The organism is Kitasatospora sp. NPDC093806 (genome assembly GCF_040683335.1).
Taxonomy (GTDB): domain Bacteria; phylum Actinomycetota; class Actinomycetes; order Streptomycetales; family Streptomycetaceae; genus Kitasatospora.
The window spans coordinates 1-56480 of record NZ_JBFBDO010000019.1 but is presented as its reverse complement, the minus strand read 5'-3'; the positions used below and the strand labels follow the sequence as shown (position 1 = coordinate 56480).

Genomic DNA, 56480 nt, shown 5'->3' with positions numbered 1-56480 from the left:
TCGCGGTGCAACTGCCGTCGTAGCCGTCCGAGAAGGTGAAGAAGAGTCGGCCGACGCTCCGCTCCACCGCGCCGCCGTGGGTCCAAGTGCCCCCGGTGTCCGGGGTGTTGCCGGGCAGCGGTCGCGGATCGTCGGGCGTGTCGTCGTCCGCGGGCAGCGGGGTGATCTCCGGGATCAGCGCGCCCGCCAGCTTCATCCGGTCGGCGGTCCAGTAGGCGTCGATCCGGCCGCGCTCCGCCTCGGTGGTCGCACCGGCGTGCGTCGTGAGGGAGGCCGGCCCGGCGGCGAAGGCCGCGGTCGGCAGCAGTGCGGCCGCCGCGGCCGCACTCAGCAGGACGGCCCCCGCGGCGGCGAGGCTACGGCGGTGGGGCGCGCGATGTGTGGGTGTGGATGCCATGCGTCGGACGGTAGGTCCGGGACGTCGACGTCTCGTCTGGACGGCGTCTCATCCGCCCATCGGTCACATCAGGTTCCGGTGACGACCGTTTCGTTCCCGTCTCGACGGCGCCGGGTGGCACCCCTGCGGTCAGGGGCGCCACCTGGCGGGTGCGGCGAGGGGCTCAGCCCTGCTGCGGGGCCTGCGGCTGCTGAGCCGGCTGAGCCTGCTGGGGGTGCTGAGCCTGCTGCGGCGCGTTCGGGTCGTACGGGGCGTACGGCGCGGCGCCCGGGACGGGGACGGCGGCCGGGGCGGCCGGGGCGTTGGAGCGGTCGACCAGGGCCTTGACCGCGTTGGCTATCAGCACCACCGGCAGGATGAACGCCTTGAAGAAGACCGTGTACGTGCCGCCGTCGAAGACGAACGCCAGGTAGTAGGCGTAGCCGGTGAAGCCGAGGCCGACCAGCACGTTGAGGATGCGCCAGCCGATCTTCAGACCGCCGAGGTTGACCGCGGCGATGATCAGCAGCGCGATACCGCTGATCGCCAGCAGTACGACATACCAGGAGAAAAGGGGATCGACGTCGAAGTCGAGGTTCACGAGTTGTTCCTGTGAGTGAGTGGGATAGAGCGGCTGTCAGGGACGAGTGCGCACAGTACTGGAAGCCGCCGACATCCGGCCCCACGATTTCGTCACGGTGTCATTGCAGAATCCACCCGGCAAACCCCCCGCTCGCCCCTTGAAAACCGCTCAGGAAGCGTCAGTGCGTTCGGATATGATGCCGCCGTCGCTGGTTGGGGGGCGAAGCAGCGACCCGGGTGAAAGTCCTGGTGCGGCCCCCCGCCTCGGCGAAACCGCCTGCTGCCGGGTTCGTCGGGTTCGCCCGCCTTCCTCCCGTGAGGTCCCCCTTGCGTACTCAGCACCGCAGATCCCTCGCCCTCGCCGCCGCGGCCACCCTGGTCTCGGGCGCGGCCCTGGCCGCCGCCCCCGGCGCGGCCGCGCTGCCGCGTTCCGGCGGGGCCGGCGCGGTCCGGAGCGCCCAGAGCGCCCAGAGCGCCCAGAGCCTGGGCACGCCGGGCCCGGGCGTCCAGGAGCAGCGCAGCCCGGTGACGATCACCACCGCCGGCTTCCCCCGCACCCTCACCGCCGGCGGTCCGGCCACCGAGTTCACCGCCACCCTGCGCAACTCCGCCGACCACGCGGTCGACGTCACCACCGGCTTCACCGTCGCCAACCTCGACTCCGGCGTCCGCGAGACCCAGCTCAGGCTGGAGTTCCAGGCCCCCGGCGGCGCCGGGTGGAAGCCCGCCACGCTCAACCCGGGCGCGCGCGTCGGCGCCACCTGGGACCTCGACGCCTTCGCGACCCGGCTGAGCCTGCCCGCCGGCGCCTCGGCGACGTACCGGCTGCGGCTCGCCGTCACCGCCGACGCGCCCGCCGGCCGGGCCACCGGCGGGTTCAACGCGATGGTCTCCGACCCGACGCTGCCGCCGGAGAACCGGATCACCGGCGCGAACGGGCCGGCCCAGGAGTTCACCACCGTCGCGGCCGGCTCCACCGGCACGCCGACGCCCGCCCCCGCGCCCGGGGTGCCGTACCTCGGCCTGGACGCGGTGCCCGCCTCCTTCACCGCCGGCGGTGAGGCGCGGCCGTTCCGGCTGACGCTCACCAACCGCAGCGGCAAGGACGTCGCCTTCCTGCCCGAACTGACCCTCCGGGGCAAGGCCCTGCCCGCCTTCGACGCGACCCGGCTGGAGTTCCAGACGCCCGACGGCGAGTGGCTGCCGGCCGCCGACTACGGCCAGTCCGTGCCGGGGCGGCTGACGCTGACGCTGCGCTCGGGGGACAAGGACGGCTCGCTGGTCCGGCTGCGCGACGGCGAGTCGCGGACGGTCAACGTGCGGCTGGCGTTCGCCCACGACGCCCCGGCGGGCGTGCTGTCGCTGCTGGTCACCGGGAGCAGCGTGCCGGTCGGCGGCAGCGGTGCGGGTGCGGGCGCCGCGGTGGCGGCGGCCAGTTCGGCGGTCGACGTGACGGTGGTCGCCGCCGCCCCGGTCACGCCGTCCGGCGCGCCCAGCACGCCCGCCGCCGGCGACAGCGGCACGCCGACCGCCCCGGCCGCGCCGTCGGCCGCCGCACCGTCCGCGCCCGCCGCCAACGCCCCGGCCGTCGGCCTCGCGGCGGTCACCCCGCCGCCGGCGCCGAGCGACACGCCGGCCGCCGTCCCGGCGGCGCAGACCACGGAGACGCCGCCGAGCGCGGCCGCCGCTCCGGCACCGGCCGTCACCGTGACCGTGGCGGCGGCGCCGGTGACGTCCACCGACCTGGCGACCACCGGCGGCTCGTCCACCAACACGCCGATGGCGATCACCGGGGCGACGGCGATCGCGATGGGCATCGGGACGCTGCTGGTGGCCCACCGGCGGCAGAAGGCCCGCCCGGGCGCCCGTCCGCCCCGCCCGGCCATGGCGACGCCGTCGGGGATGGGCCCGGGGGTGGGGCCCGCCGGCCCGGGGGCGCGTCCGGTCGCCGGCCCGGCGATGCGCCCGGCCGGCCCGGCTGGCCCGGCAGGCCCCGCCGGTCCGGCCGGCCCGGCCACGGGTCCTGCCGCGCGTTAGGCCGGCGGATCGGGTCGGACGGCGTCGCGTCGTCCGGGTGCGAGCGTCGCCGGGCGGAGGACGGGGGCACCTCCGGGGCCGTCGCCCACCGGCGACGACGCGGTGGCCTGCGTGCTCCGGTGCCGCTGATCCGGGCTGGTCCGCGGGGCACGCCCCGACCTCTCGGGGTGCGTCGCCGACTGGTGGTGACGCGGTGGCCTGCGTGCTCCGGCGCCGCTGATCCGGGCTGATCCGCCGGACATGCCCCGACCCCCGGGGCGTACTGTTCACCCTGCTCGGCGGGCTCCCGTCGAGCGGCGACGCGCTGGCGGGCGAGGGGGAGCGGGGATGACCGACCACGAGGTGCTGCACGTGTTCTGCGGCCCGGACGGCGGGCACGGGAACGCGCTCGGCGTCGTCCGGGACGGCGCCGCCGTGCCCACCCAGGCCGCCCGGCAGGCGCTCGCCCGTCGGCTCGGCTTCAGCGAGACGGTGTTCGTCGACGACCCGGAGCGCGGCGTCATCGACATCTACACCCCCACCCTCCGCCTCCCGTTCGCCGGACACCCGTGCGTCGGCACGGCCTGGCTGCTCGGGGTGGACCGACTGGTCACCGCGGCGGGCGTGGTCGGCGTCCGGCACGACGGCGCGTTCACCCGGATCGCGGCGCCCGCCGCCTGGGCGCCGCCGCGCACGCTCCGCCGGCACGCCTCGCCCGCCGAGGTGGACGGACTGGCGGTGCCGCCGCCGGGTGAGTGGATCTACGCCTGGGCCTGGGCGGACGAGGCCGCCGGCACCGTCCGCGCCCGCGCGTTCCCCGGCCGGGACGACGGCATCGACGAGGACGAGGCGACCGGCGCGGCCGCCATCCTGCTCACCGCCGAACTGGGGCGCGATCTGACGATCACCCAGGGGCGGGGCTCGCAGCTCGTCACGGGCGTCCGGGACGGCGGCCTCGTCGAGGTCGGCGGCCGGGTCCGCCGGGCGGGCTGACAGCGGGGAACGACGGGGAGCGAAGAGGGGGCAGCCGGCGGCTCAGCGCCCGTGGCTCGACACGGGCTCCGCGTAGACGGGCGACGCCGGGGCCGGTACGGGGGCCGTCGTCGTGGCGGACGGCCGACCGGACGGGGCGGCGGCCCTCGGGGCCCGGGGGGCGGCGGCGCGGCGCAGCAGGAGCGAGCGGCCGGCCGGGACCAGGGCGAGATGGGTGACCGCGACCCCGACGACGGCGAGCAGGATGTGGTCGACGTTGAGCACGTGCCCGGGGGTCCAGGAGGAGAGGAACTCCAGCGCCGTGGCCAGCAGGGCGGAGGCGCCGGTGGTGCGCAGGAAGGAGAGGAACCAGGAGGCCCGGAGGCGGCCGCCGGCGAGCGGCAGGAGGACCGCGAGCGGGGCCAGCAGGAAGATCTCGCCGAGGACTTGGCCCGCACTGGACGAGCGGAGCGAGCCGAGCGGCGTCAGGTTGGCGTCGTAGACCCAGGCCACCGGGAGCGGTCTCAGTACCAGCCAGCCGACCAGCGCCAGATGGAGGGTGAGGCCGAGCAGGCCCACCATCCGGAGCGGGCGTTGGGAATGCTGGACGGCCGTCGCCAGTCCGGTATCGGTCCGCACGGCGGAACGCTCCTCGCGTGTCCTGGTGCCATCTCGCTGCACGGGGGGAAGGACGTGCGCCGACAGCGCGCCGGTTCCATGCCCGGTGTGAACTTTGCGCCGCACGCCGGGGCGAGGGCCGGGGCGAGGGTCGGAGCGGGGGTCGGAGCGGGGGCCGAAAGCGCGGTGCGCGAACTCAGACGCGCGGCGCGGCCGTCGCCGCGAGCGCGCCGGGCAGCGCGGCGCAGGTCTCCCGGAGCCGGCGGGCGAGGTCGGCGCCGGTGTGGCCGGCGGGTTGCGCCACCCAGCCGTCGAGCGCCCGGTGGAACGCCGCGACCAGCATGTCGAGCGCCAGGTGCGCGCGCAGGTCGTCGGCGTCGGCGAGGGCGAACCGCTCGCCGACCACGCCCACTGCGGCGCGCGTGGTGCGGTCGCAGAACGCCAGCCCGTGCGCGTCCATCGAGGGCGTCCGTGCGGCGAGCCGACGGCTGGCCAGGGCGCGTTCGGCCCAGCCGTCGGCGGGCATCCGGTCGAGGGCCGCGACGAGCGCGTCCTCGTACACCCCGATGAGCGGGCGGCCGTCGGCGATCGGGCCGGTCGAGAGGACGTCGAGGAAGGCCGCCCAGAGGTCCTGGGTGGGGGCCATCGCGACGTCCTCCTTGCTGGTGAACGTGCGGAAGAAGGTCCGCTTGGAGACCTCGACGGCGTCGCAGAGCTCGTCCAGGGTCACCCGCTCGAAGCCGCGCTCGCCGAACAGTCGCAGGGCGGTGTCGACCAGCGCCTGCCGGGTGCGCAGCTTCTTCCGCTCGCGCAGCGGCAGTTGGGCGGCGGGCACGGCGGACGCGGTCGCGGCGGACGGGGTGACCGGGGCGGCTTCGGGCTTCATCGCGGACAGTGTAGCCGGGCAGCGATTGCCACCTGTAGGCTCATGCCACTCAGTGGCAGAATTCCCGAACCCATCCCCAGGAGGACCCGTGCGCGCGCTTCTCGTCGACCGCTCCGCCCCCGGCGGACTGCGCCTCGGCACCGCCCCCGACCCGGTCCCGGCCCCGCACCAGGCGCTGGTCCGGACGACCGCGACCTCGCTCAACCGCGGCGAGGTCGCCTTCGGCCTGGCCGCCGCCCCCGAGGGGGCCGTCCTCGGCTGGGACGCCGCCGGCGTCGTCGAACGCGCGGCCGCCGACGGCACCGGCCCGGCCGCGGGCACGCCGGTGGTGACCCTGATGCCCGACACCGCCTGGGCCGAACTGCGCGCGGTCGACACCGCGCTGATCGGCGTCGCCCCCGCCGGCGCGGACCCCGCCGCGCTGGCGACGGTCCCGGTCGCGGGCGCGAGCGCGCTCCGGGCGCTGCACCGGATCGGCCCGCTGCTCGGCCGCGACGTGCTGGTCACGGGCGCCACCGGCGGCGTCGGGCGGTACGCGGTCCAGCTCGCCCGGGCCGCGGGCGCCCGGGTGGTGGCGAGCACGAGCGATCCCGCCGCGCACGGCCGACTGCTGCGCCGGCTCGGCGCGCACGAGGTGGTGGGCGGGCCGGGGGAGGCCTCCCGGCCGGTGGACGGCGTGGTGGACCTGGTCGGCGGCCCGCTGCTGGTCGAGGCCTACCGGAGGCTGGGCCCGGGCGGGACCCTGGTCTCCGTCGGGCACGCCGCCGGTACGGGGGAGGAGTTCCCGTTCGGCGAGCTGTTCGGCGACCAGGGGCGGCATGACCGCTCGGTGGTGACCTTCTTCCTGCTCGCCTGCGCCGGCCTCGACCGCGACCTGGGCTGGCTGGCCGAGCGCGTCGCGGCGGGCGCGCTGGACCCGGGCATCACCTGGCGCGGCGGCTGGGCGGACGCGGCGGACGCGGTCGGGGCGCTGCTCGCCGGCGGCCTGCACGGCAAGGCGGTGCTGACCCTCGACTGATCGGCCGGCCGAACCCGCCGCCCGCCGAAGCGGACGGCTACCGGCAGGGCGCCGTGGTCGAGGCCGACGGTGAGGGCAGCGCGCCGAACGCGTTGTCGGCCGGCGGCGTCGGCGACACCACGACGGGCGACGGCACGGCCGACGGCGAGACGCCCGCCCGGGCCGGCGCGGACGGACCGGCCGAGCCCATGGTGGCCGAGTGGGCCGGGGCCTGGGTCACGACCGGGGCGCCGGCGGTCGGCGACGGCGTGCTCGGTGCCGTGGGTATCCGCGCGACCGTCGGACAGGCGGTCCGGCTGGCCGGCGCGCCCGCGTCCACCGGGACGGCGGTCGGACGGATGCCGCAGCCGGTGGCCAGCACGGCCACCCCCAGCAGCGCGGCGGCGGCGAACGGACGTCTCACGGGGCACTCTCCTCGGCGGCGTCGCCGGTGTCGGACGGCGGCGGGGGCGGCGGGGCCGACGGCAGGGTCAGCGTGAACACCGCGCCCACCTCGCCGTTCGCCGCCGTGATGGTCCCCCCGTGGATCTGCGCGTTGGCCATCGCGATGGACAGGCCGAGGCCGCTGCCCTCCGAGCGCGCCCGCCCCTTGTCGGCCTTGTAGAACCGGTCGAAGACGTGCGGCAGCACGTCCTCGGGGATGCCCGGCCCGCTGTCGGAGACCTCGACGACCACCGAGTCCCCGCTCTCCCGCACCTTCACCCGCACCGGCGAGCCGCCGTGCTTGAGGGCGTTGCCGATCAGGTTGGCGAAGACGACGTCCAGCCGGCGCGGGTCGACCACGGCCCGGATGCCGCGCGGGGCGTCCACCTCGACCGCGTCGTACCAGGCCCGGCCGTCGATGCAGGACATGATCAGGTCGGCGATGTCGACCTCGTCGGCGACCAGCTTGGCGGTGCCCGCGTCGAAGCGGGTCACCTCCATGAGGTTCTCGACCAGGTCGGAGAGCCGGCGGGTCTCGCTGACCACCAGCCGGACGGCCGGCTCGATCATCGGGTCCAGCGACTCCGCCTCGTCCTCCAGGATGTCCGTCACGGCGGTCATCGCGGTCAGCGGCGTGCGCAGCTCGTGCGACATGTCGGCGACGAACCGCCGGCTCTGCGCCTCGCGCGCGCTCAGCTCCTCGACCTGCTCGTGCAGCGACTCCGCGGTCCGGTTGAAGGTCCGCGCCAGGTCGGCGAGCTCGTCCGAACCCTCGACCTCCAGCCGGGTGTCCAGGTGGCCCTCACCGAGCCGCCGGGCCGCGTCGCCGAGCCGCTTGACCGGCCGCAGCACCGTCGCGGACGCTGCCTGCGCGAGCAGCGCCGAACCGATCAGCGCCAGCAGCGTGGCGATCGCCAGCGACCAGCCGAGCGTGTTGAGGTCGGCCCGCTCGTTCTCCAGCGACTTGAACATGTACGCGGTCGGACCGGTCGTCACCACCTTGGTGCCGCCGATCACGAACGGCCGGCCGTCCAGGTTCTGCCGCTGCCAGTACAGGTGGTAGGTGTACGGGTTGGACTCGGTGATCTCGCGCGGCTTGCCGACAGCGGTCTGCAGCGCGGTCGGGACGACGGCGAGCGAGTACTGCGTCGGGCTGGAGGAGGCGAGGCAGTCCGGCAGCGCCGGGTCCGACACGACGACGTCGTAACTGAGTCCGGAGCTCGCGACGCTGTTCGCCAGCGCGGTCAGGTCCTCGCAGGTCGCGTTCAGCGGCAGGCTCGACACGTTGCGGCTGAGCGAGAGCCGGAAGTCGTTGAGCGCGGTGTCCTGGGCGCGCTTGAGCACCGCGTCGCGGTTCAGCCAGTACGCGATGCCGGAGGCCGAGACCGCGGTGAGCAGCGCGACCGCGGCGAACACCGCGATCAGCCGCACCCGCAGCGAGCGCAGCCGCCGCCACCGGCCGGAGGAGAACCACGGGGCCGTCGTCGTCTGATGGTCAGTCACAGGAGCCTGTCGTTACGGAAGTTCAGTGCGAGGAGCGGGGTATGGCGCGCCGTCCCGGAGGCGGGCCCGGAGGCGGGCCGGCCGTCACGCCGGCGGGTCCAGCCGGTAGCCGACGCCGCGCACCGTGCGGATCAGCGTCGGCGCGGACGGCACGTCCTCGACCTTGGCCCGCAGCCGCTGCACGCACGCGTCCACCAGCCGGGAGTCGCCCAGGTAGTCGTGCTCCCAGACCAGCCGCAGCAGCTGCTGCCGGGACAGCGCCTGCCCCGGCCTGCGGCTGAGCTCCAGCAGCAGCCGCAGCTCGGTCGGTGTGAGCTGGAGGTCCGCGCCGTCCTTGGTGACGGTCATCGCCGCCCGGTCGATCACCACGGTGCCGTACACGGACGAGTCCGAGCTCTCCCGCTCGCCGCGCCGCAGCACGGCCCGGATCCGGGCGTCCAGGACACGCGGCTGCACCGGCTTGACGACGTAGTCGTCCGCGCCCGACTCCAGGCCGACCACCACGTCGATGTCGTCGGACCGGGCGGTCAGCAGGATGATCGGCAACTGGTCGGTGCGGCGGATCCGGCGGCACACCTCGAAGCCGTCGATTCCGGGCAGCATCACGTCCAGCACGATGAGGTCCGGCCGCTGCTCCTTGAAGAGCCGCAGGCCGTCCTCGCCGGACGCGGCGGTGGCCACGCGGTGGCCCTGGCGGGTGAGGGCGAGTTCGAGGCCGGTCCGGATGGCGTCGTCGTCCTCGATCAGAAGGAGGAAAGGCACGGCCTCATTCTGGCCCACCCGGAGCGGCGAATCACCCCCCACTCGTCCCTCACCCGCCGCTCCCCGACCGCCCGGGAACCGGAACCCGCGCCACCGGCGTCCGTCAACGGCGGGAGGTGGAGCGGGTCGAAAGGCCCGGCCCTGTGACAGCCCTGTGACAGTCGACGGACAGCGCCATCACAACCGGCGGGCAGGATTTTCGATGTCGCCGCAGGACAGCGGGCCAACCGGCCGGCTGGAAGGCGGCGACGGAACCGCTCGAACCGATCCAAGGGGGCGCACGATGAACGCCATGCTTCAGACCCGGACCAACCCGGCTGTCCGCACCGCGCGTTCGTCAGCGACGACCCACAAGACCCGGTTCGAGGTCAGGACCGACGAGGCCTCCGGTGCCGTGACCGTACGGGGGTGCGCACACAGCACCGGTGGAAACACTGTCGCCCGCCGGGTGAGCGGGGGCGGCAGGACGGGGGAGCTGTACGGGATCGGCCGCCGGGGGAACGCGGCCGACTCCGCCGCCACCCTGACGCTGCGGGGGATCCTCCCCGTCCGCGTCGAGGGTGCGGACGCCCCGGGGGGGAACCGGGGCATCGGGGGGACCGGCCTGCGGAAGGCCGACTCGGGGGAGTCGGCCGGCCGCGAGGCCGCCGGTGCGACGCTGCTGCGGCTGAACCCCGCGGCGGCGCGCACCACCGAGGTGGCACAGGGCGGGGCGCGGGGGGAGCACCCGGCCGTCGCGGAGGACCACATCACCGAGTTCACCGCGTACGTGCGCGAGCGCCGCGCCTCCCTGTACGCCACCGCGTACCACCTCACCGGTGACCGCTACGAGGCCGAGGACCTGCTGCAGAGCGCGCTCTTCAGCACCTACCGGGCCTGGGGCCGGATCACCGACAAGGCCGCGGTGGGGGGCTACCTCCGCCGCACCATGACCAACCTGCACATCTCCGCCTGGCGGCGCCGCAAGGTCAACGAGTACCCGACCGAGGAGCTGCCGGAGACGGTCGGCGACACGGACGCGATGGGCGGCACCGAGCTGCGCGCCGTGCTCTGGCAGGCGCTGGCCAAGCTGCCGGAGAACCAGCGGACCATGCTGGTGCTCCGCTACTACGAGGGCAAGACCGACCCGGAGATCGCCGACGTGCTCGGCATCAGCGTCGGCACGGTCAAGAGCAGCATCTGGCGCGCGCTGCGCCGGCTGCGCGACGACGAGCAGCTGAACACCTCGGGCGACACCGTCCGGGCCTTCGGCGAGCTGGTCGCGTAACAGGGACTCCCGTCGGGGGACGGGTAGCAGGACGGACAGGCACGGTCGGCGCCGGCTCGGGGGAGCGGCGCCGCCCGGGGGAGCCCTGACCGTCCGGGGAAGGCGGCGGGCCCGGTGCGGGGGAGACGCACCGGGCCCGCTGTTCCGTGTCACGGGGTGGGAACCGCCGTTCCGCACGGCGGGGGTGAAGACGAAGGCGGTCGGTCAGACCGCGGAGAGCTCGCCGGCGGTGGCCGCCACGCGGATCCGCCGCTCGGCCTCCGGCCCGGCGCACGGGTGCGAGCCCAGCGCGACCTGCCGGCCGACGATGCTCCGTTCGGCCCGCATCAGCCGCCAGCCGCGGCGCAGCAGCACCGGCAGCGACTTGCGGCCCTCGCGGACGTCCCGGCGCAGCCGCCACCAGGCGGTCGTGAACGCGCCGTTGCGCAGGCACAGGGCGTCACCGAGCAGGCCCTCGGCGGCGCAGTCGGCGACGATCTCGGCGGCGAAGATGCCCTCGGCGACGAACGCGCCGGCACCGCCGAGGTCCAGCGCCCGGGTGGAGACCCGGCCGTTGTCCGGGATGGAGTACACCGGGACCGCGGTCCGCCCGGTCTCGTACAGCGCGCGGATGGCCGCCACGGCCTGGTCGCGGTGCCAGGCCAGCGGGGAGTCCCAGTCCACCGAGCCGTCGGGCAGCCGCGGCAGGGTGGGGTCGTCGCCGTCCTTGTAGAAGTCGTCGAGCTGGAGGACCGGCAGGCCGCTGCGTTCGGCGAGCGAGGACTTCCCGGATCCGGAGGGCCCGGAGAGCAGGACCACCCGGGCGCGGGCTATCGGCACAGGGTTCAGCGGGGAGTCACTCACGGGACACCAGTCTGACGCATCCCGGCCGGATGCCGAAACCCGGCTGCGTCACACTTCGTGCACGGCCCCGGGGCTTCCGGCCTTCGCGCCCTCGGCCCGGACGGCCGCGGGGTCGGTCAGGGCGGCGTGCAGCAGCGGCAGGTAGCGGCTGTCGACCTGGAGGAAGACGCGGTCCTCGGCGCCCGGCGCCAGGTACGCGGTGGCGGCCCAGTCCTGGCTGTGCCAGGTGTCCGGCTCCGGCTCGTGGAAGGTGCCGCCGGAGGGCAGCTCGACCGGGCCGTCGAGGTCACGCGCGGTGAACACGGCCGACGGGGCGCCCGGCGTGATCCGCAGCCGCCCGTTGAGGTAGCGGGGCTGCCAGCCGGGCCCGTCGGAGCGCGCCGAGCAGGGGATCCGGACCGGACGGCCGGCGGCCAGCCGACGCCGGGTGCGGGCCACGTGCCGGGCGCGCAGGAACCCGTCCGCGAACAGGGCCAGAAACTCGCCGACCAGCTCTCCCATGAGCGTCGTCCCCCTCGGTGCGTGGTGTGGCCCCAGTCTGCGCGGCCGCCCGGGGCCGCCGGGAGCGTCGAACGGCTCGATCCGGCACGACGAAAGTCGACGGGCCCCGCGAAGACGGCCCCGGGAAAGTCGACGGACCCGCGCCAGGGGGGGAGAGGCGCGGGTCCGTCCTGTGACCGTCCGGGCCCTGGGGGGGAGAGGGCACTGGGGACGGCCAGTCTGTGGAGTTGTGACAACCGGCGGCTACCCAGGGTAACCGCATGGGGTGACCCGGAGGTCAGATACCCATCGGGTGCCAGACCGTCTTGGTCTCCAGGAACGAGAGTAGCCGGTCCGTTCCGGGAGCATTGGTCCAGTCCTGGGCGAACGGGTCCGGCTCCGGGCGGATCACCCGCTTCAGGGTATCCGCGGCCAGCGCCTCCAGCTCGCGCGCCGCGCCGGGGCCGGCGTCCGCGATGGCCCCGGTGAGGTCCACCGCGTTGACGTCCTGGTGCGAGGCCAGGGTCGGCGCGATGTCCGCGGTCCGGCCGGACAGGATGTTGACCACGCCGCCCGGGACGTCCGAGGTGGCGAGCACCTCGCCCAGCGACAGGGCCGGCAGCGGGGCGTCGGCCGCGGCCGCCACCACCACGGTGTTGCCGGTGGCGATGGCCGGGGCGATCGCCGAGACCAGGCCGAGCAGCGAGTGCCCGTAGCCGGCCTGCGGGGCGACGATCCCGACCACGCCGGTCGGCTCCGGGGTGGAGAGGTTGAAGTACGGCCCGGCGACCGGGTTGGCGCCGCCCGCGATCTGGGCGACCTTGTCGGTCCAGCCCGCGTACCAGACCCAGCGGTCGATCGCGGCGTCCACCAGGGCGGCCGCCTTCTTCGGGCCGACGCCCTCGGAGAGCGCCACCTCGGCGGCGAACTGCTCGCGCCGGCCCTGCAGCATCTCGGCGACCCGGTACAGCACCTGGCCGCGGTTGTACGCGGTGGTGCCGGCCCAGCCCTTGACCGCCGCGCGGGCGGCCAGGACCGCGTCGCGGGTGTCCTTGCGGGTGCCGAGCGGGACGTTGGCGAGCCACTCGCCCTTTGAGTCGGTCACCTCGTACACCCGCCCGCTCTCGGAGCGCGGGAACTTCCCGCCGACGTACAGCTTGTAGGTCTTGAGGACATCAAGACGGCTCACGACATCAGACATCGAGGTAGGCCTCCAGACCGTGCCGGCCACCCTCGCGGCCGTAGCCCGACTCCTTGTAGCCGCCGAACGGCGAGGTCGGGTCGAACTTGTTGAAGGTGTTGGCCCAGACCACGCCGGCCTTCAGCCGGTTGGCGGTCCAGAGGATCCGCGAGCCCTTCTCCGTCCAGATGCCGGCGGAGAGGCCGTACGGGGTGTTGTTGGCCTTCTCGACCGCCTCGGCGGGGGTGCGGAAGGTCAGCACCGACAGCACCGGGCCGAAGATCTCCTCCTGGGCGATCCGGTGGGCCTGGCTGACGCCGGTGAAGATGGTCGGCCGGAACCAGAAGCCGGTGCCCGGCAGGTCGCAGGCGGGCGACCAGCGCTCGGCGCCCTCGGCCTCGCCGGCGTCGGTCAGCGCGGTGATCCGGGCCAGCTGCTCGGCCGAGTTGATGGCGCCGATGTCGGTGTTCTTGTCCAGCGGGTCGCCGACCCGCAGGGTGGCCATCCGGCGCTTCAGCGACTCCAGCAGCTCGTCCTGGATCGACTCCTGGACCAGCAGGCGGGAACCCGCGCAGCAGACGTGGCCCTGGTTGAAGAAGATGCCGTTGACGATGCCCTCGACCGCCTGGTCGATCGGCGCGTCGTCGAAGACGATGTTGGCCGCCTTGCCGCCGAGCTCCAGCGAGAGCTTCTTGCGGGTGCCGGCCAGCTGCTTGGCGATCGCCCGGCCGACCGGGGTCGAGCCGGTGAAGGCGATCTTGTTGACGTCCGGGTGCGCGGTGAGCGCCGCGCCGGTCCGGCCGTCGCCGGTGACGATGTTGACGACGCCCTTCGGCAGACCGGCCTGGCGGCAGATCTCGGCGAAGCGCAGCGCGGTCAGCGGGGTGGTCTCGGCCGGCTTGAGGACCACGGTGTTGCCGGTGGCCAGCGCGGGCGCGATCTTCCACGCCAGCATCATCAGCGGGAAGTTCCACGGGATGACCTGGCCGGCCACGCCGATCGGCTTCGGGTTCGGGCCGAAGCCGGCGTAGTCCAGCTTGTCCGCCCAGCCGGCGTAGTAGAAGAACCACGCGGCGACGTTCGGGATGTCGAAGTCGCGGGTCTCGCGGATCGGCTTGCCGTTGTCGATCGACTCCAGCACGGCCAGCTCGCGGGCGCGCTCCTGGACGATCCGGGCGATCCGGAACAGGTACTTGGCGCGCTCGCTGCCGGGCAGCGCCGACCAGTCGACGAAGGCCTTGCGGGCGGCGGCGACCGCGCGGTCGACGTCCTCCTCGGTGCCCTGGGCGAACTCGGCGAGCACCTGCTCGGTGGCCGGGTTGACCGTCTTCAGGGCCTCGCTGCCGGAGGAGTCGACGAACTCGCCGCCGATGAAGTGCCCGTAGGAGCTGGCGATGTCGCCGGCCGCGGCGGGCGACTCGGGGGCTGGGGCGTAGCCGAACAGGCCGGTCGGCTTGGCGGTGGTCCGCTCGGCCGTGGGCTCGTCGGTCTTCTTGCTGTTCTTGGCCATGATTCTCAGTCCACCGTCACGTAGTCGGGACCGGAGTACCGTCCGGTGGTCAGCTTCTGACGCTGCATCAGCAGGTCGTTGAGCAGGCTGGAGGCGCCGAAGCGGAACCAGTGCGGGCTCAGCCAGTCGTCGCCGAGGGTCTCGTTGACCATCACCAGGTACTTCATCGCGTCCTTGGTGGTCTTGATCCCGCCGGCGGGCTTCACGCCGATCTGGACGCCGGTGGCCGCGCGGAAGTCGCGGACCGCCTCCAGCATCAGCAGGGTGACCGGCGGGGTCGCGTTGACGGCGACCTTCCCGGTCGAGGTCTTGATGAAGTCGGCGCCGGCCAGCATCGCCAGCCAGGAGACCCGGCGCACGTTGTCGTACGTCTGGAGCTCGCCGGTCTCGAAGATCACCTTGAGGTGGGCGGAGCTGCCGTCGGGGCGGCGGCAGGCCTGCTTGACGGCGACGATCTCGTTGTAGACGTCCAGGTAGCGGCCGGAGAGGAAGGCCCCCCGGTCGATCACCATGTCGATCTCGTCGGCGCCGGCCGCGACCGCGTCGGCGGTGTCGGCGAGCTTGACCGGGAGCGCGGCGCGTCCGGCCGGGAAGGCGGTGGCGACGGAGGCGACCTGGATGTCGGTGCCCTGCAGCGCCGCCTTCGCGGTGGCGACCATGTCCGGGTAGACACAGATCGCGGCGACGCGGGGGGTGGACGGGTCGGTCGGATCGGGGTTCCTGCCCTTGGTGCACAGGGCGCGCACCTTGCCGACCGTGTCCGCGCCTTCCAGCGTGGTCAGGTCGATCATCGAGATGGCCAGGTCGATGGCGTACGCCTTGGCCGTGGTCTTGATCGAGCGGGTACCGAGAAGGGCGGCACGCGCCTCCAGGCCGACCTGGTCGACACCGGGCAGGCCGTGCAGGAAGCGACGGAGCGAGGCCTCGGACGCCGCGACGTCCTCGAGACCGCTGCCCGCAACGCCGGGGGCATTGGCTGCAAGAGTGGACATAGTCACCACACCAGCATATCTACGCGCGTAGTCAACCGCTAGAGCAGCCCGCTATCAATGCCGAATCGAGACCTCCGGACCCCGCGCGCCCCACCCGTATCCCCTGTTCTCCCCTGTAGATCGCGCAGGCCATGCGGCAGAATCGTCGGCATGACCGAATCCGACGGCAAGCCCCACCAGGGCTCGGCCGGCTCCGAAGGCGAGCCCGTGTACGCGGACCGCGTGTACCGCTCCGTTCCCGGCATGATCTCCGGGGTGCTGTTGTTGGCCGTCGCGGCGTGGCTGATCGGGGACGCGGCGCTGAACGGGACCGGGAAGACGCCCTGGGTCTCGCTCGCCGCGGTGCCGGTGTTCGCCTTCCCGGTGATCGCGTACACCCTGCGGCCGGCCGTGCGGGCCAACGAGCGGCGCCTGGTGGTGCGCAACCCGCTGCGGACCATCACCGCGCCCTGGGCCTCGGTGGACGCCCTGCGGGCCGGCTACTCGGTGGAGCTGCTCGCCGAGGGCGACAAGTACCAGGTGTGGGCGGTGCCGGTGTCGCTGCGCCAGCGCAAGCGCGCCGCCCGGGCCCGCGAGCGCGGCGGCCAGCAGCACGCCTCCCGGCTGGGCATGGTCTTCGGCTCGGGCGCCCCGTCCGGCCCCGGTGTGCAGGGCTCCGCGGACCCGACCAAGGCCTGGTCCGACCAGGTGGTCGGCGTCCTCCAGGACATGGCCGAGCGCAACGCCGGCCGCCCCGACGCCACCGGCCCGGTCGAGGTCCGCTGGTGCTGGTGGATCATCGCGCCGACGCTGGCCGGCCTGGTGGCGCTGATCACCGTCATCGCGGTCTGACCGCACCGCCGCCCGCGACACGCGGCCGTAGACGCCGAAGGGGCCCACCGGAATGTTCCGGTGGGCCCCTTCGGCGTCTACGCGGGCGCTCGCGGCTCAGGCGGTGATGCCCGCCGCGGCGGCCAGCGAGACCTTGATCGCGGCCAGCAGGTCGGCGGCGCGGGCCCGGGCCGGGGCGAGGTCGGCGGCGGTGGCGACCGGGAGGACAACCTCCAGGTAGCACTTGAGCTTCGGCTCGGTGCCGGAGGGGCGGACCACGATCCGGGCCGAGCGGACGGCGTCCCCGGCGAGGTAGTAGCGCAGGCCGTCGGTCGGCGGCAGGTCGGCGGAGCCGGCGGTGAGGTCGTCGGCCCGGGTGACGGTCAGGCCGGCCAGCTCGGTCGGCGGCTGCTCGCGCAGCGTGCGCATGGCGTCGGCGATCAGCGAGAGGTCCTCGACCCGGACGGAGAGCTGGTCGGTGGCGTGCAGGCCGTGCTCCAGCGCCAGGTCGTCCAGCAGGTCGGTCAGGGTGCGGCCGGACTGCTTGAGGGTGGCGGCGAGCTCGGCGACCAGCAGGGCGGCGGTGATGCCGTCCTTGTCGCGCACGCCCTGCGGGTCGACGCAGTAGCCGAGCGCCTCCTCGTAGCCGTAGCGCAGGCCCTCGGCCCGGGCGATCCACTTGAAGCCGGTGAGGGTCTCGGCGTAGTCGAGCCCGGCGGCCTCGGCGATCCGGCCCAGCAGGGTGGAGGAGACGATGGTGGTGGCGAGGGTACCGGTGGCCTTCTTGCCGACCAGGGCGGCGCCGAGCAGGGCGCCGACCTCGTCGCCGCGGAGCATCCGCCAGCCGCTCGCGCCGGTGCCGCCGCCGGCGGCGTCGCCGTCGGCGGGGACGGCCACCGCGCAGCGGTCGGCGTCCGGGTCGTTGGCGATGACGATGTCGGGGCCGACCGAGGCGGCGGTGCGGAAGGCGAGGTCCATCGCCCCCGGCTCCTCCGGGTTGGGGAAGGCGACGGTCGGGAAGTCCGGGTCGGGCTCGGCCTGCTCGGCGACCACGGTGGGGGCGGGGAAGCCGGCCCGGCGCAGCGCGGCGAGGAAGGTGTCGCGGCCGACGCCGTGCATCGGGGTGTAGACGATGTCGAGGTCGCGGGCCGTGTGCGGGTCGACGATGGACGCGGCCCGGTCGAGGTAGGCCTCGACCACGGACTCGTCGACGGTCTCCCAGCCGTCCGCGGCGAGCGGGACCTCGGTGAGCGAGCCGATGGCGTCGATCTCGGCGGCGATGCCCGCGTCGGCCGGCGGCACGATCTGCGAGCCGTCGCCCAGGTAGACCTTGTAGCCGTTGTCCTGCGGCGGGTTGTGGCTCGCGGTGACGGTCACGCCGGCCGCGGCGCCGAGGTGGCGGACGGCGTAGGCGAGCACCGGGGTGGGCAGCGGGCGGGGGAACAGGGCGGCGCGCAGGCCGGCGCCGACCACCACGGCGGCGGTGTCGCGGGCGAAGTCGTAGGACTTGTGGCGGGCGTCGTAGCCGATCACCACGAGGTCGCCGAGGCCCTGCTGCTTGACGTAGGAGACCAGGCCGGCGGCGGCCCGGATGACCACGGCGCGGTTCATCCGCATCGGCCCGGCGCCGAGTTCGCCGCGCAGGCCGGCGGTGCCGAACTGGAGGCGGTCGGCGAAGCGCTCGGCCAGCTGGGCCCAGGCGAGCTTGGCCTTGGCCTCGGCCTCGGGGGCCTCGGCGTCGGCGAGCAGCGCGGCGAGCTCCGCACGGGTCTGCGGGTCCGGGTCCTCGGCCAGCCAGGTGCGGGCCCGGGCGAGGAGGTCGGTGGTGGTTGCCTGCGTCATGGCTGCAGCTCCAGAGGAAGTGCGTCGGTGATCGCCCGGTGGGACGGGCGCGGGGCGGGGCGAGACGAGACGTGTTGCGGGGGCGGGGCGGGACGGGACGGACCGCGAGGACGGGACGGGAGGTGCCGCGTCGCGGTCGCGCACGCGGACGGGGCCCGCGGGCGGGTGTGTCCGGCTGATCGTGCGATCAGCGGAGCACGGCCGCTCGCGGGCCCCGTCGCTCATGCAGTGTGCACCGCGTCGGCGTCAGATCCGCTCGAGGACCTTGGCCAGCAGCGCGCCCATGCGCTCGGCGGAGGCCTTGCCGGCCTCCAGCACCTCGGCGTGGTTGAGCGGCTCGCCGGTCATGCCGGCGGCCAGGTTGGTGACCAGCGAGATGCCGAGCACCTCGGCGCCGGCCTCACGGGCGGCGATGGCCTCCAGGGTGGTCGACATGCCGACCAGCTCGCCGCCGATCACCCGGGCCATGTTGACCTCGGCCGGGGTCTCGTAGTGCGGGCCGCGGAACTGGACGTAGACGGCCTCGTCGAGGGTCGAGTCGACCTCGCGGCACAGGTCGCGCAGCCGCTTCGAGTAGAGGTCGGTGAGGTCGACGAAGTTGGCGCCGACGATCGGGGAGTCGGCGGTCAGGTTGATGTGGTCGCTGATCAGCACCGGCTGGCCGGGGACCCAGCCGTGGCGCAGGCCGCCGCAGCCGTTGGTCAGCACGATGATGCCGCAGCCGGCCGCGGCGGCGGTGCGCACGCCGTGGACGACGGTGGCGACGCCGTGGCCCTCGTAGTAGTGGTTGCGGCCCAGGAAGATCAGGGCGCGCTTCTCGCCGATCTTCACCGAGCGGATCGTGCCGGCGTGGCCGGCGACGGCGGGGGCGGGGAAGCCCGGGAGATCGGTGACGGGGAACTCCGCCACGGTCTCGCCGAGGGCGTCGGCGGCCGGCACCCAGCCGGAGCCCATCACCAGGGCGACGTCGTGGCGCTCGGCACCGGTCAGCTCGCGGAGGCGCTCGGCGGCGGCCTGCGCGGCGGCGTAGGGGTCGGCGGAGACGACCGACTGAGGAGATGCGTTCACAGGTCCGAGGATAGACGGGAAATGGCTACGCGCGTAGAAAATCCTGGTACGACGTGCCGGATCGTTACCCGGATGGCGTGAACGTACAGCTCCGGGGCGCCCGCGCGGCGGTACGACCCGGAGCCGGCTGTGAACGGGGCGGTCAGCAGGGGCGGCGGCGCAGGTCCAGCACGTAGTCGTCGGGGGCGCCGGCGCTCTCCGCCGCGTCGGCGATCAGGCCCAGGTAGCGGGCGGCGGGCAGACCGCCCTCGTAGTCGTTGAGCACGTACGTCCAGACCGACACGTCGCCGTCCAGGGTCTGCGCGCGCAGCTTGGTCTTGCGGTAGATGCCGAGCTGGACGCCCTCCCAGCGGTCGAGCCCCTCCTCGTCCATCGGCGCCACGTCGTACAGCGAGACGAAGACCTGGTCCTTCTCGTCCTCCACCACGGTGGCCAGCGAGCCCTCCCAGCCGAGGTGTTCGCCGCCGAAGGTGAGCCGCCAGCCGGTCAGCCACCCGGTGCCGCGCAGTGGGGAGTGCGGGGCGCGGCGGGTCATCTGCCGGGCATCGAGGTTCGTGGCATACGCGGCGTAAAGGGGCATGGGGGGAACACTACGGCCCCTGGGCGATCGCACAGAAGCCCCGACCCCGGCGTGGCAGCGCTCCCGGCGTGCGGGACAATGGTGGACGTGACTCGGATCGTGATCATCGGTGGCGGACCCGGCGGCTACGAGGCGGCGCTGGTAGCCGCTCAGCTCGGCGCGGAGGTGACCGTCGTCGACCGCGACGGTCTGGGCGGATCGGCGGTGCTCACGGACTGCGTGCCGTCGAAGACCCTGATCGCGACCGCGGAGGTGATGACGACCTTCGACAGCTCGTACGAGGAGCTGGGCATCATCGTCGCCGACGACACCCCGCCGCTGGAGCAGCAGGCCCGGGTGGTCGGCGTGGACCTCGGCAAGGTCAACCGACGCGTGAAGCGGCTGGCGATCGCCCAGTCGCACGACATCACCCAGTCCGTCACCCGGGCCGGGGTCACCGTGCTGCGCGGCCGCGGCCGGCTCGGCGCCGGCGGCCAGGCCGTGGACGGCTCCCGCGAGGTGCTGGTGGACGCGCCCGACGGCAGCGTGCAGTCGCTGCGCGCCGACGCGGTGCTGATCGCCACCGGCGCCCACCCGCGTGAGCTGCCGGACGCCCAGCCGGACGGCGAGCGGATCCTCACCTGGACCCAGGTGTACGACCTGGACGAGCTGCCGCGCGAGCTGATCGTGGTCGGCTCCGGCGTCACCGGCGCCGAGTTCGCCGGCGCGTACCAGGCGATCGGCTCCAAGGTCACCCTGGTCTCCTCGCGCGACCGGGTGCTGCCCGGCGAGGACCCGGACGCCGCCGAGGTGCTGGAGGAGGTCTTCCGCCGCCGCGGCATGAACGTGATGAGCCGCTCGCGGGCCGAGAGCGCCAAGCGCATCGGCGACAAGGTCGAGGTCACCCTCTCCGACGGCACGGTGATCGAGGGCACGCACTGCCTGATGGCGGTCGGCTCGATCCCGAACACTGCGGAGATGGGCCTGGAGGAGGCCGGGGTCAAGCTCAACGACTGGGGCCAGATCCAGGTCGACCGGGTCTCCCGCACCTCCGCCCCCGGCGTGTACGCGGCCGGCGACTGCACCGGCGTCTTCATGCTCGCCTCGGTGGCGGCCATGCAGGGCCGGATCGCGATGTACCACGCGCTGGGCGACGCGGTGCAGCCGCTGAACCTGAAGACGGTGGCCTCCAACGTCTTCACCGACCCGGAGATCGCCACCGTCGGCTACACCGCCGCCGACGTGGAGTGCGGCAAGATGGACGCGGTCGAGGTCAAGCTGCCGCTGCGGGGCAACCCGCGGGCGAAGATGCAGGGCATCCGGGACGGCTTCGTGAAGCTGTTCTGCCGCCCGGGCACCGGCATCGTGGTCGGCGGCGTGGTGGTCGCCCCGCGCGCCAGCGAGCTGATCCACCCGATCTCGCTCGCCGTGGACGCCAATCTGACCGTCGAACAGGTGGCCAGCGCCTTCACCGTCTACCCGTCGGTCTCCGGCTCCACCGCCGAGGCCGCCCGCCAGCTCCACATCCGCAAGCGCGAGGGCGGCGAATCCTGAGCACCGGGCGCCCAGTTGAGGGGCGGTCGCCGTTCGGCGGCCGCCCCTCGCGCATGCCGGGGGTCACCCGGACGGCGGGCGCAGTCCCGGATCACCGACGGCGCGCATTGTACGGTCACGCGCCGCTCGGGCGTGAGCAATTCCCGCTACTAGCAGCAAACGCCTGAAAGCAGACGGTCACGCAGGTTACCGTCGGTTCTGTGTTTGCAGCAGAACGTCGCCAGTTGATCCTCGAAATGGTGCGCGCCAACGGAGCGGTCTCGCTCCGGGAGTTGGCCCGCGTCGTCCAGACCTCCGAAGTGACCGTGCGCCGCGACGTGCGGGCCCTGGAGGCAGAAGGGCTCCTCGACCGCCGGCACGGCGGCGCGGTGCTCCCCGGCGGCTTCAGCCGCGAACCCGGTTACCCGCAGAAGACCCACCTCTCCGCGGCGGAGAAGAGCGCCATCGCCGATCTCGCCGCCGGGCTGGTGGAGGAGGGCGACGCCGTGGTGGTCGGCGCCGGCACCACCACCCAGGAGCTGGCCCGCCGGCTGGCCCGGGTGCCCGGGCTGACGGTGGTCACCAACTCGCTGCTGGTCGCCCAGGCGCTGGCGCACGCCAACCGGGTCGAGGTGGTGATGACCGGCGGCACCCTGCGCGGCTCCAACTACGCCCTGGTCGGCAGCGGTGCCGAGCAGTCGCTGCACGGGCTGCGGGTCACCAAGGCGTTCGTCTCCGGCAGCGGGCTGACCGCCGAGCGCGGCCTCTCGACCACGAACATGCTCTCCGCGAGCGTGGACCGGGCGCTGGTGCAGTCGGCCACCGAGGTGATCATCCTCGCCGACCACACCAAGCTCGGCGCGGACACCATGTTCCAGACGGTCCCGACCGAGACCATCACCCGGCTGGTCACCGACGAGCACGCCACCGCCGACGACGCCACGGCCCGGGAGCTCGACGCGCTCGCCGACTGCGGGGTGCAGATCGACCTCGCGCCGCTCGGCGCCCACCCGGGCGGCGACACCCCGGTGCACGGCACCGGCAGCGGCCCCGTCCACCAGACCCAGCCGGGCCCGCTGGCCCGCCGGGCCGCCCCGCCGCCCGGTGGCGCCCCGCTGCCCGGTCAGCGGCGGCCGGGCGTGCACGGCGGCCCCGGGGGCCCGGGCGGACCGTCCGGTCCGGGTGGGCCGCTGCCGGCCAGACTCGCCGAGCTGGGGATGCCGCGCGGCCGCTGAGGCCCCGCACCCGCCCCGACGCACCACCGAGAGGTACCGCCGAAACGCGACCGGTCCGCACACCCGAAGGTGTACGGACCGGCGGCGGGACGTGCGACCCGGGGTCAGTCCTTGATCTCGCAGAGCGCGGCGCCGCTGGAGACGCTCGCGCCGACCTCGGCCTTGAGGCCGACGACGGTGCCCGCCTTGTGGGCGTTCAGCGGCTGCTCCATCTTCATCGCCTCCAGGACGACGATCAGCTCGCCCTCGGCGACGACCTGGCCCTCCTCGACGGCGACCTTGACGATGGTGCCCTGCATCGGCGAGGCCAGGGTGTCACCGCCGACCGCGGAGCCGGCCTTCTTGGCGCCGACCCGGCGCTTGGCCTTCGCGGCCCCGGCACCGGCCGCCGGGGCGGCGGAGACGCCCAGCGAGGACGGCAGCGAGACCTCGATCCGCTTGCCGCCGACCTCGACGACCACGGTCTCGCGGGTCTCCGCCTCCTCGCCCTCGCCGGCGGCACCGGCGAACGCGGGGATGGTGTTGTCGAACTCGGTCTCGATCCAGCGGGTGTAGACCGTGAACGGGCCCTCGCCGCCGTGCACCTCGGGCGCGAACGCCGGGTCGGTGACGACCGCCTGGTGGAACGGGATGGCGGTGGCCATGCCCTCGACCTTGAACTCGGCCAGGGCGCGCTTGGCGCGCTCCAGCGCCTGCTTGCGGTCGCGACCGGTGACGATCAGCTTGGCGAGCAGGGAGTCCCAGGCCGGGCCGATGACCGAGCCGGTCTCCACGCCGGAGTCCAGCCGGACGCCGGGGCCGGACGGCGGGGCGAACAGCGTCACCGTGCCGGGCGCGGGCAGGAAGTTGCGGCCCGGGTCCTCGCCGTTGATGCGGAACTCGAAGGAGTGGCCGCGGATCTCCGGGTCGCCGTAGCCGAGCTCCTCGCCGTCGGCGATCCGGAACATCTCGCGGACCAGGTCGATGCCGGCGACCTCCTCGGTGACCGGGTGCTCGACCTGCAGACGGGTGTTGACCTCCAGGAAGGAGATCGTGCCGTCCTTCGCGACCAGGAACTCGCAGGTGCCGGCGCCCTGGTAGCCGGCCTCCTTGAGGATGGCCTTCGACGCCCGGTACAGCTCGGCGTTCTGCTCGGGGGTGAGGAACGGCGCGGGCGCCTCCTCGACCAGCTTCTGGTGCCGGCGCTGCAGCGAGCAGTCACGGGTGGAGACGACCACCACGTTGCCGTGCTTGTCCGCCAGGCACTGGGTCTCGACGTGCCGCGGGTTGTCCAGGTAGCGCTCGACGAAGCACTCGCCGCGGCCGAAGGCGGCGACCGCCTCGCGCACCGCGGACTCGAACAGCTCCGGGATCTCCTCCAGGGTGCGGGCGACCTTGAGGCCGCGGCCGCCGCCGCCGAAGGCCGCCTTGATGGCGACCGGCAGGCCGTGCTCCTGGGCGAAGGCGACGACCTCGTCGGCGCCCGCGACCGGGTCCGGCGTGCCGGCGACCAGCGGGGCACCGGCGCGCTGCGCCACGTGCCGGGCGGTGACCTTGTCACCGAGGTCGCGGATGGCCTGGGGCGGCGGGCCGATCCAGGTGAGGCCCGCGTCGATGACGGCCTGGGCGAACTCGGCGTTCTCCGACAGGAAGCCGTAGCCGGGGTGGACGGCGTCGGCGCCGGAGTCGGCGGCGGCCTGGAGCACCTTGGCGATGTCCAGGTAGCTGGTGCCGGGGGTGTCGCCGCCCAGCGCGTAAGCCTCGTCGGCCGCGCGGACGTGCAGCGCATCCCGGTCCGGCTCGGCGTAGACGGCGACGCTGGCGATACCGGCGTCCGAGCAGGCACGGGCGACGCGGACGGCGATTTCCCCGCGGTTGGCGATGAGCACCTTGCGCACTGTGGCTCCCTTCTTGAACCTCGTTGAGTTTATGGATTCCTGGGCAGTACCGGCGAGTAGCCCCAGGTTGTGAACTATCCCACACGGAGGGTGATGCGTCCGGGCGGGTGGTGGACGGCCCGGCGGGCGTCTGTGCAGGTGGTGCCGGGAGCGGTGGTGGAGCGGGGGTGATCGCGGACGGTGACCCGACGGCGTGGCGGGGCGGTGGGCTTGGCCACACCCTCGTCGAACGGGGCCGGGGCGGGCCCGCTCAAGCGCTCGGCGCGGTCGTGCCGGCGGCCTGCGCGGGCGGCGCCGGACGCGGGTTCGGGGTCGGCTGCGCGGTCGGTTGCGCGGTCGGCGGGCGCTCCACCGCCTCGGCGGTGACGTCGGCGACCTGCTCGACCACGTCCGGCCCGTACGCGTTCGGGTTGACCACCCGCAGCAGGAGGGCGAAGGTGCCGTCCGTGCCGTACCGGCGGGTCAGCCGGCGGTGGTGGGTCACCAGGTGGCGGACGCCGGCGTGGTTGGCGATGCCGGTCTGTCCGGAGATCAGGAACACCGGGCGGCCGCCCTCGGGGGTGGCCAGCCGGGCCACCAGGACGTGCACCGCGACGTCCTGGTCGGCGGTGTACGTCCGGCCGCCGACGGTGATGGTGTTGTCCAGCGGGGCCTGGCTGCTGGAGATCGTCACCCCGGGCAGGCCCCAGGCCAGGTGGGCGGCCATCCGGTCGTTGGAGACCGGGCCGCCGAGGCAGAGCTCGGTCTTGCCGCCGAGGCCGCGCGGCGCGGCGTCGTGCGCGACCAGGTCGGCCTGGGCGCCGCACTCCTTCACCAGGGCGGCGAGTTCCATCAGCGCGTAGGCGTCGCGCCGGGTGACCGTGCGCGCGTGGGCGCCGGTGCCGATGCTGCGGTTGACCACGATCAGGCACTCGCTGCCGGCCGGCAGGCCGAGGAACGCCCTGGTCCGTTCCAGCCGGCGTCTTCGGCGCAGGCTCTGGCCGAGCCAGCCGAGCCCGGCGCTGAGCGCGCTGGCCACCAGGCCCAGCAGGACGTTGAGCAGACTGTCGGTCATCCGCTCGCCACCTCCCCCGTTCGAACGGTGCCGGTCAGCCTAGCGGCCGACCGGCCGGCCGGTCGACGGCCCCCGGCCGGACCGTCGACGGCTCCGGAGCATCCTCCTGGCGGGCGTCAAACGAGCTTCGCCGCGCGGAAGTTGGCGTAAACAGCTCCGGTCCGCCAGGCGTCGGGGCCGGCTACCGCCAGAGGTCGGTGATCCGGACGTCCAGGTCGGCGAGCAGGGTGCGCAGCAGCGGCAGCGACAGGCCGATGACGTTGCCGTGGTCGCCCTCGATGCCCTCGACGAACGGCGCCGAGCGGCCGTCCAGGGTGAACGCGCCGGCCACGTGCAGCGGTTCGCCGGTGGCGATGTAGGCGGCGATCTCGGCGTCGTCCGGGGTGCCGAAGCGGACGGTGGTGGAGGCGGTCGCGGAGGACTGCCGCCCGGTGGCGGTGTCGATCACGCAGTGCCCGGTCTGCAGGACGCCGGCCCGGCCGCGCATCGACTGCCAGCGGGCGAGCGCCTCGGCCGCGTCGGCGGGCTTGCCGAGCGCGAGGCCGTCCAGCTCCAGCACCGAGTCGCAGCCGATGACCAGTTCGCCATCGGAGAGGCCGGCGGCGACGGTCTTGGCCTTGGCCTCGGCGAGGACGAGCGCGAGTTCGGCGGGGGTGGCGGCGGTGAGGGCGTCCTCGTCGACGCCGCTGACCACCACGCGCGGGTCGAGGCCCGCCTGGCGGAGCAGCCCGAGGCGGGCGGGGGAGGCGGAGGCGAGGACGAGGGTGCGGCGGTCGGTCATGCCCACCAGGGTATGGGGTGCGGCGTCCGCCGGTCAGGCCGATCGGTCGGCCGCGGGGGCGGGGGAGGGATCAGGTGAAGAACCGGGTCACCATGATCAGGACCGAGCCCACCAGCACGATGGCGGCCAGCACCCGGCCGGCCCGCTGCATCCGCTGCTGCATCCGCTGGGCCTCGGGGGAGGGTTCGTCGCGGGGATCTGACCAGAGCACGCCTCCAGGGTGCGCCGCGCCCGGTGCCGTCCGCCTGAGTATCCGTACTCAGGTTTCGGACGGCACCGGGCGCGGTCCCGGCGGGTCGGCGGGGCCGCTCAGCCCGCCCAGCCGGAGGTGCGCCAGACGTTGACGCCCGGGCGCGGGGCGGCGCGCAGCCGGCGCGCGCGGTCGTTCCAGGCGGAGTCCGGGCCGGCGCCGGCGCGGCGGGCCGCCTCGGCGGCGGCCTGTGCGGCGGCGGCCCGGGCCTGGACCACCGCCAGGACGGTGGCCAGCTCCTCGGGGGTCGGCTGCCCGTGCAGCACGTGGATCGGGGCCATGCTCAATCCTCTCGCGATCCTGCTGGTCCGGGCTAGAGCGGGATGTTGCCGTGCTTCTTGGGCGGCAGCACCTCGCGCTTGCCGCGCAGCGCGCGCAGGCCGCGGACGATGTGCCGGCGGGTCTCGCTCGGCGCGATGACGGCGTCCACGTAGCCGCGCTCGGCGGCCAGGTACGGGTTGAGCAGGGTGTCCTCGTAGGAGGCGATCAGCTCGGCCCGCTTCTCGTCGGCGGTCCCGGCGGCCTCGGCCTCGGCGATCTCCCGCCGGTGCAGGATGTTGACCGCGCCCTGCGCGCCCATGACGGCGATCTGCGCGGTCGGCCAGGCCAGGTTGAGGTCGGCGCCCAGGTGCTTGGAGCCCATGACGTCGTACGCGCCGCCGAAGGCCTTGCGGGTGATCACGGTGATCAGCGGGACGGTCGCCTCGGCGTAGGCGTAGATCAGCTTGGCGCCGCGGCGGATGATGCCGTCCCACTCCTGCTCGGTGCCGGGCAGGAAGCCGGGCACGTCGACGAAGGTGATCACCGGGATGTTGAACGAGTCGCAGGTGCGGATGAACCGCGCGGCCTTCTCGCTGGCGGCGATGTCCAGGCAGCCCGCCAGGTCCATCGGCTGGCTGCCGACGATGCCGACCGGGTGGCCCTCGACCCGGCCGAAGCCGGTGAGGATGTTGCCCGCGTACAGCGGCTGGGTCTCCAGGAACTCGCCGTCGTCGACGACGTGCTCGATCACCTTGTGCATGTCGTACGGCTGGTTCGCCGAGTCCGGCACCAGGGTGTCGAGTTCGAGGTCCTCGTCGGTGACGGTGAGGTCCGCCTCCTCGGGGAAGGACGGCGGGTCGGAGAGGTTGTTGGAGGGCAGGTACGAGAGCAGGCTCTTGACGTACTCGATCGCCTCCTTCTCGTCCGTGGCCAGGTAGTGCGCGTTGCCGGACTTGGCGTTGTGGGTGCGCGCGCCGCCCAGCTCCTCCATGCCGACGTCCTCGCCGGTGACGGTCTTGATCACGTCGGGGCCGGTGATGAACATGTGCGAGGTCTGGTCGGCCATCACCACGAAGTCGGTGATCGCGGGGGAGTAGACCGCGCCGCCCGCGCACGGGCCCATGATCAGCGAGATCTGCGGGATCACGCCCGAGGCGTGCACGTTGCGGCGGAAGATCTCGCCGTACAGGCCGAGCGAGACCACGCCCTCCTGGATCCGGGCGCCGCCGGAGTCGTTGATGCCGATGACCGGGCAGCCGGTCTTCAGCGCGAAGTCCATGACCTTGACGATCTTCTCGCCGAAGACCTCGCCGAGCGAGCCGCCGAAGACCGTGAAGTCCTGGGCGAAGACGGCGACCTGACGGCCGTCGACGGTGCCGTAGCCGGTGACCACGCCGTCGCCGTACGGCCGGTTCTTCTCCTGGCCGAAGTTGGTCGAACGGTGCCGGGCGAACTCGTCGAACTCGACGAAGGAGTCCTCGTCCAGCAGCTCGGCGACCCGCTCGCGGGCCGTCAGCTTGCCCTTGGCGTGCTGCTTCTCCACCGCCTTGGCGGAACCGGAGTGCACCGCCTCGTCGAGCCTGCGCCGGAGGTCGGCGAGCTTGCCGGCGGTGGTGTGCGGGTCGTACGGCGCCTCGGTCATTCCGGTGGCTCTCCCTGATCCTGGGCCGCGACCTGTTGTCGGGGCGCGCCGGCCGGGTGGGGCGGGCGCGGGCGAGGGACGCAGGGCGGCACAACGAACTACCGTTGAGTAGCGTAGCCAGCGCGGAGCGTTCGCCGTTATGGCCAGCGACACAGTGTGGTTGACGCACGTTATGCGGCACGATGGGGCGGACTGCGTTCTCCGGGCCGATCCGCGGGGCACGCCCTAGGCTCTGCCGCATGACCTCCGACACCCCGCGCGACACCCCGCGCCGCAGCGGACTGCGCGGCCTCGGCCACGCCGGGCCGTCGCCGTGGACCGACCTGGACCGCCCGCCGCTGGACGCCGCCGCGCTCCGCCGGGACCTGGTGCTCCCCGGTGGGCTCTGGACCTCGCTGGACGTCGTCGACGAGACCGGCTCCACCAACACCGACCTCGCCGCCCGGGCCCGCGAGGGCGCCCCGCAGGGCGCGGTGCTGGTCGCCGAGGTGCAGCGCTCCGGCCGCGGCCGGCTCGAACGGCAGTGGAGCGCGCCCGCCCGCTCCGGCCTCTTCCTCTCCGTCCTGCTTCGCCCGGACGAGGTACCCGTCGAGCGGTACGGCTGGTTGCCGATCCTGGTCGGCGTCGCCGCGGCGAGCACGCTCAGCCGGGTCGCCGAGGTCGAGGTCGGCCTGAAGTGGCCCAACGACCTCCAGGTCGAGGTGGACGGCGCGGAGCGCAAGCTCGGCGGCATCCTCACCGAGCTGAGCGGCGGCGCCGTGGTGGCCGGCCTCGGCCTCAACGTCTCGCTGCGCGAGCCCGAGCTGCCCGTCCCCACCGCCGCCTCGCTCGCCCTGGCCGGCGCCGCCGTCACCGACCGGTCCACCCTGCTGCGCGCCCTGCTGCGCGAGTTCGCCGGGCTCTACCGGGAGTGGACGGCCGCCGCCGGCGACCCGCACGCCAGCGGGCTGCTGTCCGCCTACGCGGACCGCTGCACCACGCTGGGGCGGCCGGTGAAGGTGCTGCTGCCCGGGGACCGCGAACTGCTCGGCGAGGCGGTGGCGGTGGACGGGGACGGCCGGCTGGTGGTCCGCACCCCGGACGGCACCCGGCGGGCGGTCGGCGCGGGCGACGTCGTGCACGTCCGTCCGGAGCCGCGCTAGGCGGGGCTTTCCCACCTCGTGTCCCCCCGTCTCCTTACCTCCCCTTGACCCGGGCGGATGCTCCGGATCGCGCGATTCCGTGCGAACATTCCACCTGGCAGCAGTGTGAGGCGCGCCACTGCCCCGCCGGGTGGCGGGCGCGCCCGGACAGGCAGGACACGAGGCGAGTGCGGCGACCGCACGGGGACGGACCGGTGGCAGAGGACGGCAGCAACGGCGACGGCGGCGACGGCGGCCCGGAGGGCCCCGACGACCAGACGGTCGCCCTCGACCTGGAACGCCTGATCCTGGACGCGCCGCGCCGCTACACCCCGTACCAGGCCGCGCGGGCCGCCGACGTCCCGATGGAGCTGGCCACCCGGTTCTGGCGGGCGATGGGCTTCCCGGACATCGGCCAGTCCCGGGCGCTGACCGACGGCGACGTGATCGCGCTGCGCCGGCTGGCCGGTCTGGTCGAGTCCGGCCTGCTGAGCGAGTCGATGGCGATCCAGGTGGCGCGTTCCACCGGGCAGACCACGGCCCGGCTGGCCGGCTGGCAGATGGACACCTTCCTGGAGAACCTCACCCAGTCCGTCGAGCCCGGGCTGACCCGCGCCGACGTCGCGTACCCGCTGGTCGAGCTGCTGCTGCCGGAGCTGGAGCAGTTCCTGGTGTACGTCTGGCGGCGGCAGCTGGCCGCCGTCACCGGCCGGGTGGTGCAGGCCGCCGAGGACCACGAGATCACCAGCGGCCGGCTCGCGGTGGGCTTCGCCGACCTGGTCGGCTTCACCCGGCTGTCCCGGCGGCTGGAGGAGGAGGAGCTCGGCGAGCTGGTCGAGACCTTCGAGAACACCTGCTCCGACCTGATCGCCGGCCAGGGCGGCCGGGTGATCAAGACGCTCGGCGACGAGATCCTGTTCGTCTCCGAGGACCCGGCGACCGCCGCCGAGATCGCGCTCAGCCTGATCGAGGCGCTGGCCGAGGACGACACCATCCCGGCGCTGCGGGTCGGCATGGCCTTCGGCACCGTCACCTCCCGGATGGGCGACGTCTTCGGCACGACGGTGAACCTGGCCAGCCGGCTCACCTCGATCGCGCCCAAGGACGCGGTGCTGATAGACGGGGAGTTCGCGGCGGCGCTGGAGCAGAACGGCAGCGTCGGGCCGGCCGACGCGGACGGGCCCGGGCTGGCCGAGGCGCTCTCGGTGGCCGCCGGGCTGCCGCCGGCCGGGCTGCCGGTGCCGGGGCCGGACGCCGCGCACCGGTTCAACCTGCAGCCGATGTGGCGCCGGCCGGTGCGCGGGCTCGGGCTGGTCGAGCCGTGGCTGCTCTCCCGGCGGCTGCGCGGGGAGTAGCGGGCCTGCGGGTTCGGTGGGGCTCGCGGGTTCGGTGGGGCTCGCGGGGCCGGTGCGGCCGCCGGGGTCGGCGCGGCCGCTGGGGTCGGCATGGCTTCCGGGGTCGGCGCGGCCGCGGGATCGCGGGTTAGCGGGCCGGTCGTGGTGGGGAGTGTTCTGGCAAGCCGAATGGTTGAAAGCCGTACGGTTGTCGCCGATCCGATCCCGCAAACAGGGCATAACCGAACGAAACCGCCATAGTCTTGGTGCAAGCGTCCGGGCCCGGGGCCGGGCCGGCGGCGCGTGGGGGGACCGCCAGCAGGACCGAGCACAGGGAGCGAGGCGAGCCGGTGAGCAGCGAGGCGACCATGACGGACCGCCCTGAGGCAGGCGTCGTTCCCGGACCCGGGAGCGCTTCCGCCGCCGCCCGCCCGGGCGGGCCCGACGGGCCGGCCACCGACGCGCGGCTGGCGGCCGTCGTCGAACTCGCCCAGGACATGGCCGGGGCGCTCACCCCGCTGGAGGCCGTCCGGGCCGCCGCCGCCCGCGCCACCGGGGCGCTCGGCGCCACCATGGCCGCCGTCTCGGTCTGGGACCGGGAGTCCGGCCGGCTGCGGGTCCTGGTCAACCACGGCGAGCTCTCTCCCGGCGAGGAGGAGCTGCCCGAGGACGAGTCCTACCCGGTCGCCGACTTCCCCGAGATCGTCACGTACCTGGAGGAGCGCTGGACCACCGGCCGGCTGCCGCGCGCCTGGGTGCAGACCGCCGACAACAGCCAGCCGCACGCCGGGCACTCGCACCCGACCGCCGGCGCGTACTGCCAGGAACGCGCCGCGGCGCTGCGCCGGCGCGGCCGGGCCTGCTGCGTGGTCGCGCCGATCGTGCTGCACGGGCAGGCCTGGGGCGAGCTCTACGTCGCCCGGACCGCCGGGATGCCCGGGTTCACCGACGCCGACGCCGACTACGCGACCCTGCTCGCCGCCCAGATCTCGGCCGGCCTCGCCCAGACCGAGCGCCTCGCCGACCTGCGCAAGCTCGCCTTCTCCGACCCGCTCACCGGCCTCGCCAACCGGCGCGCGGTGGACGCCCGGCTGGAGAGCGCGCTGGCCGCGCACAACCGGGACAACACCGTCGTCTCCCTGGTGGTCTGCGACGTCAACGGCCTCAAGCGGGTCAACGACCAGCTGGGCCACGAGATGGGCGACCGGCTGCTCGAACGCTTCGCCCACCAGCTCTCGCTGGCCGCCGCCAAGCTGCCCGGCAGCCTGGCCGCCCGGCTCGGCGGCGACGAGTTCTGCCTGCTCGCCGAGGGGCAGAAGGCGGACGAGGTGGTCGCCGTCGCCGAGGAGCTGTGCGCCCGCGCGCTGGCCCTGGCCGAGGGCGAGGGGGTGGCCTGCGGGGTCGCCTCCACCGGCGACTCGATCGGCCCCGTCACCACCGCCGACCGGCTCTTCCGGCTCGCTGACGCCGCCCAGTACCGGGCCAAGGCCGCCCGCGCCGCCCACCCGGTGGTCGCCGGCCGCAGTCACGGCCCCGGGTTCGCCCCCGACCCGACGGTGCTGCTCGCCGACGCCGCCGACCCGCAGCACCGGACCGACGGCCGCGGCCGCCCCGGCGGGCGGGCCGGCACCGGCGACCGGCGGCGGTTCCGCGGCGCCGCGCACAGCGCCGACCCGGGCCAGCTGCTCACCGCGGTGCTCGCCGCGCTCGACCGGCACAGCGCCGCCCGTGCAGTCCACCCGGCCGACACCATGGGCAAGCTCGCCGTCGTCGCCGAGACCGCGGCCCGGCTGCTGGACGCGGTCGGCTGGTGGATCTCCTACGTGCCGCCCGGCTCGCAGCTGATGCGCACCGCGCGGCACGCCGTCTACCGGATGACCAGCGGCCCGAGCAGCACCCGGGCGGAGACCCAGCGGGCCCAGATCGAGGCCCCGGACGCCGTCTTCGACCTGCGGCACTACCCGATGACCCGGCGCGCGGTGCGCGGCGGCGCCTTCGCGCTGCGGGCGGGCGCGGCGGGCAACGACCCGGCGGAGGAGGCCATGCTGGTGGTCTCCGGCTACCGCGGCATGGTCGCCGCCGGGGGCCAGAACGCGGCCGGCGGCTGGCTGCTCGAACTCTTCGCCGACGACGCGACCCTGCCGCTCGGCCAGGCCGCCTCCGCGCTGCGCGCGCTGGTCGCGGTGGCCCTCGCCGGGCCCGCCTCACCACCGGAGTCCTGACCCGCTGACCAGGGCGTTCGGGGCGCAGGTGTGGGGGTTCGGTGACCGCTTGGTTCCGAGCGGGTCGCGGTCCGGTCCTGGGGCTGGGCGCGGCGGGGCGGGCGTGGGATGGTGTCGGCGGTCGGCGGGCCGTCGGGGTCGCGCCGGATCTCATGACGGGGGAAAACGGTTATGCGCGCTCGGTTGACGGGCCTGGTCCTCTCGGCGGTGCTCGCGTTCGGCGGCACCGCGCTGGCGGCCGCTCCGGCGGCCTCCGCGGCCCCGGCCGCGGCGGTGGTCACGGCGGCTGCGGGTACGGCGGCGGGTACGGCTGCGGGTACGGCGGAGGTGGGCACGGCGTCGGTGGGCGCGGTGGTGGACCGGCACGGCACCACCACCCACCTGGCGGGTAAGGACAAGTCCAAGAAAAAGAAGAAGGGCGGCTTCCTCGGCACGATCATCGGGATCGTGGTCGGCATCGTCGTGGTGCTGGTGGTGGCCGCGCTGGTGGTCGCGGTGATCGTGATGCTCCGGCGCCGCAGCAAGAGCTGAACCGGCGGACCGCGGGTCAGCTGATCCGGTCGGGGCGGGTGTAGACGTTGGCGCCCTCGCCGCGCAGGAAGCCGACCAGGGTCAGGCCCAGCTCCTCGGCGAGGTCCACCGCGAGCGAGGACGGCGCCGAGACGGCGGCCAGCAGCGGCGCGCCGGCCAGCGCCGCCTTCTGGGTCAGTTCGAACGAGGCCCGGCCGCTGACCAGGAGCACGTGCCCGGTCAGCGGCAGCCGCCCCTCACGCAGGGCCCAGCCGACCACCTTGTCCACCGCGTTGTGCCGGCCGACGTCCTCGCGGGCGCAGAGCAGTTCGCCGGTGGCGCCGTCGAACAGCCCGGCCGCGTGCAGGCCGCCGGTGGACTCGAAGGTCCGCTGGACGGCCCGCAGCCGGTCCGGCAGCCCGTACAGCAGCGCGGGCGGGACGGTCAGCGGGTCGTCGCCGACCGGGTGGCGGACGTGGGTGCGGACGGCGTCCACGGTGTCCCGGCCGCAGAGGCCGCAGGCGCTGGTGGTGAGCAGGTTGCGGTGCGCGGAGAGCGGCAGCTCCCGGGCGGTGCCGCGCAGGGTCGCGTCCACGACGTTGTAGGTGTTGGCGCCGTCCTCGTCGGTGCCCGCGCAGTAGCGCAGCGCCGCGAGGTCCTCGGCCGTGTGGACCAGCCCCTCGCCGACCAGGAAGCCGGCCACCAGGTCGAAGTCCTGGCCGGGGGTGCGCATGGTGACGGTGAGCGGTTCGCCGCCGACCCGGATCTCCAGCGGCTCCTCGGCCGCCAGCGCGTCCGGCCGGGTGGTCCGCCCGTCCCCGCGCAGTCGGAGCACCCGCCGCCGTGCCGTCGCCCGCGTCATCGTCCTGTCCGCCCTCTCCGTCCACCGCGCCCCGGCGCCGTCCGCGGCCGCCCGGCGCTTCGCCGTCCGTCTCCCCACAGCGTGCGGCACGGGGAGGGGTATCCGAAAATCCAGGTGACCGAACCGATCCGGTGCCGGAGTTTCCAGTGGCTCGGAGTGGTTGTCATATTCCCATTCACCTGGTGAGATGGTGTATATGGATATGCACAGTGCTGCGGCCCCCCACGCGCCGCTCGTCCAGGTCGGCAAGGCCGACGTCAGTGCCGAGGACGTGCTGGCCGTCGCCCGGGGGAACGCCCGGGTCGAGATCGGCCCTGACGCGCTCGCCGAGATGGCGGCCGCGCGCGCCCGGATCGACGCCCTGGCCGCCGAACCGCGTCCCGTCTACGGCGTCTCCACCGGTTTCGGTGCGCTCGCCGTCCGCCACATCAGCCCCGAGCTGCGCGCCCAGCTGCAGCGCTCGCTGGTGCGCTCGCACGCCGCCGGGATGGGCCCGGCGGTCGAGCGCGAGGTCGTCCGCGCGCTGGTCTTCCTGCGGATGAAGACCCTCGCCAGCGGCCGCACCGGCGTCCGCCCGCTGGTCGCCCAGACCATGGCCGCCATCCTCAACGCCGACATCACCCCGGTGGTCCGCGAGTTCGGCTCGCTGGGCTGTTCCGGCGACCTCGCCCCGCTCTCGCACTGCGCGCTCGTCCTGATGGGGGAGGGCGTCGCCACCGGCCCCGACGGCGTCGAGAAGCCGGCCGGCGAACTGCTCGCCGCCGCGGGCATCGAGCCCGTCGAGCTGCTGGAGAAGGAGGGCCTCGCCCTCATCAACGGCACCGACGGCATGCTCGGCATGCTGGTCATGGCCATCTCCGACCTCCAGCGCCTGTTCACCACCGCCGACATCACCGCCGCGATGACCCTGGAGGCGCTGCTCGGCACCGACAAGGTGCTCGCCCCCGAGCTGCACGCCCCGATCCGCCCGCACCCCGGCCAGGCGCTCTCCGCCGCCAACATGCTGGCCGTGCTCGCCGGCTCCGGCCTCACCGGCCACCACCAGGACGACGCCCCGCGGGTCCAGGACGCCTACTCGATCCGCTGCGCCCCGCAGGTCGCCGGCGCCGGCCGCGACACCGTCGCGCACGCCGCGCTGGTCGCCTCCCGCGAACTGGCCGCCTCGGTCGACAACCCGGTGGTGCTGCCGGACGGCCGGGTCGAGTCCAACGGCAACTTCCACGGCGCCCCGGTCGCGTACGTGCTGGACTTCCTCGCCATCGCCGCCGCCGACCTCGGTTCGATCTCCGAGCGCCGCACCGACCGGCTGCTCGACAAGGCCCGCTCGCATGGCCTGCCGGCCTTCCTGGCCGACGACCCCGGCGTGGACTCCGGTCTGATGATCGCCCAGTACACCCAGGCGGCCCTGGTCAGCGAGAACAAGCGGCTCGCCGTGCCGGCCTCGGTCGACTCGATCCCCTCCTCGGCGATGCAGGAGGACCACGTCTCGATGGGCTGGTCCGCCGCGCGCAAGCTGCGCCAGTCGGTGGAGAACCTCGGCCGCATCCTCGCCGTCGAACTCACCGCCGCCGCCCGGGCGCTGGAGATCCGCCGGCAGGCCGACAGCGGCGGCACGGTGGCGCCCGCCACCGCCGCGGCGATGGCGGCCGCCCGCGCGGCCGGGGTCGGCGGCGCCGGGCGCGACCGCTTCCTCTCGCCGGACCTGGAGGCCGCCGCCGCGCTGGTCGCCTCGGGCGAGCTGGTGCGCGCGGTCGAGCAGGTCACCGGCCCGCTGGCCTGACCGGTCGGGTACGGCTACGCGGAGCGGGTGGGGCCCGGTCGCCGGTGGTCGCCGACCACGGGTGACCGGGTACCGGTGCCCGGTGGGCTCAGTCCCACTCGCTCCGCGCGGCCGAGGTCCGCTGCCGTTCCTGACGGCGCTCGCCGAGGGCGGCGGAGGCGTTGACGCCGACGATGCCGGCCCAGCAGGCGAGCAGGCCCCAGAAGCCGCTGGTGCTGCCCGCGATGGCGGTCAGCGGGATACCCAGGGCCATCGAGACGATCGGGAGCCGGGAGCTCGAACCGCCGAAGCGGCGCGGGCGGTGCCCGCGGCCGTGCGGGCCGTAGCCCTCCGGCGGGCCGTACGCCTCGGCCGGGCCGAGCCGCTCGGAGACCCGGCGCTCCACCCGGGCGTCGAGCCGGGCGTCGAGCCGCGACAGGAAGGAGTCGACGAGTTCCGACTCGTACTCCTTGCCGAGTTCCTTGCGGGCCTGCAGCGTGGCGTCCAGATCGCGCCGCACGTCGTCCTGGCGAGTGTCCATGGCCACCAGCCTGGGCCCGCAGGGTGCCACCGGTCCACGGATCCGTCCGGGATTCAGGGCGGACTCAGGGGGAATTCAGGGTCACCCCGAGACGTCCCGGCGGACGAGACGTCTTTGCCAGTGGCAGCCCGGTGCTGCACAGTCATCCGAACAGCCCGCATCCGGAGGTACCCGCATGACCGACACCGACGACACCGGCACGGTCGGCCCCTCCGCCCGGCTGCTCCAGCTCTTCGAGGGGCACCGGCTCACCCCCACCCAGCGGCGGATCGCGCACTCGCTGGTCCGGCACGCCACCGAGGCGCCGTTCCTCTCCAGCGTCGAGGTCGCCGAGCTGGCCGGCGTCAGCCAGCCCTCGGTCACCCGCTTCGCGGTCGCCCTCGGCTACGACGGCTACCCGGCGCTGCGCAAGCGGCTGCGCGAACTCGGCGCCGGCGAGCCCGTCAGCGCCGAGACCCCGGCCGACGCCGTCCGCAACGAGCACCAGCAGGCCGTGCTCGCCGAGATCGAGCACCTGCGCCACCTCGCCGACCTGCTCGCCGACCCCGAGCCGATCACCCGCGCCGCCCGCCTGCTCGCCGCCTCCCGGCCGCTGCCCGTCCTCGGCCTGCGCGCCGCCTCGGCGCAGGCGCGCGGCTTCGCGTACTTCGCCGCCAAGGTGCACCCGGACATCCGCCTCCTCGACGAGGGCGGCAGCATGCTCGCCGACCGCCTCGAACAGGCCACCGCGGCCGGCGCCAGCGCGCTGCTCTGCTTCGCCCTGCCGCGCTACCCGCGCGAGCTGATGGACGCCCTGGCGGTCGCCCGCGACTGCGGGCTGACGATCCTGACGGTCGCCGACAGCGTCTTCGCGCCGGTCGCCAAGCTCTCCGACCTGATGCTCCCGGCGGCCGTCGGCACCGGCCTGGTCTTCGACACCGCGTGCGCGCCGATGATGCTCGGCCGGGTGCTGCTGCAGACCATGTGCGACGAACTCCCGGGCGCCGAGGCCCGGTTGGAGGCCATCGAGCAGTCGGCCGCGGCGCGCGGGCTGTTCCTGGAGTAGGTCCGCAGGTCGTGCCTGGAGTATCCGTCACAAACCCGGGCATCCCCTCCACAGGGGGTGCCGTCATGCGCGTGATCCATGAGATGAAGTTCGTCGGCCGGCTCGCCTCCGGAGCCGACGAGTGGTCCTGCCCGACCTGCGGACGCCGCGTCACCCTGCGCCGTCTGCCCGACCCCGAACTCACCGTCCTCGACCCGGGCGACGAGACCGCCGTCCACGTCGGCGTCATCGAACCCGACGCCCGCGCCGCCGCGGCCGCCGAACAGTACGGCCTCGGCCCCGTCCAGGAGATCCCCCGCCCGCCCCGCACCCCGGCCACCACCGCCCCCGACGCCGCCGACCGCCGCTGGCTGGCCGAGATCGGCATCGACTGGGACGGCGACGCCGCGGCTTGACGCCGGATCGGTGACGCGGGGAGCGGGACGGGCGCGCCGTACGCGCCGTGCGCACCCCCCGGTGCACGTCCTCCGGGGGTGCCTCGGCATGCGCTCGTTCCGTTGGGTGCTCCAGCGGGTGGGCGGGCGGGCTGGGCCGGGTGGCTGGTGTTCGGGCGCTTCGGGGCAGTGGGCGGCGGCTCCGGCGGGGTGTGGCTGATCGGATGGGCTCGACCTCTGGTCGGGGGCTGAATGTTTGGATATATTCAGCCGAGTCGAGCCTGAATGAAATCATCCGCAAGGAGGCCGGGACATGGTGCAGCAGGTGAGTGGGCCGCGTGAGGTGCGGGCAGCGCGGGGGACCGGGCTGACGACGCAGGGGTGGCAGCAGGAGGCGGCCCTGCGGATGCTCATGAACAACCTCGACCCGGAGGTGGCCGAGCACCCCTCGAAGCTGGTCGTCTACGGCGGCACCGGCAAGGCGGCGCGGGACTGGCGTTCGTTCGACGCCATGGTGAAGACGCTGCAGGGGCTGAAGCAGGACGAGACCATGCTGGTCCAGTCCGGGCGGCCGGTCGGCGTCATGCAGACCCACGAGTGGGCGCCGCGGGTGCTGATCGCCAACTCCAACCTGGTCGGCGACTGGGCCAACTGGGAGGAGTTCCGCCGGCTGGAGAGCCTCGGGCTCACCATGTACGGGCAGATGACCGCCGGCTCGTGGATCTACATCGGTACCCAGGGCATCCTCCAGGGCACCTACGAGACCTTCGCCGCCGTCGCCAACAAGCGCTTCAACGGCACGCTGGAAGGGACGATCACCCTCACCGCCGGCCTCGGCGGCATGGGCGGCGCCCAGCCGCTGGCCGTCACCATGAACGGCGGCGTGGCGATCTGTATCGACTGCGACCCGTCCCGGATCTCCCGCCGGATCGAGCACCGCTACCTGGACGTCGAGGCCAAGAACCTCGACCACGCCCTGCAGCTGGCCACCGAGGCCCGCGACAAGCGGCAGCCGCTCTCCATCGGCCTGCTGGGCAACGCCGCCGAGCTGTTCCCGCAGCTGCTCGCGATGGACGCGCCGATCGACATCGTCACCGACCAGACCAGCGCCCACGACCCGCTGAGCTACCTGCCGGTCGGCGTCGCCTTCGACGACATGGCCGGCTACGCGGCCGAGAAGCCCGCCGAGTTCACCCAGCGCTCGCGCGAGTCGATGGCCAAGCACGTCGAGGCGATGGTCGGCTTCCAGGACCGCGGCGCCGAGGTCTTCGACTACGGCAACTCGATCCGCGGCGAGGCCCAGCTGGCCGGCTACGACCGCGCTTTCGCCTTCCCCGGCTTCGTGCCCGCGTACATCCGCCCGCTGTTCTGCGAGGGCAAGGGCCCGTTCCGCTGGGCGGCGCTCTCCGGCGACCCGCAGGACATCCACAAGACCGACAAGGCCGTGCTCGACCTCTTCCCGGAGAACGAGTCGCTGCACCGCTGGATCAAGATGGCCCAGGAGAAGGTGCACTTCCAGGGCCTGCCCGCGCGGATCTGCTGGCTCGGCTACGGCGAGCGCGACAAGGCCGGCGAGCGCTTCAACGACATGGTCGCCTCCGGCGAGCTGTCCGCGCCGATCGTGATCGGCCGCGACCACCTCGACTGCGGCTCGGTCGCCTCCCCGTACCGGGAGACCGAGGCGATGCTGGACGGCTCCGACGCGATCGCCGACTGGCCGCTGCTCAACGCCATGGTCAACGTCGCCTCCGGCGCGTCCTGGGTCTCCATCCACCACGGCGGCGGCGTCGGCATCGGCCGCTCCATCCACGCCGGCCAGGTCACCGTGGCCGACGGCACCGCGCTGGCGGGCGAGAAGATCCGCCGGGTGCTCACCAACGACCCGGGCATGGGCGTCATCCGGCACGTCGACGCCGGCTACGACCGGGCCGTCGAGGTGGCCGACGAGCGCGGCGTCCGCGTCCCGATGGGCGAGCTGTGAGTCACACCTTCGAACGGATGTGGGCGGAGCTGCTCCCCGTGGGCCGCTCCGCCGCATCCGGCGGCTACCGCCGGTTCGCCTGGAACTCCGCCGACGCCGAGTGCCGCGCCTGGTTCGAGGAGCAGGCCCGCAGCCGCGGCCTGACCTACGAGCTGGACCGCAACGGCAACCAGTGGGCCTGGCTGGGCGACCCGGCCGGCGAGGGCGCGGTCGTCACCGGCTCGCACCTGGACTCCGTCCCGGACGGCGGCGCCTTCGACGGCCCGCTCGGCGTGGTCTCCTCCTTCGCCGCGCTCGACGAGCTGCGCGACCGCGGCGCCGCCCTCACCCGGCCGCTGGCGATCGTCAACTTCGGCGACGAGGAGGGCGCCCGGTTCGGCGTCGCCTGCATCGGCTCCCGGCTCACCGCCGGCGTGCTCGGCAAGGAGCAGGCGTACGAGCTGCGGGACGCCGACGGCGTCCGGCTGCCCGACGCGATGGAGCGGGCCGGCCAGGACCCGACGGCGATCGGCGCCGACGGCGACCGGCTGGCCCGGATCGCCGCGTTCGTCGAGCTCCACGTCGAGCAGGGCCGCTACCTCACCGAGGACCAGCCGGTCGGCGTCGCCTCGGCGATCTGGCCGCACGGCCGCTGGCGGTTCGACTTCCACGGCGAGGCCAACCACGCCGGCACCACCCGGATCGAGGACCGCCGCGACCCGATGCTCAGCTATGCCAACACCGTGCTCTCCGCGCGGAAGAAGGCGAAGCTCGCGGGCGCGCTGGCCACCTTCGGCAAGGTCGCCGTCGAGCCCAACGGCACCAACGCGATCGCCTCCCTGGTCCGCGGCTGGCTGGACTCCCGGGCGGCCGACGAGGCCACCCTGACCGCGCTGGTCGAGGAGATCGAGCGGGCGGCGCACGAGCGCGCCGAGCGCGACGGCGTCCGGGTCGAGCTGACCCGCGAGTCCTACACCCCGGTGGTGGACTTCGACGGCCCGCTGCGCGACCGCCTCGTCAAGACCCTGGGCGGCGCCCCGGTGCTGCCCACCGGCGCGGGACACGACGCCGGGATCCTGGCGTCGGCGATCCCGACCGCCATGCTGTTCGTACGGAACCCGACCGGCGTCTCGCACTCCCCGGCCGAACACGCCGAACCGGCCGACTGCCTGGCCGGTGTGGCCGCCCTCGCCGACGTACTGGAGGACCTGGCGTGTCAGTGACCTATTGGGCGCAGTACGCCTGGCTGCCGCACGCCAACGGGCCGGTGGTCGAGCAGGACGTCCTGATCAACACCGGCGCCGGCGGCAAGATCGCCAAGGTGCAGCCGGACAGCGGGCCCTGCCCGCCCGACGCGGTCCGGCTGGACGGCCTGCTGCTGCCCGGCCAGGCCAACGCCCACTCGCACGCCTTCCACCGGGCGCTGCGCGGCCACGTCCAGGTTGGCTCCGGCACCTTCTGGACCTGGCGCGACACCATGTACCGGTTCGCCGGCGCGCTCGACCCGGACAGCTACCTGGCGCTCGCCACCGCCGTCTACGCGGAGATGGCGCTCGCCGGGGTCACCGCCGTCGGTGAGTTCCACTACCTGCACCACGCGCCCGGCGGCGCCCGGTACGACGACCCGAACGCGATGGGCGAGGCGCTGATCGAGGCCGCCGCCCGGGCCGGCATCCGGATCACCCTGCTCGACACCTGCTACCTGTCCTCCGGCTTCGGCGCCGAGCCGACCAAGCCGCAGCGCCGGTTCAGCGACGGCGACGCCGACGCCTGGGCCGAGCGGGTGGACGCGCTGAAGGCCCGCGAGCACGCCCGGATCGGCGCCGCCATCCACTCGGTGCGGGCCGTCCCGGCCGAGCAGCTCGGCACCGTCGCCCACTGGGCGTCGATGCGCAAGGCCCCGCTGCACGTCCACCTGTCCGAGCAGACCGCCGAGAACGACGCCTGCCTCAGCGCGCACGGCGTCACCCCGACCCGGCTGCTCGCCGACCACGGCGCGCTCGGCCCGCGCACCTCGGCCGTGCACGCCACCCACCTCACCGAGGAGGACGTCAAGCTGCTCACCGACTCCTCCACCACCGTCTGCATGTGCCCCACCACCGAACGGGACCTCGCGGACGGCATCGGCCCGGCCCGGCAGCTGGCCTCCGGCGGCTGCCCGGTCACCCTCGGCAGCGACAGCCACGCGGTCATCGACCCCTTCGAGGAGGCCCGGGCGCTGGAGCTGGACGAGCGGCTGCGCACCCGCACCCGCGGCCACTGGACGGCGAACTCGCTGCTCCGGGCCGGCACCGAGGACGGGCACGCCTCGCTCGGCTGGCCGGAGGCGGGGCGGATCGAGGCCGGCGCGCTGGCCGACTTCACCGTGATCGCGCTGGACTCGGTGCGCACCGCCGGTCCGGCGCCCCGGCTCGGCGCGGAGATCGCCGTCTTCGCCGCCTCGGCGGCGGACGTGCGGCACGTGGTGGTCGGCGGGCGGCAGGTGGTCCGGGACGGCGTGCACCAGCTGGTGCCGGACGTGCCGGGCGCGCTGCGCTCCTCGATCGCCGCGCTGGGCTGCTGAGCCGTCGAGCCGATGAGTTGTCGTTTCCCGAAGGGTCCCCGGGGGCGGGCGGAGCTGGTTCCGTCCGCCCCCGGGCCCGTTCCCCGAAAGGTCCTGACGTGAGCACCCCGAGCATCCCGAGCACGCTGATCACCGGCATCGGCAGCCTCGTCACCAACGACCCCGCGCACGGGACCGGGCCGCTCGGCCTGCTCACCGACGCGGCCGTGGTGATCGACGGCGACACCGTCGCCTGGGTCGGACCGGCCGCCGAGGCGCCCGCCGCCGACGAGCGCTTCGACGCGGCGGGCCGCGCCCTGCTGCCCGGCTACGTCGACTCGCACGCCCACCTGGTCTTCGCGGGCGACCGCACCGCCGAGTTCAACGCCCGGATGTCCGGCCAGTCCTACACGGCCGGCGGCATCCGCACCACGGTGGCCGCCACCCGGGCCGCCGCCGACGCCGAGCTCGACGCCAACCTGGCCCGGCTGGTGCGGGAGGCGCTGCGCCAGGGCACCACGCTGATCGAGTGCAAGTCCGGGTACGGGCTCACCGTCGAGGACGAGGCCCGGGCGCTGCGGATCGCCTCCTCGTACACGCCGGAGACCACCTACCTGGGCGCGCACGTGGTCGCCCCCGAGTACGCGGAGGACCCGGCGGCCTACGTCGAGCTGGTCACCGGGCCGATGCTGGACGCCTGCGCGCCGTACGCCCGCTGGGTGGACGTGTTCTGCGAGAAGGGCGCCTTCGACGGCGACCAGGCCCGGGCGATCCTGACCGCCGGCATCGAGCGCGGGCTCACCCCCCGGGTGCACGCCAACCAGCTCACCTACGGCCCGGGCGTGCAGCTGGCCGTCGAGCTGGGCGCGGCCTCGGCCGACCACTGCACCCACCTCACCGACGAGGACGTGGCGGCGCTGGCCGGTTCGTCGACGGTGGCGACGCTGCTGCCGGGCGCCGAGTTCTCCACCCGGGCCGTCTACCCGGACGCCCGCCGGCTGCTGGCCGCGGGCGCGGTGGTGGCGCTCTCCACCGACTGCAACCCGGGCTCCAGCTTCACGAGTTCGATGGCGTTCTGCATCGCGGTGGCGGTGCGGGAGATGGGCATGACGCCGGACGAGGCGGTCTGGGCCGCGACGGCGGGCGGGGCGCGGGCGCTGCGGCGGACGGACGTCGGGACGGTGACGGTCGGCGCCCGGGCGGACCTCCAGCTGCTGGACGCGCCCTCGCACGTGCACCTGGCGTACCGGCCGGGCGTGCCGCTGACGGCGGCGGTCTGGCGGGCGGGCGTCCGGGAGGTCTGACCGGGAGGCCTGCCGCTCTCCCCGCGCCCCGGCCACCGGAGCGCGGGGAGAGCGGCCGGCTCAGCCCAGGCCCAGCGAGCGGCGCAGGAAGTCCAGTTGGTGCAGCAGCAGGTTCTCGGCCGTCACCTCGTCGCCCGGTGAGTGGCCGGCGCCGACGACCGGGAGCAGCTCGTGCGGCCGTCCGGCGGCGAGCAGCGCGGCGGAGAGCCGCAGGCTGTGCGCGGGCAGCACGTTGTCGTCGGCGAGGCCGTGGACCAGCAGCAGCGGGCGGCGCAGCCCGGGGGCGTCGGGGATCAGCGAGCAGGCGTCGTAGCGCTCGGGGTGCTCGTCCGGGTGGCCGAGGAAGCGCTCCTTCCAGTGGGTGTCGTAGAGCCGGTGGTCGGTCGGGGCGGCGCCGGCGACGGCGGCGTGGAAGACGTCCGGGCGGCGCAGTACGGCGAGCGCGGCCAGGAAGCCGCCGTAGGACCAGCCGCGGATGCCGACCCGGTCGAGGTCGAGCAGGCCGGGACGCAGCCGGGCGGCCTCCTGCAGGGCGTCGACCTGGTCCTCCAGGGCGGGGGTGGCGACGTCCGCGAAGACGGCCTTCTCCCAGCGCGGGCCGCGCCCGGGGGTGCCGCGGCCGTCCACCGCCAGGACGGCGAAGCCCTGGTCGGCGAACCACTGCGAGACCAGGTCCCACCAGCTGCCGGCCGCGGTGACCTTGGTGAGCGCCGGGCCGCCGTAGGGGTCGAGCAGGACGGGCAGCGGGCCGTCGGCGGGGCGGTGGCCGGTCGGCAGGAAGAGCGCGGCGCGCAGGTCGCGCGGGCCGAGCCGGAGCAGTTCGGGCCGGGTGGCGGTGACCGGGGCCTGGGCGTGGGAGACGACGGGGTGGACGTCCCCGGCGCGATGGACGGTGAGGCCGCCGCCGGGCGCGCGGGGGGTGCGCGCGGTGTGGACCAGCGTGCCGGCACGCCGCACGCCGGTGTGTACGCCGGGCTCGGAGCTGAGCCGGACGGCGCCCCGGTCGGGGTCCCACGACCAGAGGTGGGTTTCGGTGGGTTCGGCGGAGGCGGTGAAGAGCACGGACCCGCCGTCCGTCCCGAGGACTTCGCGCAGCTGGAGGCCGGGCGGGGTGACGGGCTCGCCGTCGACGGTGAGGTGGCGGGTGTCGCCGTGGTCGGCGGCGTCGACCAGGGCGCCGGCGGCGGTGCGGGCCGGCAGGCCGGGGACCAGCTGGACCCAGTGCTCATCGTGCCGGTCGGCGAGGGTGCGGGTGCCGCCGTCGGCCGGGTCGATCGCGAGGGTGCGCACGGTGCGCTGGTCGCGGTTCTGCACGGCGGCGTACGGGCCGTGGCCGTCCCAGCCGGCGGCGGTCAGGTACTCGAAGCCGGCCCGGTCCCAGCGGACCTCGACGGGTGCGGTGCCGTCGAGGGCGAGCAGCCACAGCGTGACCTCGGCGTTGGCGGTGCCGGCCAGCGGGTAGCGGATGACCCGCGGCGGCCGGGCCGGGTCGGACGGGTCGGCCAGGTGCAGCCGGCGCAGCGGGCGCTCGTCGACCCGGGCGACCAGCAGCCGGGTGCCGTCGGGGGACCACCAGTGGGCCCGGGTGCGGTGCATGGACTCGGCGGCGACGTGGTCGGGCACGCCGTAGCGGACCTCGTCGTGCTCGGGCTCGGCCGGCGCGCGGTCCTCGGGGGCCACGCCGTCGCCGTCGATCCGGACGACCCGCAGGGCGCCGCCGCCGGCGTAGGCGACCCACCGGCCGGTGGGGTCGGGGCGCGGGTCGTACACCTCGGTGGCGGTGGGGACGCGGCGGACCTCCCCGGTGTCGGCGTCGGCGAGCCAGAGCGCGCCGCCGAGGGCGAAGGCGGCGAGCCGCCCGGCGCCGTCGGTGGCGTACGCGGTGATGCCGCTCGCGTGGACGCGGGCGCGCTCGCGGCGGATCCGCTCGGCCTCGGGCAGCTCGCCCTCGGGGGACTCGGGGAAGCCGAGCGCGGCGGGGTCGGCGAGCAGCCGTTCCGCGCCGGTCCCGGCGTCGAGCGCCCAGAGGCAGCCGACCGGGTCGTCGCCGGCCCGGCTGCGCAGGAAGAGGACGGTGCGGCCGTCGGCGGAGACCGTCGGCTGCGTCGGCGCGCCGAGCGTGAAGCGGCGGGTGCGGGCCAGTTGGCGGGGGAGGGTGGGCGGAGGTTCGTACGCGGATCCGGTGGTCATACGGGGAGACTGACACGCCCGGCCGGGCCCGGTCACGGAACCGTCGGAAAATCGGGAAAACGACCGGGGCCGGCGCGGATCTCAGGAATCCGCGCCGGCCCCGGGGGCTGGCGGTCAGGCGGTGCGACCGGGCGTCGTCAGTGGACGTCGCCCATCAGTCGCACGACCTTCTTGCGGTACATGAAGAGGGCCAGGCCGGCGAGGATCGCCATCGCACCCTGGACCGCGAAGTACCAGGTGGAGCCGACGACGTCGTCGCCGAGCAGCAGCTGGAAGATGGCCGCGACGCAGTCACCGGCGGTGACGGCCAGGAACCAGACGCCCATCATCTGGCTGGCGTACTTGGTCGGCGCCAGCTTGGTGGTGACGGACAGGCCCACCGGGGAGAGGGTCAGCTCGCCGACGGTCTGGATCAGGTAGACCATGGCCAGCCAGAGCGGGGTGACCTTGGCGCCGCCCGAGGCGGCGGCCATCGCCAGCATCATGACCAGGAACGACGCGCCGATCATCAGCAGGCCGAAGGCGAACTTCGCGGTGGTGCTGGGGTTCTTGGCCTTGCGGGACAGGGCCACCCAGATCCAGGCGAAGACCGGGGCCAGCGCCATGATGTACAGCGGGTTGAGCGACTGGAACCAGCTGGACGGGAAGTCGAAGCCGAACAGGGTGGACGCGGTGTTGTTCTCCGCGAACATGTTCAGCGTCGAGCCGGACTGGTCGTAGATCATCCAGAACACGGCGGCGGCGACGAAGAACCAGATGTAGCCGCTCATCCGGGACTGCTCGGTCTCGTCGAGGTCCTTGTCCCGCTTCACCTTGGCGAAGACGAAGACCGGGATCGCGAGGCCCGCGATCGACAGCGGCCAGATCGCCCAGTTGATGGTGAAGTGGCCGGTCAGGCCGACGACCGTGTAGAAGACCGCGGCGATGGCCAGCCAGAGGCCCGCCTTCTTGAAGATCACGCTCTTCTCGGCGTCCGAGATCGGCGAGGTCACCACGTCGCTCTTGGCGCTCAGGTGGCGGGAGCCGAGCAGGAACTGGGCCAGGCCCAGGGCCATGCCGACGCCGGCCAGGGCGAAGCCGAGGTGCCAGTTGACGTTCTGGCCGATGGTGCCGATGACCAGCGGGGCGGCGAAGGCACCGAGGTTGATGCCCATGTAGAAGATGGTGAAGCCGCCGTCGCGACGCGGGTCGTTCGGCCCGTCGTACAGGTGGCCGACCATCGTCGAGATGTTCGCCTTGAGCAGGCCCGAGCCGATCGCGATGAACGCGAGGCCGACGAAGAACGACGCGCTCGCCGGGATCGCCAGCAGGAAGTGGCCGATCATGATGATCGAGCCGCCGACCGCGACGGTCTTCCGGGCGCCGAGGAAGCGGTCCGCGATCCAGCCGCCCGGGAGGGCGAGCAGGTAGACCATCGCGGTGTAGACGCTGTAGACGGCGGCGGCGACGGCCGCCTTCATGCCGAGGCCGCCCTCCGCGATGGAGGCCGTCATGTAGAGCACCAGCAGGGCACGCATGCCGTAGTAGCTGAAGCGCTCCCACATCTCGCTCATGAAGAGCGTGGCGAGGCCCCGGGGGTGCCCGAGGAAGGTCTTGCCGCTGGGAGAGGCCGGCTTGAGGCCGGCGTCCAGGGTCGTAGACGCCATGAGTAGTGGTTCCTTGCCTGAAGCGTCCGCCAAGGGGGGTGGAGGCGGACGTGGACGAAACCACTCTACGTGGCGATATTTGGCGTCATCAGCTGACAAAAGCCTTGAATTAGGTATGCCGATGGCAAAGTTTGCGAAAGATCTGATCGCTCTATCCATGGTAGGGCCGGTGTTATGCCTTCGGATGCAAGATCCAGGCGCAGGATCTTCGCCGAACGCGCGGCCCGGGCGTGTCGGTTGAGGCCTGATTGCCCTCTGTATAACGATCACGCACTGTGAACTACCTCACGGCCGCTCGGGGCATACCCCGGCGGACTACCATCACCCCATGACCTGTGTGCTGCTCGCCGAGGACGACCCGGCGATCTCCGAACCGCTCGCCCGGGCCCTGCGCCGCGAGGGCTACGAGGTGCTCGTCCGGGAGGACGGCCCGTCCGCGCTGGCCGCCGGGCTCGGCGAGGAGGTCGACCTCGTCGTCCTCGACCTCGGCCTGCCCGAGATGGACGGACTGGAGGTCTGCCGCAGACTCCGCGCGGACGGCCGCAGTTGCCCCGTCCTGGTGCTCACCGCCCGCGCCGACGAGGTCGACACCGTGGTCGGCCTGGACGCCGGCGCCGACGACTACGTCACCAAGCCGTTCCGCCTCGCCGAACTGCTCGCCCGGGTCCGGGCCCTGCTCCGGCGCGGCAACGTCGACCAGCTCACCACCGGTGCGCACGGCGTCAAGATCGACATCGAGTCGCACCGCGCCTGGCTCGGCGAGGAGGAGCTCACCCTCTCCGCCAAGGAGTTCGAGCTGCTGCGGGTGCTGGTCCGGGACGCCGGCCGGGTGGTGACCCGCGAGGAGATCATGCGCCAGGTCTGGGACACCACCTGGTGGACCTCCACCAAGACCCTGGACATGCACATCTCCTGGCTGCGCAAGAAGCTCGGCGACGACGCCGCCAACCCCCGGTACATCGCCACCGTGCGCGGGGTCGGCTTCCGCTTCGAGAAGAATTAGGCCCGGGCGGGTCCGCACGGACCCGCCCGGGATTCGTACCACCACGGGGAGCGGCAGCGTGAAACGCCGGATGATCAACTCGCTGCTGGGCGTGGTCCTCGTGGTGGTCGCGGTGTTCTGCGTGCCGCTCGCCCTGGTGGAGAAGCGCACCATCGTCAGCTCCGCCCAGGACCGGGTGGACGCCGCCGCCGTCCGCGTGCTCGCCCTGGTGGAGAACCGGCTCGCCGCCAAGGAGCCGGTCACCGGCGACAAGTTCGCCAACCAGGTCTCCGAGGGCCAGTACGTCGAGGTCGACATCCCCGGCCAGGCGGTCGTCTCCAGCGGGCAGCGGCCGGACAGCGGCCACCTGCTCAAGGCGGTCGAACGCGGCGTGAGCGGCGAGACCGTCACCGTCGAGCAGTCCCGGGCCGCGGTCGACCACGAGATCGCCAACATGCTGCTGCTGCTCGGCGTGGTCGCGCTGCTCGCCGTGCAGGCCGCCGTCGCCCTCGCCGTCTGGCAGGCCAAACGGCTCGCCCAGCCGCTCACCGACCTCGCCGAGACCGCCGAACGGCTCGGCTCCGGCGACCCGCGCCCGCGCGACCGCCGCTACGGCGTGCCCGAGCTCGACCGGGTCGCCGAGGTGCTGGACGTCAGCGCCGAGCGGATCGCCCGGATGCTCACCGCCGAACGCCGGCTCGCCGCCGACGCCTCGCACCAGCTGCGCACCCCGCTCACCGCGCTCTCCATGCGGCTGGAGGAGATCACCGCGCTCGCCGAGGACCCGGAGACCGTCAAGGAGGAGGCCACCATCGCCCTCCAGCAGGTCGAGCGGCTCACCGACGTCGTCCAGCGGCTGCTCACCACCCAGCGCGACCCGCGCAGCCCCACCGCGGTCGCCTTCGACCTCGACGACGTGGTCAAGCAGCAGATCGAGGAGTGGGGCGCGTCGCTGCGCGGCACCGGCCGGGTGCTCCAGGTCGAGGGCCTGCACGGGGTCACCGCGGTCGGCACGCCCGGCACGGTCGCCCAGGTGCTGGCCACCCTGATCGAGAACTCGCTGATGCACGGCGCCGGGACGATCACCCTGCGGGTCCGGCCGTCCGGGACCTCGGTGGTGGTCGAGGTACAGGACGAGGGCCCCGGGGTGCCGGCCGAGCTGGGCAACCGGGTGTTCGAGCGCGCGGTCAGCGGCCGCAACTCGACCGGCATCGGGCTGGCCGTCGCCCGCGACCTGGCGGAGGCGGACGGCGGGCGGCTGGAACTGCTCTCGCTGCGGCCGGCGGTGTTCGCGCTCTTCCTGGGGCGCAGCCGCAGGGACGACTAGCGGGGTCTGGGGCGGAGCCGCAGGGACGACTAGCGGGGTCTGGGGCGCAGCCGCAGGGACGACTAGCGGGGTCTGGGGCGCACGTGGCGCGGGTGCGGTCAGTACCGGGCGTCCCGGACCACGTCGAGGTCGGTGAAGGTGGGCGGCGCGTCGCAGAGCGCCACCATCTCGCGGTAGATCCGGTCGGTCTCCGGCAGGTGCGAGTTGCGCATCGCGTCCTCGTACGACGCGAACTCGACGATCTCCACCACGTGCCGCGGGTCCGTGCGGTCGGTGGTGAGCAGCGCGTGGTCGACCGTCCGCCGGCCCTCGGTCTGTTCGGCCCAGCGGTCCAGCAGACCGCTGAACTCGTCCAGGTGGTCGGTACGGCAGTCGATGATCTGGACGAACGCCATGGCGAGCCTCCTGCGTCCTGCGCCCCCTCGGCCTCGATCGTTCGCCGGCCGTGCTCGCCCTCTGTCACCACTGTCCTCTTGCGAGGTGGACGGCGCTACTCGGCCTTGGCGTAGCGGATCCGCTCGGCGGCCAGCATCAGCTCGGCCTGGGCGACCACGGCGGCGACCGGGGCGTCCGCCGGACCGTCGGCCGGTGCGGCGGCCTGCTCGGGGACGGCCACCGGCTCGGGGACGGCCTTGAACACCCAGGTCCGGTACGAGATGAAGCGGAACACCGTGCCCAGCCCGAGGCCGACGACCTTCGCGGCCATCTGCTCGAAGTTCGAGTCGAGGCCGAGCGCGTACTTCGAGACGCCGAGCACCCCGGTGTCGATCAGCATGCCGATGCCGCTGAACACCAGGAACAGCGTGATCTCGCGCTTGCGCGAGGCGGCGTCCCGGTCCCGGTACAGCCAGTAGCGGTAGCCCAGGTAGTTGGTGGCGATCGCGATCGTCGTGGCGATGATGTTGGACCGCAGTGAGGCCAGGCCCAGGCCGTTGATGCAGACCCAGAAGACGGCGAAGTTGACCACGACACCGCTGAGGCCGACCAGGCCGAACTTCACCGCCTCGCCCCTCAGGCCGCGCAGTTTCTGCGCCAGCGAGGGGTTCGACGCCGTGGTCGTCGCCATACCGGGCTGCCTCCATGTGCCTGCGGACGAAAGGGGTCCGCCGGGTGAACGCCGTCGGCCCCTTGAGCCCTGCGTGCACGCACATGATCGGATCGCGCGTACCAGGACCTGGCCGTCCAGGCTACCCGGTTCCACCGATCGGCTCAGCCCCCCGGCCGGGTCGGTTCGTCACCCGCCGGTGGGACGCCGTAGCGGCGGGAGCGGTTCCACGCCCTCCGACCGGCCCGGATATCCTGGCGGGGTGACTTCCCCGGGCAATGCGAATTTTCCAGTGGTGGGCATGATCGGCGGCGGGCAGCTTGCCCGCATGGCACACCAGGCGGGCATCCCGCTCGGGATCCGCTTCAAGCTCCTCGCCGACACTCCCCAGGACTCGGCGGCGCAGGTCGTCTCCGACGTCGTCCTCGGTGACTACCGCGACCTCGACACCCTCCGCGCCTTCGCGGCCGGCTGCGACGTGATCACCTTCGACCACGAGCACGTGCCGACCGAGCACCTGCGGGCCCTGCAGGCCGACGGCATCGCCGTCCGGCCCGGCCCGGAGGCGCTGGTCAACGCCCAGGACAAGGGCGTGATGCGGGCCAAGCTCGACTCCATCGGCGTCCCCTGCCCCCGGCACCGGCTCGTCGCCGACCCGGCCGACGTGACCGCCTTCGCCAACGAGGGCTCCGGCTACCCGGTGGTGCTGAAGACCGTCCGCGGCGGCTACGACGGCAAGGGCGTCTGGGTCGTCGACGACGAGCAGCAGGCCGCGGCCCCGTTCCTGGCCGGCGTCCCGGTGCTCGCCGAGGAGAAGGTCGACTTCGTCCGCGAGCTGGCCGCCAACGTGGTCCGGTCGCCCAGCGGCCAGGCGGTCGCCTACCCGGTGGTGGAGAGCGTCCAGGAGAACGGCGTCTGCGCCGAGGTCACCGCCCCCGCGCCGGACCTCGACCCGGCCCTGTCCGACCAGGCCCAGCAGCTCGCCCTGCGGATCGCCGGCGAGCTGGACATCACCGGCCACCTCGCGGTCGAGCTGTTCCAGACCCGGGACGGCCGGATCCTGGTCAACGAGCTGGCCATGCGGCCGCACAACTCCGGGCACTGGAGCCAGGACGGCGCCGTCACCTCGCAGTTCGAGAACCACCTGCGGGCCGTCCTCGACCTGCCGCTCGGCGACCCCCGGCCGCGCGCCAAGTGGACCGTCATGGTCAACGTCCTCGGCGGCGACTACCCGGACATGTACCACGCCTTCCTGCACTGCATGGCCCGCGATCCCGGCCTGCGGATCCACATGTACGGCAAGGACGTGAAGCCCGGCCGCAAGGTCGGCCATGTCAACGTCTTCGGGGACGACCTCGACGACGTCCGTGAGCGCGCCCGCCACGCGGCCGCCTACCTGCGAGGAACGATCACCGAATGACCACCCCCGCCCCCTCCCCGGTCACCCCGCTCGTCGGCATCGTCATGGGCTCGGACTCCGACTGGCCCGTGATGGAGGCCGCCGCGCAGGCCCTCGACGAGTTCGAGATCCCGTACGAGGTCGACGTCGTCTCCGCGCACCGGATGCCGCGCGAGATGGTGGCCTACGGCGAGAACGCCCACCGGCGCGGGCTGAAGGCGATCATCGCCGGGGCCGGCGGCGCGGCCCACCTGCCGGGCATGCTCGCCTCGGTCACGCCGCTGCCGGTGATCGGGGTGCCGGTGCCGCTGCGCTACCTGGACGGCATGGACAGCCTGCTGTCGATCGTGCAGATGCCGGCCGGCGTGCCGGTGGCCACGGTCTCGGTGGCGGGCGCGCGCAACGCGGGCCTGCTGGCGGTCCGGATGCTCGCCGCGTTCGACCCGGAGCTGACCGAGCGGATGACCGAGTTCCAGGCCGAGCTGAACGGCCAGGCCACCGAGAAGGGCAAGAAGCTTCGGGCCAAGGTGGCGGGTTCCGCTTCGTTCGGCTTTGGAAAGTAATCAAATCGGATACAACAGCTCGTATGACCTCTGAGCTGCTGGATCCCGCCCCCGCCCTGCTGGAGCGTGCCCGGGCCGTCCTCCGCGCCACCCCCGTGGTGGACGGCCACAACGACCTCCCCTGGGCGATGCGCGAACAGGCCGGCTACGACCTCGACGCGCTCGACCTGGCCGCCGACCAGAGCGCCCGACTGCACACCGACCTCGCCCGGCTCACCGCGGGCGGGGTCGGCGCGCAGTTCTGGTCCGTCTACGTGCCCAGCCGACTCGCCGGCGACCACGCCGTCAGCGCCACCCTCGAACAGATCGACTTCGTCCACGCCCTGGTCGACCGCTTCCCCGACCGGCTGCGGCTCGCGCTCACCGCCGACGACCTCGAAGCCGCCCGCGCCGAGGGGCGGATCGCCTCCCTGATGGGCGCCGAGGGCGGCCACTCCATCGACTGCTCGCTCGCCACCCTGCGCGCCCTGTACGCGCTCGGCGTCCGGTACCTGACGCTCACCCACAACGACAACACGCCGTGGGCCGACTCCGCCACCGACAAGCCCGTCGCCGGCGGCCTCACCGCCTTCGGCGAGGAGGTCGTCCGGGAGATGAACCGGCTCGGCATGCTGGTCGACCTCTCGCACGTCTCCGCCGACACCATGCGCGACGCCCTGCGGGTCAGCGCGGCGCCGGTGCTCTTCTCGCACTCCTCGGCGCGCGCCGTCTGCGGCCACCCCCGCAACGTCCCCGACGACGTGCTCGCCCAGCTCCCCGGCAACGGCGGCGTGGCGATGGCCACCTTCGTCCCCAAGTTCATCCTGCCGGCCGCCATCGAGTGGACCCTCACGGCGGACGAGAACATGCGCGCCCACGGCTTCGACCACCTCGACACCACGCCCGCCGGGATCGCGTGCCAGCGCGCGTTCGAGGCGGCCAACCCGCGCCCGGTCGCCACCGTCACCACCGTCGCCGACCACCTCGACCACATGCGCGAGGTGGCGGGCATCGACCACATCGGCATCGGCGGCGACTTCGACGGCACCGCGTTCCTCCCCGAGGGCCTCGACGACGTCGCCGGCTACCCCAACCTGATCGCCGAACTGCTGCGCCGCGGCTGGTCGGAGTCCGACCTCGGGAAGCTCACCTGGCACAACGCCGTCCGCGTCCTGCGCGACGCCGAGGCCACCGCCGGCCGGCTGCGCGCCGAGGGCCGCACCCCGTCCATCGCCACCATCGACCGGCTGGACGGCCCGACCGGCTGACCGGCGGGCGCTCTCGGGGCTCAGCCCAGGCGGGGGATCTCGATCGCCGGGCACCGGTCCATGACCATCTCCAACCCGGCGGCCGTGGTCCGGGCGTAGGCCTCCTCGTCGACCACGCCGAGCTGGAACCAGACCGCCTTCGCCCCGGCGGCCACCGCCTGGTCGGCGACCGCCCCGGCCAGCTCGCTGTTCACGAACACGTCCACCACGTCGACCGGGAACGGGACCTCGGCGAGCGAGCGGTAGCCCTGCTCGCCGAGGACCGTCTCGGCCTTGGGATGGACGGGGACGATCCGCTTGCCGTACCGCTGGAGCACCGCGGCGACGCCGTACGCGGCCCGGGCGGTATTGGTGGAGAGGCCGACCACCGCCCAGGTGTCGCCGGAGCCGGTGAGGATGGAGCGGACCGTCGCGTCGTCGCCGTAGTTCGTCATGGGAGGGCCAACGACGGCCCGTCCCCCGGGATTCCCGTCAGCTGGGGCGGCCGAGGGCGCGGTAGGTCCAGCCGGCGGCCCGCCAGGCGTCGGCGTCGAGGACGTTGCGGCCGTCCAGGAGGCGGCGCTCGGCCACCACCGCGCCCAGCTCGGCCGGGTCGAGCGAGCGGAACTCCTGCCACTCGGTGAGGTGGAGGACGACGTGGGCGCCCTCGGCGGCCTCCAGCGGGGAGTCGGCGTAGGTCAGGCTCGGGAACATCTTGCGCGCGTTGTCCATCGCCTTCGGGTCGTAGACGGTGACCTGCGCGCCCTGGAGCTGGATCTGCGCGGCGACGTTCAGCGCCGGCGAGTCCCGGATGTCGTCCGAGTTGGGCTTGAACGCCGCGCCCAGGACGGCGACCCGGCGGCCCAGGAAGCCGCCGCCGCACTGCTCGCGGGCCAGCTCTACCATCCGGGAGCGGCGGCGCATGTTGATCGAGTCGACCTCGCGGAGGAAGGTCAGCGCCTGGTCGGCGCCCAGCTCGCCGGCCCGGGCCATGAACGCCCGGATGTCCTTGGGCAGGCAGCCGCCGCCGAAGCCGAGGCCGGAGTTGAGGAACTTGCCGCCGATCCGCTCGTCCAGTGCGAGCGCCGCGCTCAGCTGGGTGACGTCCGCGCCGGCCGCCTCGCAGACCTCGGCCATCGCGTTGATGAAGGAGATCTTGGTGGCCAGGAAGGAGTTGGCGGCCGTCTTCACCAGCTCGGCGGTGGCGTAGTCGGTGACCAGGAACGGCGTCCCGGCGGCGATCGGCTGCGCGTAGACCTCGCGCAGCAGCCGCTCGGCGCGCTCGCTGCGGGCGCCGACCACGATCCGGTCCGGGCGCAGGGTGTCCTGGACGGCGAAGCCCTCGCGCAGGAACTCCGGGTTCCAGGCGAGTTCGGCGTCCGCGCCGGCCGGGGCCAGGGCGGCCAGCCGCTCGGCCAGCCGGCCCGCCGAGCCGACCGGCACGGTGGACTTGCCGACCACCAGCACCGGGCGGGTCAGGTACGGGGCGAGCGAGTCGATCGCCGCGTCGACGTACGACATGTCGGCGGCGAACTCGCCCTTGCGCTGCGGGGTGTTGACGCAGACGAACAGCACGTCGCCGAACTCGGCGGCCTCCTGGGCGGAGGTGGTGAACCGCAGCCGGCCGGTCGAACCCTCGTGCCCCGCCACGTGCTTGAGCAGCAGCTCGGACAGGCCCGGCTCGTACATCGGCACCCGGCCGGCGGTCAGGGTGGCGATCTTCTCCGGGTCGATGTCCAGCCCCAGCACCTCGAAGCCGAACTCCGCCATGGCGGCGGCGTGGGTGGCGCCGAGATAGCCGGTGCCGATCACGGAGATGCGGAGGGTCACGGTTTCCCCTTCGAGCGGGCAGGTCGGGCGGCGCGCCCCCGGCGGGGGCCGTGCCCACCGATGCTATCCGGCCATCCGGACCCGGCCCACGACACCCTCGGGGGGACCCCGACCTACCTAGGCAGTCGCAGGTCGGAGCCCTAGGATCACTACTTAACGGTAGTTAACCCGGCGATCAACCGGCTGCACGACCGGACCGGACCGGGCCACTCGAAACAACTCTCCGAAGAGGCGGGCATCATGGCGGGCAGCGCAGGGGCGGCGGACTTCGATCTCTTCCGGATCTCCGAGGAGCACGAGATGCTCCGTGAGGCGGTGCGTTCGCTGGCCGAGGCGAAGATCGCTCCGTTCGCGGCGG

General features: G+C 74.0%; 50 protein-coding genes and 3 pseudogenes (1 of these 53 running past the window's edge). 24 read left to right on the top strand and 29 right to left on the bottom strand.

Translation table 11 applies throughout. The features are described from left to right. Together AB0N76_RS12845 and AB0N76_RS12840 are read right to left on the bottom strand one after the other, a co-directional pair. Positions 1–397, bottom strand: partial view of a hypothetical protein gene (locus tag AB0N76_RS12845; protein WP_363556195.1) — the start only. The gene continues 662 nt to the left of window position 1, outside the view; the window shows 397 of its 1059 coding nt (coding positions 1–397); it begins with the start codon at positions 395–397; its stop codon lies beyond the left edge, outside the window. A gap of 163 nt (positions 398–560) precedes the next feature. Next, positions 561–977 carry a hypothetical protein gene (locus tag AB0N76_RS12840; protein ID WP_363556193.1) on the bottom strand — a complete coding sequence of 139 codons (417 nt, stop codon included), beginning with the start codon at positions 975–977 and terminating at the stop codon, positions 561–563. A 308-nt stretch (positions 978–1285) separates the two neighbouring features. On the opposite strand from AB0N76_RS12840, the gene AB0N76_RS12835 reads away from it, so the two are divergent. Then, positions 1286–2995: a hypothetical protein gene (locus AB0N76_RS12835; protein ID WP_363556191.1), complete on the top strand. Its 1710-nt coding sequence runs from the start codon at positions 1286–1288 to the stop codon at positions 2993–2995. A gap of 327 nt (positions 2996–3322) precedes the next feature. After that, positions 3323–3967 (top strand): PhzF family phenazine biosynthesis protein, encoded by a 645-nt coding sequence (locus AB0N76_RS12830; RefSeq protein ID WP_363556189.1) that lies wholly within the window; start codon positions 3323–3325, stop codon positions 3965–3967. A 42-nt stretch (positions 3968–4009) separates the two neighbouring features. On the opposite strand, the gene AB0N76_RS12825 is transcribed toward AB0N76_RS12830, so the two are convergent. Both AB0N76_RS12825 and AB0N76_RS12820 read right to left on the bottom strand, forming a co-directional pair. After that, complete coding sequence (locus tag AB0N76_RS12825; RefSeq protein WP_363556187.1) at positions 4010–4585, bottom strand: VanZ family protein; 576 nt, start codon at positions 4583–4585, stop codon at positions 4010–4012. 175 nt (positions 4586–4760) lie between these two features. After that, entirely contained in the window at positions 4761–5450 is a 690-nt protein-coding gene (locus tag AB0N76_RS12820; protein ID WP_363556185.1) for a TetR family transcriptional regulator, read from the bottom strand. 88 nt (positions 5451–5538) lie between these two features. Here AB0N76_RS12820 and AB0N76_RS12815 point away from each other — a divergent pair, with 88 nt between their 5' ends. Further along, complete coding sequence (locus tag AB0N76_RS12815; RefSeq protein WP_363556183.1) at positions 5539–6468, top strand: zinc-binding dehydrogenase; 930 nt, start codon at positions 5539–5541, stop codon at positions 6466–6468. A 37-nt stretch (positions 6469–6505) separates the two neighbouring features. Here the strand turns inward: AB0N76_RS12815 and AB0N76_RS12810 are convergent, their stop codons facing one another. The 3 genes from AB0N76_RS12810 to AB0N76_RS12800 all read right to left on the bottom strand — a co-directional run bounded on the left by AB0N76_RS12810 (position 6506) and on the right by AB0N76_RS12800 (position 9156). Next, positions 6506–6871, bottom strand: a complete 366-nt coding sequence (locus AB0N76_RS12810) for a hypothetical protein (RefSeq protein ID WP_363556181.1) — start codon at positions 6869–6871, stop codon at positions 6506–6508. After that, positions 6868–8394 carry a HAMP domain-containing sensor histidine kinase gene (locus AB0N76_RS12805; protein ID WP_363556179.1) on the bottom strand — a complete coding sequence of 509 codons (1527 nt, stop codon included), beginning with the start codon at positions 8392–8394 and terminating at the stop codon, positions 6868–6870. The genes AB0N76_RS12810 and AB0N76_RS12805 overlap by 4 nt, the downstream gene beginning before the upstream one ends. An 84-nt stretch (positions 8395–8478) precedes the next feature. Then, positions 8479–9156 (bottom strand): response regulator transcription factor, encoded by a 678-nt coding sequence (locus tag AB0N76_RS12800; RefSeq protein WP_327677620.1) that lies wholly within the window; start codon positions 9154–9156, stop codon positions 8479–8481. A 589-nt stretch (positions 9157–9745) separates the two neighbouring features. Here AB0N76_RS12800 and AB0N76_RS12795 point away from each other — a divergent pair. Continuing rightward, the gene (locus AB0N76_RS12795) at positions 9746–10423 is read left to right on the top strand and encodes a SigE family RNA polymerase sigma factor (protein ID WP_363556293.1); all 678 of its coding nucleotides are present in this window, start codon (positions 9746–9748) and stop codon (positions 10421–10423) included. Between the two features lie 204 nt (positions 10424–10627). On the opposite strand, the gene AB0N76_RS12790 is transcribed toward AB0N76_RS12795, so the two are convergent. The 5 genes from AB0N76_RS12790 to deoC all read right to left on the bottom strand — a co-directional run bounded on the left by AB0N76_RS12790 (position 10628) and on the right by deoC (position 15428). After that, positions 10628–11266, bottom strand: coding sequence for an ATP-binding protein (locus tag AB0N76_RS12790; protein WP_363556177.1), 639 nt, complete (start codon positions 11264–11266; stop codon positions 10628–10630). Positions 11267–11314: 48 nt separating this feature from the next. Further along, entirely contained in the window at positions 11315–11767 is a 453-nt protein-coding gene (locus AB0N76_RS12785; RefSeq protein WP_363556175.1) for a hypothetical protein, read from the bottom strand. A gap of 277 nt (positions 11768–12044) precedes the next feature. Then, positions 12045–12947, bottom strand: coding sequence for an aldehyde dehydrogenase family protein (locus tag AB0N76_RS12780; RefSeq protein WP_363556173.1), 903 nt, complete (start codon positions 12945–12947; stop codon positions 12045–12047). Beyond that, positions 12940–14436 carry an aldehyde dehydrogenase family protein gene (locus AB0N76_RS12775; protein WP_363556171.1) on the bottom strand — a complete coding sequence of 499 codons (1497 nt, stop codon included), beginning with the start codon at positions 14434–14436 and terminating at the stop codon, positions 12940–12942. The genes AB0N76_RS12780 and AB0N76_RS12775 overlap by 8 nt, the downstream gene beginning before the upstream one ends. A gap of 5 nt (positions 14437–14441) precedes the next feature. After that, positions 14442–15428 (bottom strand): deoxyribose-phosphate aldolase, encoded by a 987-nt coding sequence (gene deoC / locus AB0N76_RS12770; RefSeq protein ID WP_363556169.1) that lies wholly within the window; start codon positions 15426–15428, stop codon positions 14442–14444. A 150-nt stretch (positions 15429–15578) separates the two neighbouring features. Here deoC and AB0N76_RS12765 point away from each other — a divergent pair, with 150 nt between their 5' ends. Beyond that, positions 15579–16259 carry a PH domain-containing protein gene (locus AB0N76_RS12765; RefSeq protein WP_363556167.1) on the top strand — a complete coding sequence of 227 codons (681 nt, stop codon included), beginning with the start codon at positions 15579–15581 and terminating at the stop codon, positions 16257–16259. A 96-nt stretch (positions 16260–16355) separates the two neighbouring features. Here the strand turns inward: AB0N76_RS12765 and AB0N76_RS12760 are convergent, their stop codons facing one another. From AB0N76_RS12760 to AB0N76_RS12750, 3 genes are all read right to left on the bottom strand, one after another. After that, positions 16356–18080, bottom strand: coding sequence for a phospho-sugar mutase (locus tag AB0N76_RS12760; RefSeq protein WP_363556165.1), 1725 nt, complete (start codon positions 18078–18080; stop codon positions 16356–16358). Between the two features lie 246 nt (positions 18081–18326). Next, positions 18327–19148 carry a purine-nucleoside phosphorylase gene (locus AB0N76_RS12755; RefSeq protein ID WP_363556163.1) on the bottom strand — a complete coding sequence of 274 codons (822 nt, stop codon included), beginning with the start codon at positions 19146–19148 and terminating at the stop codon, positions 18327–18329. A gap of 142 nt (positions 19149–19290) precedes the next feature. Continuing rightward, positions 19291–19728, bottom strand: a complete 438-nt coding sequence (locus AB0N76_RS12750) for a gamma-glutamylcyclotransferase (RefSeq protein WP_363556161.1) — start codon at positions 19726–19728, stop codon at positions 19291–19293. Positions 19729–19806: 78 nt separating this feature from the next. Here AB0N76_RS12750 and AB0N76_RS12745 point away from each other — a divergent pair, with 78 nt between their 5' ends. Continuing rightward, the gene (locus tag AB0N76_RS12745; protein WP_363556159.1) at positions 19807–21261 is read left to right on the top strand and encodes an NAD(P)H-quinone dehydrogenase; all 1455 of its coding nucleotides are present in this window, start codon (positions 19807–19809) and stop codon (positions 21259–21261) included. A 200-nt stretch (positions 21262–21461) separates the two neighbouring features. Then, positions 21462–22475, top strand: coding sequence for a DeoR/GlpR family DNA-binding transcription regulator (locus tag AB0N76_RS12740; RefSeq protein WP_363556157.1), 1014 nt, complete (start codon positions 21462–21464; stop codon positions 22473–22475). Between the two features lie 104 nt (positions 22476–22579). Here AB0N76_RS12740 and AB0N76_RS12735 read toward each other — a convergent pair whose 3' ends face one another. The 6 genes from AB0N76_RS12735 to AB0N76_RS12710 form a co-directional block, all read right to left on the bottom strand. Next, positions 22580–24352 carry a biotin carboxylase N-terminal domain-containing protein gene (locus AB0N76_RS12735; RefSeq protein ID WP_363556155.1) on the bottom strand — a complete coding sequence of 591 codons (1773 nt, stop codon included), beginning with the start codon at positions 24350–24352 and terminating at the stop codon, positions 22580–22582. A 250-nt stretch (positions 24353–24602) separates the two neighbouring features. Beyond that, a complete protein-coding gene (locus AB0N76_RS12730; protein WP_363556153.1) occupies positions 24603–25406 on the bottom strand; it encodes a hypothetical protein in 804 nt (267 codons plus the stop codon). 181 nt (positions 25407–25587) lie between these two features. Next, positions 25588–26187 (bottom strand): nucleoside triphosphate pyrophosphatase, encoded by a 600-nt coding sequence (locus tag AB0N76_RS12725; protein ID WP_363556151.1) that lies wholly within the window; start codon positions 26185–26187, stop codon positions 25588–25590. A 70-nt stretch (positions 26188–26257) separates the two neighbouring features. Next, entirely contained in the window at positions 26258–26398 is a 141-nt protein-coding gene (locus AB0N76_RS12720; protein WP_363556149.1) for a hypothetical protein, read from the bottom strand. Positions 26399–26496: 98 nt separating this feature from the next. Further along, complete coding sequence (locus AB0N76_RS12715; protein WP_363556147.1) at positions 26497–26718, bottom strand: acyl-CoA carboxylase epsilon subunit; 222 nt, start codon at positions 26716–26718, stop codon at positions 26497–26499. 32 nt (positions 26719–26750) lie between these two features. Continuing rightward, positions 26751–28340 (bottom strand): acyl-CoA carboxylase subunit beta, encoded by a 1590-nt coding sequence (locus AB0N76_RS12710; RefSeq protein ID WP_363556145.1) that lies wholly within the window; start codon positions 28338–28340, stop codon positions 26751–26753. Positions 28341–28579: 239 nt separating this feature from the next. On the opposite strand from AB0N76_RS12710, the gene AB0N76_RS12705 reads away from it, so the two are divergent. The 4 genes and pseudogenes from AB0N76_RS12705 to AB0N76_RS12690 all read left to right on the top strand — a co-directional run bounded on the left by AB0N76_RS12705 (position 28580) and on the right by AB0N76_RS12690 (position 33548). Continuing rightward, complete coding sequence (locus AB0N76_RS12705) at positions 28580–29482, top strand: biotin--[acetyl-CoA-carboxylase] ligase (protein WP_363556143.1); 903 nt, start codon at positions 28580–28582, stop codon at positions 29480–29482. A gap of 194 nt (positions 29483–29676) precedes the next feature. Then, positions 29677–30816: an adenylate/guanylate cyclase domain-containing protein gene (locus AB0N76_RS12700; protein ID WP_363556141.1), complete on the top strand. Its 1140-nt coding sequence runs from the start codon at positions 29677–29679 to the stop codon at positions 30814–30816. 476 nt (positions 30817–31292) lie between these two features. Further along, positions 31293–32318, top strand: a pseudogene (locus AB0N76_RS12695) (sensor domain-containing diguanylate cyclase); the annotation flags it as partial. A gap of 870 nt (positions 32319–33188) precedes the next feature. Further along, complete coding sequence (locus AB0N76_RS12690; RefSeq protein ID WP_363556139.1) at positions 33189–33548, top strand: hypothetical protein; 360 nt, start codon at positions 33189–33191, stop codon at positions 33546–33548. A gap of 16 nt (positions 33549–33564) precedes the next feature. On the opposite strand, the gene fdhD is transcribed toward AB0N76_RS12690, so the two are convergent. Beyond that, positions 33565–34389 carry a formate dehydrogenase accessory sulfurtransferase FdhD gene (gene fdhD / locus AB0N76_RS12685; RefSeq protein WP_363556137.1) on the bottom strand — a complete coding sequence of 275 codons (825 nt, stop codon included), beginning with the start codon at positions 34387–34389 and terminating at the stop codon, positions 33565–33567. A 202-nt stretch (positions 34390–34591) separates the two neighbouring features. On the opposite strand from fdhD, the gene hutH reads away from it, so the two are divergent. Further along, positions 34592–36169, top strand: a complete 1578-nt coding sequence (hutH, locus tag AB0N76_RS12680; RefSeq protein WP_363556135.1) for a histidine ammonia-lyase — start codon at positions 34592–34594, stop codon at positions 36167–36169. A gap of 88 nt (positions 36170–36257) precedes the next feature. Here the strand turns inward: hutH and AB0N76_RS12675 are convergent, their stop codons facing one another. Then, complete coding sequence (locus tag AB0N76_RS12675) at positions 36258–36689, bottom strand: hypothetical protein (RefSeq protein ID WP_363556133.1); 432 nt, start codon at positions 36687–36689, stop codon at positions 36258–36260. 175 nt (positions 36690–36864) lie between these two features. On the opposite strand from AB0N76_RS12675, the gene AB0N76_RS12670 reads away from it, so the two are divergent. The 6 genes from AB0N76_RS12670 (at position 36865) to hutI (ending at position 43914) form a co-directional block, all read left to right on the top strand. Next, positions 36865–37734: a MurR/RpiR family transcriptional regulator gene (locus tag AB0N76_RS12670; RefSeq protein WP_363556131.1), complete on the top strand. Its 870-nt coding sequence runs from the start codon at positions 36865–36867 to the stop codon at positions 37732–37734. A 65-nt stretch (positions 37735–37799) separates the two neighbouring features. Continuing rightward, positions 37800–38129, top strand: coding sequence for a hypothetical protein (locus tag AB0N76_RS12665; RefSeq protein ID WP_363556129.1), 330 nt, complete (start codon positions 37800–37802; stop codon positions 38127–38129). Between the two features lie 304 nt (positions 38130–38433). Further along, the gene (hutU, locus tag AB0N76_RS12660) at positions 38434–40089 is read left to right on the top strand and encodes a urocanate hydratase (protein WP_363556291.1); all 1656 of its coding nucleotides are present in this window, start codon (positions 38434–38436) and stop codon (positions 40087–40089) included. A 17-nt stretch (positions 40090–40106) separates the two neighbouring features. Then, the gene (locus AB0N76_RS12655) at positions 40107–41291 is read left to right on the top strand and encodes an allantoate amidohydrolase (RefSeq protein WP_363556289.1); all 1185 of its coding nucleotides are present in this window, start codon (positions 40107–40109) and stop codon (positions 41289–41291) included. Next, complete coding sequence (locus AB0N76_RS12650; protein ID WP_363556127.1) at positions 41282–42631, top strand: formimidoylglutamate deiminase; 1350 nt, start codon at positions 41282–41284, stop codon at positions 42629–42631. The genes AB0N76_RS12655 and AB0N76_RS12650 overlap by 10 nt, the downstream gene beginning before the upstream one ends. A 113-nt stretch (positions 42632–42744) precedes the next feature. Next, a complete protein-coding gene (gene hutI / locus AB0N76_RS12645; protein ID WP_363556287.1) occupies positions 42745–43914 on the top strand; it encodes an imidazolonepropionase in 1170 nt (389 codons plus the stop codon). A gap of 60 nt (positions 43915–43974) precedes the next feature. Here the strand turns inward: hutI and AB0N76_RS12640 are convergent, their stop codons facing one another. Both AB0N76_RS12640 and AB0N76_RS12635 read right to left on the bottom strand, forming a co-directional pair. Then, complete coding sequence (locus AB0N76_RS12640) at positions 43975–46104, bottom strand: prolyl oligopeptidase family serine peptidase (protein ID WP_363556125.1); 2130 nt, start codon at positions 46102–46104, stop codon at positions 43975–43977. A gap of 137 nt (positions 46105–46241) precedes the next feature. Beyond that, the gene (locus AB0N76_RS12635; protein WP_363556123.1) at positions 46242–47750 is read right to left on the bottom strand and encodes an oligopeptide:H+ symporter; all 1509 of its coding nucleotides are present in this window, start codon (positions 47748–47750) and stop codon (positions 46242–46244) included. A gap of 328 nt (positions 47751–48078) precedes the next feature. On the opposite strand from AB0N76_RS12635, the gene AB0N76_RS12630 reads away from it, so the two are divergent. Both AB0N76_RS12630 and AB0N76_RS12625 read left to right on the top strand, forming a co-directional pair. Then, the gene (locus tag AB0N76_RS12630) at positions 48079–48753 is read left to right on the top strand and encodes a response regulator transcription factor (RefSeq protein ID WP_030300686.1); all 675 of its coding nucleotides are present in this window, start codon (positions 48079–48081) and stop codon (positions 48751–48753) included. A 58-nt stretch (positions 48754–48811) separates the two neighbouring features. After that, complete coding sequence (locus AB0N76_RS12625; RefSeq protein ID WP_363556121.1) at positions 48812–50059, top strand: ATP-binding protein; 1248 nt, start codon at positions 48812–48814, stop codon at positions 50057–50059. A gap of 104 nt (positions 50060–50163) precedes the next feature. On the opposite strand, the pseudogene AB0N76_RS12620 reads toward AB0N76_RS12625, so the two are convergent. Both AB0N76_RS12620 and AB0N76_RS12615 read right to left on the bottom strand, forming a co-directional pair. Next, positions 50164–50454, bottom strand: a pseudogene (locus AB0N76_RS12620) (ester cyclase); the annotation flags it as partial. A 95-nt stretch (positions 50455–50549) separates the two neighbouring features. Then, on the bottom strand, positions 50550–51125 hold the full coding sequence (locus AB0N76_RS12615; protein WP_363556119.1) for a GtrA family protein: 576 nt from the start codon (positions 51123–51125) through the stop codon (positions 50550–50552). A 241-nt stretch (positions 51126–51366) separates the two neighbouring features. On the opposite strand from AB0N76_RS12615, the gene AB0N76_RS12610 reads away from it, so the two are divergent. The 3 genes from AB0N76_RS12610 to AB0N76_RS12600 are packed head-to-tail and all read left to right on the top strand — an operon-like array spanning position 51367 to position 54313. Further along, positions 51367–52524, top strand: coding sequence for a 5-(carboxyamino)imidazole ribonucleotide synthase (locus AB0N76_RS12610; RefSeq protein ID WP_363556117.1), 1158 nt, complete (start codon positions 51367–51369; stop codon positions 52522–52524). Then, complete coding sequence (purE, locus tag AB0N76_RS12605; RefSeq protein ID WP_363556115.1) at positions 52521–53066, top strand: 5-(carboxyamino)imidazole ribonucleotide mutase; 546 nt, start codon at positions 52521–52523, stop codon at positions 53064–53066. Before AB0N76_RS12610 ends, purE begins: the two co-directional genes overlap by 4 nt. A 23-nt stretch (positions 53067–53089) precedes the next feature. Continuing rightward, entirely contained in the window at positions 53090–54313 is a 1224-nt protein-coding gene (locus AB0N76_RS12600; RefSeq protein ID WP_363556113.1) for a dipeptidase, read from the top strand. A gap of 20 nt (positions 54314–54333) precedes the next feature. Here the strand turns inward: AB0N76_RS12600 and AB0N76_RS12595 are convergent, their stop codons facing one another. Both AB0N76_RS12595 and AB0N76_RS12590 read right to left on the bottom strand, forming a co-directional pair. After that, positions 54334–54747 carry a CoA-binding protein gene (locus tag AB0N76_RS12595; protein WP_363556111.1) on the bottom strand — a complete coding sequence of 138 codons (414 nt, stop codon included), beginning with the start codon at positions 54745–54747 and terminating at the stop codon, positions 54334–54336. 37 nt (positions 54748–54784) lie between these two features. Beyond that, positions 54785–56122 (bottom strand): UDP-glucose/GDP-mannose dehydrogenase family protein, encoded by a 1338-nt coding sequence (locus tag AB0N76_RS12590; protein ID WP_363556109.1) that lies wholly within the window; start codon positions 56120–56122, stop codon positions 54785–54787. A gap of 240 nt (positions 56123–56362) precedes the next feature. Here AB0N76_RS12590 and AB0N76_RS12585 point away from each other — a divergent pair. Continuing rightward, positions 56363–56480: pseudogene (locus AB0N76_RS12585) on the top strand (acyl-CoA dehydrogenase); the annotation flags it as partial.

Coding starts and splice junctions, on each gene's coding strand:
- AB0N76_RS12830 (WP_363556189.1), top strand. CDS start 3,323: ATGACCGACCACGAGGTGCTGCACGTGTTCTGCGGCCCGGACGGCGGG.
- AB0N76_RS12820 (WP_363556185.1), bottom strand. CDS start 5,450: ATGAAGCCCGAAGCCGCCCCGGTCACCCCGTCCGCCGCGACCGCGTCC.
- AB0N76_RS12785 (WP_363556175.1), bottom strand. CDS start 11,767: ATGGGAGAGCTGGTCGGCGAGTTTCTGGCCCTGTTCGCGGACGGGTTC.
- AB0N76_RS12780 (WP_363556173.1), bottom strand. CDS start 12,947: ATGTCTGATGTCGTGAGCCGTCTTGATGTCCTCAAGACCTACAAGCTG.
- AB0N76_RS12775 (WP_363556171.1), bottom strand. CDS start 14,436: ATGGCCAAGAACAGCAAGAAGACCGACGAGCCCACGGCCGAGCGGACC.
- deoC (WP_363556169.1), bottom strand. CDS start 15,428: ATGTCCACTCTTGCAGCCAATGCCCCCGGCGTTGCGGGCAGCGGTCTC.
- AB0N76_RS12765 (WP_363556167.1), top strand. CDS start 15,579: ATGACCGAATCCGACGGCAAGCCCCACCAGGGCTCGGCCGGCTCCGAA.
- AB0N76_RS12760 (WP_363556165.1), bottom strand. CDS start 18,080: ATGACGCAGGCAACCACCACCGACCTCCTCGCCCGGGCCCGCACCTGG.
- AB0N76_RS12750 (WP_363556161.1), bottom strand. CDS start 19,728: ATGCCCCTTTACGCCGCGTATGCCACGAACCTCGATGCCCGGCAGATG.
- AB0N76_RS12745 (WP_363556159.1), top strand. CDS start 19,807: ATGGTGGACGTGACTCGGATCGTGATCATCGGTGGCGGACCCGGCGGC.
- AB0N76_RS12730 (WP_363556153.1), bottom strand. CDS start 25,406: ATGACCGACAGTCTGCTCAACGTCCTGCTGGGCCTGGTGGCCAGCGCG.
- AB0N76_RS12725 (WP_363556151.1), bottom strand. CDS start 26,187: ATGACCGACCGCCGCACCCTCGTCCTCGCCTCCGCCTCCCCCGCCCGC.
- AB0N76_RS12715 (WP_363556147.1), bottom strand. CDS start 26,718: ATGGCCCCGATCCACGTGCTGCACGGGCAGCCGACCCCCGAGGAGCTG.
- AB0N76_RS12710 (WP_363556145.1), bottom strand. CDS start 28,340: ATGACCGAGGCGCCGTACGACCCGCACACCACCGCCGGCAAGCTCGCC.
- AB0N76_RS12705 (WP_363556143.1), top strand. CDS start 28,580: ATGACCTCCGACACCCCGCGCGACACCCCGCGCCGCAGCGGACTGCGC.
- AB0N76_RS12690 (WP_363556139.1), top strand. CDS start 33,189: ATGCGCGCTCGGTTGACGGGCCTGGTCCTCTCGGCGGTGCTCGCGTTC.
- fdhD (WP_363556137.1), bottom strand. CDS start 34,389: ATGACGCGGGCGACGGCACGGCGGCGGGTGCTCCGACTGCGCGGGGAC.
- hutH (WP_363556135.1), top strand. CDS start 34,592: ATGCACAGTGCTGCGGCCCCCCACGCGCCGCTCGTCCAGGTCGGCAAG.
- AB0N76_RS12675 (WP_363556133.1), bottom strand. CDS start 36,689: ATGGACACTCGCCAGGACGACGTGCGGCGCGATCTGGACGCCACGCTG.
- AB0N76_RS12670 (WP_363556131.1), top strand. CDS start 36,865: ATGACCGACACCGACGACACCGGCACGGTCGGCCCCTCCGCCCGGCTG.
- AB0N76_RS12665 (WP_363556129.1), top strand. CDS start 37,800: ATGCGCGTGATCCATGAGATGAAGTTCGTCGGCCGGCTCGCCTCCGGA.
- AB0N76_RS12655 (WP_363556289.1), top strand. CDS start 40,107: ATGTGGGCGGAGCTGCTCCCCGTGGGCCGCTCCGCCGCATCCGGCGGC.
- AB0N76_RS12640 (WP_363556125.1), bottom strand. CDS start 46,104: ATGACCACCGGATCCGCGTACGAACCTCCGCCCACCCTCCCCCGCCAA.
- AB0N76_RS12635 (WP_363556123.1), bottom strand. CDS start 47,750: ATGGCGTCTACGACCCTGGACGCCGGCCTCAAGCCGGCCTCTCCCAGC.
- AB0N76_RS12630 (WP_030300686.1), top strand. CDS start 48,079: ATGACCTGTGTGCTGCTCGCCGAGGACGACCCGGCGATCTCCGAACCG.
- AB0N76_RS12615 (WP_363556119.1), bottom strand. CDS start 51,125: ATGGCGACGACCACGGCGTCGAACCCCTCGCTGGCGCAGAAACTGCGC.
- purE (WP_363556115.1), top strand. CDS start 52,521: ATGACCACCCCCGCCCCCTCCCCGGTCACCCCGCTCGTCGGCATCGTC.
- AB0N76_RS12600 (WP_363556113.1), top strand. CDS start 53,090: ATGACCTCTGAGCTGCTGGATCCCGCCCCCGCCCTGCTGGAGCGTGCC.
- AB0N76_RS12595 (WP_363556111.1), bottom strand. CDS start 54,747: ATGACGAACTACGGCGACGACGCGACGGTCCGCTCCATCCTCACCGGC.